Annotated in this window: 52 protein-coding genes, 1 tRNA gene and 1 pseudogene (1 of these 54 only partly in view); 17 read left to right on the plus strand and 37 right to left on the minus strand. The window is 64.6% G+C overall.

What is annotated here, in order from left to right:
• Nucleotides 1-230, plus strand: a pseudogene (locus PMI42_RS19540) (site-2 protease family protein); the annotation flags it as partial.
• Nucleotides 231-293: 63 nt separating this feature from the next.
• On the plus strand, nucleotides 294-716 hold the full coding sequence (locus tag PMI42_RS19545; protein WP_035966141.1) for a hypothetical protein: 423 nt from the start codon (nucleotides 294-296) through the stop codon (nucleotides 714-716).
• Here the strand turns inward: PMI42_RS19545 and PMI42_RS19550 are convergent.
• The 6 genes from PMI42_RS19550 to PMI42_RS19575 form a co-directional block, all read right to left on the minus strand.
• Nucleotides 704-1,540: a TonB family protein gene (locus PMI42_RS19550; RefSeq protein ID WP_008137251.1), complete on the minus strand. Its 837-nt coding sequence runs from the start codon at nucleotides 1,538-1,540 to the stop codon at nucleotides 704-706. The two genes, PMI42_RS19545 and PMI42_RS19550, sit on opposite strands and share 13 nt — an antisense overlap.
• A gap of 9 nt (nucleotides 1,541-1,549) precedes the next feature.
• Nucleotides 1,550-2,002: a TonB system transport protein ExbD gene (gene exbD / locus PMI42_RS19555; protein WP_008137253.1), complete on the minus strand. Its 453-nt coding sequence runs from the start codon at nucleotides 2,000-2,002 to the stop codon at nucleotides 1,550-1,552.
• Between the two features lie 3 nt (nucleotides 2,003-2,005).
• Nucleotides 2,006-2,905, minus strand: coding sequence for a tonB-system energizer ExbB (gene exbB, locus PMI42_RS19560; RefSeq protein ID WP_008137255.1), 900 nt, complete (start codon nucleotides 2,903-2,905; stop codon nucleotides 2,006-2,008).
• Complete coding sequence (locus PMI42_RS19565; protein WP_008137256.1) at nucleotides 2,902-3,591, minus strand: Fe2+-dependent dioxygenase; 690 nt, start codon at nucleotides 3,589-3,591, stop codon at nucleotides 2,902-2,904. The genes exbB and PMI42_RS19565 overlap by 4 nt, the downstream gene beginning before the upstream one ends.
• A 2-nt stretch (nucleotides 3,592-3,593) precedes the next feature.
• The gene (locus PMI42_RS19570; protein WP_157195783.1) at nucleotides 3,594-5,996 is read right to left on the minus strand and encodes a TonB-dependent receptor domain-containing protein; all 2,403 of its coding nucleotides are present in this window, start codon (nucleotides 5,994-5,996) and stop codon (nucleotides 3,594-3,596) included.
• Between the two features lie 226 nt (nucleotides 5,997-6,222).
• Entirely contained in the window at nucleotides 6,223-6,462 is a 240-nt protein-coding gene (locus tag PMI42_RS19575; RefSeq protein WP_008137259.1) for a hypothetical protein, read from the minus strand.
• 398 nt (nucleotides 6,463-6,860) lie between these two features.
• On the opposite strand from PMI42_RS19575, the gene PMI42_RS19580 reads away from it, so the two are divergent.
• The 3 genes from PMI42_RS19580 to PMI42_RS19590 all read left to right on the plus strand — a co-directional run bounded on the left by PMI42_RS19580 (nucleotide 6,861) and on the right by PMI42_RS19590 (nucleotide 11,807).
• Nucleotides 6,861-8,033 carry an efflux RND transporter periplasmic adaptor subunit gene (locus PMI42_RS19580; protein WP_035966144.1) on the plus strand — a complete coding sequence of 391 codons (1,173 nt, stop codon included), beginning with the start codon at nucleotides 6,861-6,863 and terminating at the stop codon, nucleotides 8,031-8,033.
• Entirely contained in the window at nucleotides 8,030-11,176 is a 3,147-nt protein-coding gene (locus tag PMI42_RS19585; protein WP_008137261.1) for a multidrug efflux RND transporter permease subunit, read from the plus strand. Before PMI42_RS19580 ends, PMI42_RS19585 begins: the two co-directional genes overlap by 4 nt.
• 64 nt (nucleotides 11,177-11,240) lie before the next feature.
• Complete coding sequence (locus tag PMI42_RS19590) at nucleotides 11,241-11,807, plus strand: invasion associated locus B family protein (RefSeq protein WP_035966146.1); 567 nt, start codon at nucleotides 11,241-11,243, stop codon at nucleotides 11,805-11,807.
• Nucleotides 11,808-11,849: 42 nt separating this feature from the next.
• On the opposite strand, the gene PMI42_RS19595 is transcribed toward PMI42_RS19590, so the two are convergent.
• On the minus strand, nucleotides 11,850-14,138 hold the full coding sequence (locus tag PMI42_RS19595; RefSeq protein WP_008137263.1) for an arylsulfatase: 2,289 nt from the start codon (nucleotides 14,136-14,138) through the stop codon (nucleotides 11,850-11,852).
• Nucleotides 14,139-14,248: 110 nt separating this feature from the next.
• Here PMI42_RS19595 and PMI42_RS19600 point away from each other — a divergent pair, with 110 nt between their 5' ends.
• Complete coding sequence (locus PMI42_RS19600) at nucleotides 14,249-14,905, plus strand: TetR/AcrR family transcriptional regulator (protein ID WP_008137264.1); 657 nt, start codon at nucleotides 14,249-14,251, stop codon at nucleotides 14,903-14,905.
• A 104-nt stretch (nucleotides 14,906-15,009) separates the two neighbouring features.
• Here PMI42_RS19600 and PMI42_RS19605 read toward each other — a convergent pair.
• A tRNA-Gln gene (locus PMI42_RS19605) sits at nucleotides 15,010-15,083 on the minus strand.
• Nucleotides 15,084-15,271: 188 nt separating this feature from the next.
• Nucleotides 15,272-15,592 carry a hypothetical protein gene (locus tag PMI42_RS19610; RefSeq protein ID WP_008137267.1) on the minus strand — a complete coding sequence of 107 codons (321 nt, stop codon included), beginning with the start codon at nucleotides 15,590-15,592 and terminating at the stop codon, nucleotides 15,272-15,274.
• Nucleotides 15,593-15,707: 115 nt separating this feature from the next.
• On the opposite strand from PMI42_RS19610, the gene PMI42_RS19615 reads away from it, so the two are divergent.
• The gene (locus PMI42_RS19615) at nucleotides 15,708-17,660 is read left to right on the plus strand and encodes a peroxidase family protein (RefSeq protein ID WP_157195782.1); all 1,953 of its coding nucleotides are present in this window, start codon (nucleotides 15,708-15,710) and stop codon (nucleotides 17,658-17,660) included.
• 41 nt (nucleotides 17,661-17,701) lie between these two features.
• On the plus strand, nucleotides 17,702-18,094 hold the full coding sequence (locus tag PMI42_RS19620) for a hypothetical protein (protein ID WP_008137272.1): 393 nt from the start codon (nucleotides 17,702-17,704) through the stop codon (nucleotides 18,092-18,094).
• A 12-nt stretch (nucleotides 18,095-18,106) separates the two neighbouring features.
• Here the strand turns inward: PMI42_RS19620 and PMI42_RS19625 are convergent, their stop codons facing one another.
• Both PMI42_RS19625 and PMI42_RS19630 read right to left on the minus strand, forming a co-directional pair.
• The gene (locus PMI42_RS19625; protein ID WP_035966150.1) at nucleotides 18,107-20,041 is read right to left on the minus strand and encodes an AfsR/SARP family transcriptional regulator; all 1,935 of its coding nucleotides are present in this window, start codon (nucleotides 20,039-20,041) and stop codon (nucleotides 18,107-18,109) included.
• A gap of 210 nt (nucleotides 20,042-20,251) precedes the next feature.
• Nucleotides 20,252-21,595, minus strand: coding sequence for a YcaO-like family protein (locus PMI42_RS19630; RefSeq protein ID WP_008137277.1), 1,344 nt, complete (start codon nucleotides 21,593-21,595; stop codon nucleotides 20,252-20,254).
• Nucleotides 21,596-21,756: 161 nt separating this feature from the next.
• Here PMI42_RS19630 and PMI42_RS19635 point away from each other — a divergent pair, with 161 nt between their 5' ends.
• Nucleotides 21,757-22,269, plus strand: a complete 513-nt coding sequence (locus PMI42_RS19635; protein ID WP_008137280.1) for a hypothetical protein — start codon at nucleotides 21,757-21,759, stop codon at nucleotides 22,267-22,269.
• Nucleotides 22,270-22,348: 79 nt separating this feature from the next.
• On the opposite strand, the gene PMI42_RS19640 is transcribed toward PMI42_RS19635, so the two are convergent.
• The 6 genes from PMI42_RS19640 to PMI42_RS19665 are packed head-to-tail and all read right to left on the minus strand — an operon-like array spanning nucleotide 22,349 to nucleotide 29,050.
• On the minus strand, nucleotides 22,349-23,320 hold the full coding sequence (locus PMI42_RS19640) for a Bug family tripartite tricarboxylate transporter substrate binding protein (RefSeq protein WP_008137281.1): 972 nt from the start codon (nucleotides 23,318-23,320) through the stop codon (nucleotides 22,349-22,351).
• Between the two features lie 56 nt (nucleotides 23,321-23,376).
• Entirely contained in the window at nucleotides 23,377-24,507 is a 1,131-nt protein-coding gene (locus tag PMI42_RS19645; RefSeq protein WP_240535266.1) for an iron-containing alcohol dehydrogenase, read from the minus strand.
• 13 nt (nucleotides 24,508-24,520) lie between these two features.
• Nucleotides 24,521-25,558, minus strand: coding sequence for a 4-hydroxythreonine-4-phosphate dehydrogenase PdxA (gene pdxA, locus PMI42_RS19650; RefSeq protein ID WP_008137285.1), 1,038 nt, complete (start codon nucleotides 25,556-25,558; stop codon nucleotides 24,521-24,523).
• Nucleotides 25,555-26,661: a four-carbon acid sugar kinase family protein gene (locus tag PMI42_RS19655; RefSeq protein WP_008137286.1), complete on the minus strand. Its 1,107-nt coding sequence runs from the start codon at nucleotides 26,659-26,661 to the stop codon at nucleotides 25,555-25,557. The genes pdxA and PMI42_RS19655 overlap by 4 nt, the downstream gene beginning before the upstream one ends.
• 2 nt (nucleotides 26,662-26,663) lie before the next feature.
• The gene (locus PMI42_RS19660; RefSeq protein ID WP_008137288.1) at nucleotides 26,664-28,103 is read right to left on the minus strand and encodes an FAD-binding oxidoreductase; all 1,440 of its coding nucleotides are present in this window, start codon (nucleotides 28,101-28,103) and stop codon (nucleotides 26,664-26,666) included.
• Between the two features lie 26 nt (nucleotides 28,104-28,129).
• Entirely contained in the window at nucleotides 28,130-29,050 is a 921-nt protein-coding gene (locus tag PMI42_RS19665) for a dihydrodipicolinate synthase family protein (protein ID WP_008137290.1), read from the minus strand.
• A 105-nt stretch (nucleotides 29,051-29,155) separates the two neighbouring features.
• Here PMI42_RS19665 and PMI42_RS19670 point away from each other — a divergent pair, with 105 nt between their 5' ends.
• The gene (locus PMI42_RS19670; protein WP_008137292.1) at nucleotides 29,156-30,007 is read left to right on the plus strand and encodes an IclR family transcriptional regulator; all 852 of its coding nucleotides are present in this window, start codon (nucleotides 29,156-29,158) and stop codon (nucleotides 30,005-30,007) included.
• 82 nt (nucleotides 30,008-30,089) lie between these two features.
• On the plus strand, nucleotides 30,090-30,833 hold the full coding sequence (locus PMI42_RS19675; protein WP_035966154.1) for a DUF3750 domain-containing protein: 744 nt from the start codon (nucleotides 30,090-30,092) through the stop codon (nucleotides 30,831-30,833).
• A 15-nt stretch (nucleotides 30,834-30,848) separates the two neighbouring features.
• Here PMI42_RS19675 and rnz read toward each other — a convergent pair whose 3' ends face one another.
• Nucleotides 30,849-31,751, minus strand: coding sequence for a ribonuclease Z (gene rnz, locus PMI42_RS19680; protein WP_008137294.1), 903 nt, complete (start codon nucleotides 31,749-31,751; stop codon nucleotides 30,849-30,851).
• A 55-nt stretch (nucleotides 31,752-31,806) separates the two neighbouring features.
• Nucleotides 31,807-32,817 (minus strand): zinc-dependent alcohol dehydrogenase family protein, encoded by a 1,011-nt coding sequence (locus tag PMI42_RS19685; RefSeq protein ID WP_008137295.1) that lies wholly within the window; start codon nucleotides 32,815-32,817, stop codon nucleotides 31,807-31,809.
• A gap of 85 nt (nucleotides 32,818-32,902) precedes the next feature.
• On the opposite strand from PMI42_RS19685, the gene PMI42_RS19690 reads away from it, so the two are divergent.
• The gene (locus PMI42_RS19690; protein ID WP_008137296.1) at nucleotides 32,903-33,250 is read left to right on the plus strand and encodes a MerR family transcriptional regulator; all 348 of its coding nucleotides are present in this window, start codon (nucleotides 32,903-32,905) and stop codon (nucleotides 33,248-33,250) included.
• A 23-nt stretch (nucleotides 33,251-33,273) separates the two neighbouring features.
• Here PMI42_RS19690 and PMI42_RS19695 read toward each other — a convergent pair whose 3' ends face one another.
• From PMI42_RS19695 to PMI42_RS19705, 3 genes are read right to left on the minus strand one after another with little or no spacing between them, the layout of a single operon-like run.
• Nucleotides 33,274-34,257, minus strand: a complete 984-nt coding sequence (locus tag PMI42_RS19695; protein WP_008137297.1) for an antibiotic biosynthesis monooxygenase — start codon at nucleotides 34,255-34,257, stop codon at nucleotides 33,274-33,276.
• A gap of 14 nt (nucleotides 34,258-34,271) precedes the next feature.
• A complete protein-coding gene (gene guaD, locus PMI42_RS19700; protein ID WP_008137298.1) occupies nucleotides 34,272-35,669 on the minus strand; it encodes a guanine deaminase in 1,398 nt (465 codons plus the stop codon).
• 15 nt (nucleotides 35,670-35,684) lie between these two features.
• Entirely contained in the window at nucleotides 35,685-36,902 is a 1,218-nt protein-coding gene (locus PMI42_RS19705; protein ID WP_008137299.1) for a multidrug effflux MFS transporter, read from the minus strand.
• A gap of 505 nt (nucleotides 36,903-37,407) precedes the next feature.
• On the opposite strand from PMI42_RS19705, the gene PMI42_RS19710 reads away from it, so the two are divergent.
• The 3 genes from PMI42_RS19710 (at nucleotide 37,408) to PMI42_RS19720 (ending at nucleotide 40,655) form a co-directional block, all read left to right on the plus strand.
• Nucleotides 37,408-38,913: an amidase gene (locus PMI42_RS19710; protein ID WP_035966156.1), complete on the plus strand. Its 1,506-nt coding sequence runs from the start codon at nucleotides 37,408-37,410 to the stop codon at nucleotides 38,911-38,913.
• 22 nt (nucleotides 38,914-38,935) lie between these two features.
• A complete protein-coding gene (locus PMI42_RS19715; protein ID WP_008137304.1) occupies nucleotides 38,936-39,643 on the plus strand; it encodes a P-loop NTPase family protein in 708 nt (235 codons plus the stop codon).
• 256 nt (nucleotides 39,644-39,899) lie between these two features.
• Nucleotides 39,900-40,655 (plus strand): hypothetical protein, encoded by a 756-nt coding sequence (locus PMI42_RS19720; RefSeq protein ID WP_193376341.1) that lies wholly within the window; start codon nucleotides 39,900-39,902, stop codon nucleotides 40,653-40,655.
• A gap of 296 nt (nucleotides 40,656-40,951) precedes the next feature.
• Here PMI42_RS19720 and PMI42_RS19725 read toward each other — a convergent pair whose 3' ends face one another.
• Entirely contained in the window at nucleotides 40,952-41,557 is a 606-nt protein-coding gene (locus PMI42_RS19725; protein ID WP_008137307.1) for a TetR/AcrR family transcriptional regulator, read from the minus strand.
• Between the two features lie 201 nt (nucleotides 41,558-41,758).
• Between PMI42_RS19725 and PMI42_RS19730 the strand changes: the two genes are divergently transcribed.
• On the plus strand, nucleotides 41,759-43,003 hold the full coding sequence (locus PMI42_RS19730; RefSeq protein ID WP_008137308.1) for an efflux RND transporter periplasmic adaptor subunit: 1,245 nt from the start codon (nucleotides 41,759-41,761) through the stop codon (nucleotides 43,001-43,003).
• A 150-nt stretch (nucleotides 43,004-43,153) separates the two neighbouring features.
• A complete protein-coding gene (locus PMI42_RS19735; protein WP_008137309.1) occupies nucleotides 43,154-46,354 on the plus strand; it encodes an efflux RND transporter permease subunit in 3,201 nt (1,066 codons plus the stop codon).
• A 74-nt stretch (nucleotides 46,355-46,428) separates the two neighbouring features.
• Here the strand turns inward: PMI42_RS19735 and PMI42_RS19740 are convergent, their stop codons facing one another.
• From PMI42_RS19740 to PMI42_RS19805, 14 genes are all read right to left on the minus strand, one after another.
• Complete coding sequence (locus PMI42_RS19740; protein ID WP_008137310.1) at nucleotides 46,429-47,157, minus strand: sulfite exporter TauE/SafE family protein; 729 nt, start codon at nucleotides 47,155-47,157, stop codon at nucleotides 46,429-46,431.
• Nucleotides 47,158-47,173: 16 nt separating this feature from the next.
• Entirely contained in the window at nucleotides 47,174-47,398 is a 225-nt protein-coding gene (locus PMI42_RS19745) for a hypothetical protein (protein WP_157195784.1), read from the minus strand.
• Nucleotides 47,352-47,567 carry a hypothetical protein gene (locus PMI42_RS19750; protein ID WP_240535267.1) on the minus strand — a complete coding sequence of 72 codons (216 nt, stop codon included), beginning with the start codon at nucleotides 47,565-47,567 and terminating at the stop codon, nucleotides 47,352-47,354. The genes PMI42_RS19745 and PMI42_RS19750 overlap by 47 nt, the downstream gene beginning before the upstream one ends.
• Before the next feature lie 271 nt (nucleotides 47,568-47,838).
• The gene (locus PMI42_RS19755; RefSeq protein ID WP_008137314.1) at nucleotides 47,839-48,957 is read right to left on the minus strand and encodes a helix-turn-helix transcriptional regulator; all 1,119 of its coding nucleotides are present in this window, start codon (nucleotides 48,955-48,957) and stop codon (nucleotides 47,839-47,841) included.
• A 110-nt stretch (nucleotides 48,958-49,067) separates the two neighbouring features.
• Complete coding sequence (locus PMI42_RS19760; protein WP_008137315.1) at nucleotides 49,068-50,186, minus strand: helix-turn-helix transcriptional regulator; 1,119 nt, start codon at nucleotides 50,184-50,186, stop codon at nucleotides 49,068-49,070.
• 182 nt (nucleotides 50,187-50,368) lie between these two features.
• Complete coding sequence (locus PMI42_RS19765; RefSeq protein ID WP_008137316.1) at nucleotides 50,369-50,617, minus strand: DUF6894 family protein; 249 nt, start codon at nucleotides 50,615-50,617, stop codon at nucleotides 50,369-50,371.
• A gap of 51 nt (nucleotides 50,618-50,668) precedes the next feature.
• Complete coding sequence (locus PMI42_RS19770; protein ID WP_240535268.1) at nucleotides 50,669-51,202, minus strand: DUF3455 domain-containing protein; 534 nt, start codon at nucleotides 51,200-51,202, stop codon at nucleotides 50,669-50,671.
• A gap of 71 nt (nucleotides 51,203-51,273) precedes the next feature.
• The gene (locus tag PMI42_RS19775) at nucleotides 51,274-52,248 is read right to left on the minus strand and encodes a helix-turn-helix transcriptional regulator (protein ID WP_008137319.1); all 975 of its coding nucleotides are present in this window, start codon (nucleotides 52,246-52,248) and stop codon (nucleotides 51,274-51,276) included.
• A 230-nt stretch (nucleotides 52,249-52,478) separates the two neighbouring features.
• A complete protein-coding gene (locus PMI42_RS19780) occupies nucleotides 52,479-53,636 on the minus strand; it encodes a helix-turn-helix transcriptional regulator (protein WP_008137320.1) in 1,158 nt (385 codons plus the stop codon).
• A gap of 326 nt (nucleotides 53,637-53,962) precedes the next feature.
• A complete protein-coding gene (locus PMI42_RS19785) occupies nucleotides 53,963-54,460 on the minus strand; it encodes a hypothetical protein (RefSeq protein WP_008137322.1) in 498 nt (165 codons plus the stop codon).
• A gap of 100 nt (nucleotides 54,461-54,560) precedes the next feature.
• Complete coding sequence (locus PMI42_RS19790; RefSeq protein ID WP_008137323.1) at nucleotides 54,561-55,007, minus strand: MaoC family dehydratase; 447 nt, start codon at nucleotides 55,005-55,007, stop codon at nucleotides 54,561-54,563.
• 386 nt (nucleotides 55,008-55,393) lie between these two features.
• On the minus strand, nucleotides 55,394-55,816 hold the full coding sequence (locus PMI42_RS19795; RefSeq protein ID WP_008137326.1) for a hypothetical protein: 423 nt from the start codon (nucleotides 55,814-55,816) through the stop codon (nucleotides 55,394-55,396).
• A gap of 12 nt (nucleotides 55,817-55,828) precedes the next feature.
• Entirely contained in the window at nucleotides 55,829-56,050 is a 222-nt protein-coding gene (locus PMI42_RS19800; RefSeq protein ID WP_008137329.1) for a hypothetical protein, read from the minus strand.
• A gap of 109 nt (nucleotides 56,051-56,159) precedes the next feature.
• Nucleotides 56,160-56,715: the 3' portion of a lytic murein transglycosylase gene (locus PMI42_RS19805; RefSeq protein ID WP_008137330.1), read on the minus strand. It continues 260 nt past the right edge of the window; the window shows 556 of its 816 coding nt (coding positions 261-816); its start codon lies off the right edge, out of view — the gene reads right to left on this strand; it ends in the stop codon at nucleotides 56,160-56,162.

Raw genomic sequence — 56,715 nt, forward strand, 5'->3', positions numbered from 1 at the left:
CCCCGCCGCTCGACGGCGGGCGCGTCGCGGTCGGGCTGCTGCCACGCCCCCTCGCGCTGCCGCTGGCCCGGCTCGAGCCGTTCGGGATGCTGATCCTGATCGCCCTGCTGATCCTGCTGCCGCTCGCCGGCTCGCAGTTCGGTCTAAATCTTGATGTTATTTCAGCAATACTGCCAACGTTGACCGGTTATGTGATTCAGGCTGTTCTCTTCCTGACCGGCAATGCGTAGTTGAACAGCGACACCCGAACACAAGCCGAAGGGCCAGAGGCCGACTTGGTCAAAGCTGCCGATATGCTGATCGCGCGACGCGCGGACACCCGCGCCCGCGCCGATTTTGCCACCTGGAAAATGATGGCCAAGCTCAACGGGGCATCCGCGCTGCCCCCGGAGGCCCAGGAGTTCCTCACGAGCTACAAGAACCTGCTGGCGCAGATGAGCGAGGGCGAGGCCACGGAGGCCACCATCGGGGCAATCTACAAGGCCTACTATGCCGAGATGGGCGGCGCAGGCGCCGCGCCCGACGTCCGCACCCGCCCGCCCGAACCCGCGGCGGACAATGTTACCGCCTTCCGCCGTCCGGAACCGAAGCCGAAGAAGGCCAACTTCTTCGGGGCAAGTGCGACCGGCGGAACCCAGAAGCGCCCCCTGCCGGTGGCGCTGATCTTCGCCTGCCTGGTCGTCGTCTATGTCGGGATCCGGCTCTACTGGCGCTGAGCCGTCTTCTTCCTTTTCTTCTTGGCGTCCTCGGCTTTCGGCGGCGTGAAGATGATGTCGATGGTGCGCTCGAACCGGTCTTCCGTCAGCTCGGCAGCCGGCGGCGGGAAAGGATCGGACTTCCTGATCATCGAGACGGCGGCCGCGTCGTAAGCCTTGTCACCGGAGGAATCCAGGACATCGACCGACAGCACATTGCCCTTGCGGTTGAGGGCGAAGGTCACCTTGACCTTCTGATTGCTCGGCGTCTTGCCGTCGGGATTGACCTTGTTCTGCTCGATGCGCGCGGTGATCTGACGATTCCAGTCTTCTGTCAGCTTCCTGGTATCCTTGCCAATGCCGAGCACCGGCGCCGCGGCCTTCTCGCCTTCGGGCGCGTCCTCATCGAGTGACTGCCGCGCCGTGGCAACCGATTTCGGCGATGCTTCCGCGGCCGGAGTCTCGATCGCGGCGATCTTCGGATCCTCCTCCTGCGGCTTCTTCGAATTGTTCTCGGTGACCACGCGATCCGGATCCTCGACCTGCTGCGATTGATCCTTGGGAAGCTCCGACTCCTTGGTCTCGGCCTTCTGCTCGGGCAGCGCCTGCTGCTCCTGCATCGCTTCGCTGTCGGGACCCGGCGGCAGGTCGGTGTCGGGCGCATCGGGCGAGACGGCCGAGACGGCGTATTCCGCACCGGCGGCGCCCAGACCATCCCCGGAATCGTCCTCGCGCAAATGAGCCAGCGCCAGCGCCGCCCCGCCGAGATGGAGCGCCAGCGCCACCAGCGCCGCCGCCATCCAAAGCTTCCGGGATGGCCTGGTTTCGGTCTCGACCTCGGACATGGCGGGCCCTTAAGGCTTCGCGGCGCCGGCCGCCGGCGTTGCGGGGGCTTCCAATGCGACGAGCTTCACGCGCGTATAGCCGCCCTGGCGCAACAGCTCCATGACGCCCATCAGCTCGCCATAGGGCACCGAGCGATCGCCGCGCAGGAAAACGTATTTGTCCTTGCTCATCTCCGACAATCCGTCGAGCGTCGCAGCGAGGTCGGCACGCGTCACCGGATTTTCGCCGATTGCCAGCGTCAGATCGGACTTGATCGAGACATAGGTCGGCTTGTCCGGCTTCTTCTGCGGCGTCGCGCTCGAGGTCGGCAGATCGACCGGCAAGTCGACCGTGGAGAGCGGCGCTGCGACCATGAAGATGATCAGCAGCACCAGAATGACGTCGATGAACGGCGTGACGTTGATGTCATGCGTTTCCGAGAAATCGTCGTCGTCATCATTGTCAGCGAGCGAAACTGCCATGCTTCACTCCGCTGCGCGCGAATGCACGCTGCCGTGGCTGCGGTCGAGATCGCGCGAGAGCAGCCGTGCCGCCGCGCCCGAGGCGCGGCTGACGAGCTCGAGATAGCTCTTCGTCACGCGCGAGAAGTGATTGTAGATGATGACCGCGGGGATCGCGGCGACGAGGCCGATCGCGGTGGCGAGCAGCGCTTCTGCGATGCCGGGCGCGACCACCGCGAGGTTCGTGGTCTGCGACTTCGAGATGCCGATGAAGCTGTTCATGATGCCCCAGACCGTGCCGAACAGGCCGACGAAGGGTGACGTGGAGCCGATGGTCGCGAGCACGCCCATGCCGATGCGGATGCGACGGGCCTCCGCGCGCACGATCTCGGCAAAGCTCGAGGCCGCCCGCTCCTTGATGCCGGCATCGCTGGACAGGCCGGCCGACATCCGCGCCTCGCGCAGCGCCGCCGCAAGGAACGACGGCAGGATGCCCTCCCTGGCGCCGAGCGCCATCTGGGCTTCGGCGAGCGAGCGCGCCTCCGCGATCTTCTTCAGCGCCGAACGAAGCCTGGTCGAGGCGACGGACAGCTCGATCGACTTGGCGATAAGGACGGTCCAGGTCATCAGCGAGGCCAAAGCGAGCCCGATCATCACCGCCTTCACGATGACGTCCGCCGACATGAACATCACCCAGGGGGACAATTCCTTCATGCCCGGCACGCCAATGGACACCGCTTCGGACTTCGCCGCGGCGGCCGGGGTGGCCGCAGGTGCTCCTGGCGCGGCGACAGCTGGAGCCGGGCTGGCGGCGGGCGCCGGAGCCGCCGGGGGTTGTGTCTGGGCAGAAACAGGGGATGCGAGCCAGGCGGCCGCCAGCATCAGGGCGGCGGCAAGGCTTGCTTGGAAGGACATGATCTTCATACTTCGGCCCAGTAGCGAATGAGGTTGTGATAGATACCCGTCAATTTGACCGTTTCGGGATCGTCACGCCCGAGCCGTTCCACCAGCGCCTGTATCGCGGTGTCGAGGTCAAAGATCATGGTACGGGCTTGATCGTCCCGTATCATGCTCTGGAGCCAGAAGAAAGACGCAACCCGCGTTCCCCGGCTCACCGGGGTCACGAGATGCAGGCTCGTCGAGGGATAGAGCACGCAGTCGCCGGCTGGCAACTTGACTTCGTGCGAACCGTAGGTGTCCTCGATCACAAGTTCGCCACCGTCATATTCTTCCGGCTCGGCGAGGAACAGCGTGACCGACAGGTCTGTGCGGATGCGAAGACCGGTCAGGCGGTCGCCGCGGATCGCATTGTCGACATGCAGGCCGAAATGGTGGCCGCTGTCCGCGGCATAGCGGTTGAACAGCGGCGGGAAGATCTGGAGCGGAATTGCCGCCGCGATGAAGCGCGGGTTCGACGTCAGCGCCGAGATGATGCGGTTGCCGAGCTTGCGCGCGACCTCGCTGTCCGGCGGCAATTGCTCGTTGCGCTTGACCATCGCCGACTGCGAGCCGGCGGTGGAGCGCCCGTCCTCCCATTCGCTGGCGTCCATGATGCGGCGGAAATCCGCCACATCATCCTTGCTGAGAACGCCAGGCAGGCACGTCAACATGATCAGAACTTCGCCGTCGTCACGATGTAGAACGCCCGGCCCGGCGCGACCGCCACGAACGGCGTCGCACTGCGATAGAGCGTGTCGTAATAGAGCTTGTTGGTGAGGTTCTGCGCGTAGAACTTCATGGTCCAGTTCTTGTCGATCTTCTTCTCGACGAACGCATCGAAGCGCCAATAGCTCGGGATCAGCGTGCCGGTGTTGGCGCCGAAGGTGCCGCCATAGACCTTGGAGCGGAACACCGCTTGGCCGCCGACCTCCCAGTCGCCGTCGAACTTGTATTTGGTCAGGAGGCTGAACGACTGGTGGGCGACGTTGGCGAGCTGCAGGCCGACATTGCTCGGGATGTTGCTCTTGGTCACCTTCGACTCCATCAGCACGATGCCGCCGAACACGCTCCAGCGGTCGGTGAGCTTGCCGCTGGCCTCGATGTCGATGCCCTGGATCCGGTACGCCGCACCCGACGTAAGCTGACCCGCGGCGTTGGTCTCACGCGCGTTGTCCTTGGTGGTCTGGAACAGCGCGCCGCTCACCAGCAGGTGACGGTCCATCAGCTCCCATTTGGTGCCGATCTCGCCCGCCTTGTTCTTCTCCGGCCCGAGGATCGTGGTGCCGGTCGGCGGAGACGAGCCATAATCCGTACCGGTTGCGTCGAGCTCGGAACCGAACGGGTTGGTCGAGGTCGCATAGGCCGCATAGAGGCTGCCGATCGGAACGGGCTTGTAGACGATGCCGGCGTTGTAGTTGACGAAGTCCGAATTGACGCTGCTCGAAGCCGCGGCGATCGACGATCTCAGCGCGTAGTTGTCCCAGCGCACGCCACCATTCACGATGATGGTGTCTTCCCAGTTCGCGGTATCCATCGCGTAGACGGCACCGCTGTCGACGTTGTAATGGGTCGGATCGCCTGTGAGGACCGGATTGAACGGGCCGGAGCTGTAGGTATAGCCCGGCGAATACATGTTCTGAAGCGTCAGAGCACCGTTGCTGCTGAATCCGGATCCAAACGCTTCCGACGCAAGCCCGTTGTAGCGGCCGATTCCGATACGCTCGTTCGAGACCTCGAGCCCGGTCACCGCCGTGTGCTTGACCGGTCCCGTGTTGAACTTGAACGTCGCGTCTTCCTGGTTGGCGATGACGTCGACCCACTGGTTGCGGCTCTGCGCGCTCGCGGTGATGGTCCACTTGGTCGGATCGGAACTGGTCGTGATGGGCGACTGCGGCAATGTGCCGATATATTCCAGCGTCGACTGCTCCATGCGGGTGCGGCTGGTCAGGGTGATGTTGTTGGTCGGCTTGTACTCGGCCGTGAGCGTGCCGAAATCCTGACGCGCAGTCTGGAAGTCGCGATTGAGGATGCCGTACCAGGTCCCGCGCGGAATGCCCGCTTCGGTGGCCGGCACGTTGCCCTGCTTGTAATAGGGCACGCCGAAATCCGGATAGCCGCTAAGATCGGTATGCACGTAATTCGTGGTGATCTTGAAGTCGTTGGTCGGGGCGTATTTGGTCGAGATGAAAGTACCCCAGCGATTGTCGGTCACGTAATTGCGGCCGGCGACATTGGCGTCCTGGAACAGGCCGCCGACGCGCACCGAGAAGGTCGGGTCGATGACCTGGTTGACGTCGATCGTGACGCGCTTGGTCATGTCGGTGCCGAACGTCGTCTCGGCGTTCTGGAAGTTGCGATCGGTCGCCTGCTTGGTGACGATGTTGATCGCACCGCCCGCGGTGCCGCGGCCGGCATAGGACGAGGCCGGCCCGCGTAAAATCTCGAGCTGCTCGGTGAAGAAGTTCTCGCGGATGGAGACCGCGGGATCGCGGATGCCGTCGATGAAGACGTCGTTGCGCGCATCGAAGCCGCGGATGAAGAAGCGGTCGCCGAACGCGTTGCCACCTTCGCCCGAACCGAGCGTCACGCCGGCGGTCGAGCGGCCGATCTCCCTCAGCGTCGTGGCGTTCTTGTCGGCCAGCACTTCCTTGCTGAGCACGGTGATGGTCTTGGGCGTGTTCAGAAGCGGCTCGGGAAACTTGCCCGAGGCCTGGACGCGATCGACCTTGTAGGGAGCGGTCGCATCCGCATAGGGATTGGCGTCGGCGGGGCCGGACGGCGTCGTGGGGGCGGACTGCTGGGCCTGCTGGCGCTGCGCGGCGCGGCGAAGCGCATTGCGGGCACGGACCTGCTCCGGCGTCGGCTTCGAGGCCGCCGGACGCGGACGCTGGACCGGAGCATCGACGGTCACCGGCGGCAGGTTCGACTGCTGCGCCTCTGCGCCCGACACGGACGCAACCGCAATCAGGCTAGCGACTGCCGAGACCTTCTTGCCGGAAATTCCCGTGGATTTGTCATCCGTCGGATTGAACGCTGCGACCGAACGCAACGACTTCGGTGCGACCACCTGCCCCATTACCAAACGCCCCATCTTCTTGTTCGCTCGTTCACTTCGACGAACGATTGGGTGTTGGTATCGGCCGCAAAATAGCGGGTCAATGCGCGCGAGCCGCGAGAACCCCGGAATACGTCCAGTTCAAAACGATTCTAAATCGTACATTGAAATCGTTCTAAACCGCAGTCTGGACTCATTCTAAAATGAGCGCGGAAACACCGTGAAATCCTGCTTCACCTGAACACCGTCAATCGCTGCTCGGTGGCTTCATCAACGAGAACAATTCATCGACGGTTTTCTGCGCCACCGCGCGCACGCGATCGGTGTCGTCCATACCGGCGATGTTGACACCACCAACGACCGCTTTGATCTCGTCGCGAAAGTCGGTGAGAAAGCGCAAGGGATCGCGCTGCTCGTTGGCGACGCGCGCGATCAATCCCGTGATCAGAATCTGACACGCGATCAGCTTGCCGTTCAGCTCGTCCATCCTGCGCTCCCGTTGTGGCGGGGCCGATATGACCGATGCTGATTTTCCTGACAACCGAAACGCGCCCGCGCGATTTAGAACCGTTCTCGCAAACCACAAATCCCGCGGCTCCCCATGGCGCGATGAGCCGACCTTTCTCTGGCCGCGCCGCGCTCCGCCCACACCGGTTACGGGTGTTGCCTAATTTTTGCACCCTGATCGTTCGGCACGGGAAAATGCAGCACTGCACACCGCCGCGCCAGATGGCTGCCTAGGCAGTGCAAAGCTTTCCAATTGTTTAGGATTCTCAGCCGATAGTGCTGTTTACACTGGAACTTGGCGTGTATTATACAAGCGCGCTGGAACCCTATGATTGCCCCGCAATTCGTAGTTTTGGGCATGCGAGCCAACGAGCCGATATGAAAAAATCACGGCCGATTCTCTGGATTCTCATGATCGCGGCCGTGGCCTCCGCGGGTTACTATGGTTGGCAGAAATACGGCTCGCCGGATGCCGGAAAAGCCCAGACCGCCCAAAAGGGCCCGCCCCGCGCGCCCGCCGTTCCCGTCAGTGTGGCACCGGTCCAGAAGGTCGACTTCCCGGTCTACCTGACCGGCCTCGGTACGGTTCAGGGCTTCAACACCGTACAAGTCCGGACCCGGGTCGACGGCCAGATCGACAAGATCGCCTTCACTGAAGGCCAGATCGTCAGGGAAGGCGAGCTCCTGGCCTCGATCGATCCCCGTCCCTATCAAGCCACGCTCGACCAGGCCAAGGCCAAGAAAGCGCAGGACGAGGCGAACGTGGCCAATGCCAATCTCGAGCTTCAGCGTGCCATGAAGCTCGGCGAATTCGCCACCGCGCAACGGGTCGATACGCAGCGCTCGACCGTCGCCCAGCTCAACGCCCAGATCGCCGCCGACGAAGCCGCGATTTCGAACGCCCAGACCCAGCTCGACTACACGCAGATCAAGGCGCCGATCACAGGCGTCGCCGGCCTGCGCCTGGTCGACATCGGCAACATCGTCACCGCTTCCACGCAGACGGGAATCGTCACGATCTCGCAGGTGGAGCCGATCGCGGTGATCTTCACCGCGCCGGAGGATCAGCTTCCCTATATCGCCGAGGGCCAAAAGGCCGGCGCGTTGAAGGTGATCGCGTTCAGCACCGACGGCAAGAAGACGCTGGCCGAGGGCAAGCTGGCCGTCATCAACAATCAGGTCGACACGACCAGCGGGACCATCCGCCTCAAGGCGGTGTTCGACAACAAGGACCACGCGCTGTGGCCGGGCCAGTCGGTTTCGACGCGGCTTCTGGTGCGGACGCTGAAGGATGCGACCGTGGTTCCGGATGACGCGGTCCAGCATTCGACCAACGGCCTCTACGCCTATACCGTCAATCAGGACAACAAGGCCGAAGTGCACAAGATCAAGGTCAGCTACGCCATCGACGGACGTTCCGTCATCGATGAAGGGCTGAGCCCGGGTCAACAGGTGATCACCGGCGGTCAATTCAAGGTGCAGCCCGGAAGCCTCGTCTCGACGGCGGTGGCAAGCTCCGATCCGGCCCAGAACAAGGTACGACAGGAATGACCGAGGGCGGGATTTCGGCACCTTTTATCCGTTATCCCATCGGCACCTCGCTGCTGATGGCCGGCATCCTCTTCGTCGGTCTCGTCGCCTATCCCCTGCTGCCGGTCGCGCCGCTGCCGCAGGTGGACTTCCCGACCATCCAGATCACCGCCAACCTGCCGGGCGGCAGCCCCGAGACGATGGCCTCGTCGGTGGCCCAGCCGCTGGAGCGCCAGTTCGCCCAGATTCCCGGCATCGCCCAGATGACCTCGACGAGTTATCTCGGCACCGCGTCGATCACCATCCAGTTCGACCTCAACCGCAGCATCGACGGCGCCGCCAACGACGTGCAGGGCGCCATCAACGCCGCCAGCGGTCAGTTGCCGAAGAACCTGCCCTCGCCGCCCACCTACCGCAAGGTCAACCCGGCCGACGCGCCGATCCTGCTGTTGTCGGCGACGTCGGAAACGATGCCGCTCACCAGCGTCAGCGACGCGGTCGACGCCCAGCTCGCCCAGCAGATCAGCCAGCTCTCCGGCGTCGCGCAGGTCTTCATCGGCGGCCAGCAAAAGCCGTCCATCCGCATTCAGATCGACCCGGCCAAGCTCGTCGCCAAGGGCCTGTCGATGGAGGATGTGCGCAGCCAGATCGCGATCACGACGGTCGACAGTCCGAAGGGCAACATCGACGGACCCAAGCGCGCTTATACGATCTACGCCAACGACCAGCTCACCCAGTCCAAGGACTGGAACGACGTCATCATCGCCTATCGCAACGGCGGTCCCTTGCGCATCCGCGACATCGGCCAGGCCGTCAGCGGCGCCGAGGACGCCAAGCAGGCGGCATGGGCCAACGGCAAGCGCGGCGTGTTCCTGGTGATCTTCAAGCAGCCAGGCGCCAACGTCATCGAGACCGTCGACCGGATCAAGGCAACCCTGCCCCGGCTGGTCGCGGCGATCCCGCCCGCAATCAAGATCGAGGTCATCAGCGACCGCACCACGACGATCCGCGCCGCGGTCGAGGACGTCCAGTTCACCCTGCTCCTGACCATCGCGCTCGTGGTCATGGTCATCTTCGTCTTCCTGCGCAGCTTCTGGGCGACGGTCATCCCCACCATCACGGTTCCGCTGGCGCTGCTCGGCGCGTGCGCCCTGATGTGGGTCTGGGGCTATTCGCTCGACAATCTGTCGCTGATGGCCCTCACGATCGCGGTCGGCTTCGTCGTCGACGACGCCATCGTGATGCTCGAGAACATCACGCGCTATATCGAGGAAGGCGAATCGCCGATGGCGGCGGCCTTCCGGGGCTCCAAGGAAATCGGCTTCACCATCATCTCGATCAGTATCTCACTGGTCGCCGTGCTGATCCCTCTGCTGCTGATGGGCGGCATCATCGGCCGCCTGTTCCGCGAATTCGCAGTCGTGCTGGCGATGACGATCTTCGTGTCCATGTTCGTGTCGCTGACGCTGACCCCGATGATGGCCTCGCGCTTCCTGCGCGCCCATGGCGAGGTGAATCACGGCCGGTTCTACCAGTGGAGCGAGCGCGGCTTCGACGCGATGCTGCGCGGCTACGAACATGTGCTCGACCTCGCGCTGGCCTGGCGCCGCACCACGCTCGTGATCTTCTTCGCCACGCTCGCCCTGTCGGTCTATTTGTTCGTCCTGATCCCGAAGGGCTTCTTCCCGCAGCAGGACGTCGGCCTGATCACCGCGACCTCGGAAGCCTCCCAGGACATCTCGTTCGCCGAGATGCAGCGCCGCCAGGTCGAGCTCGGCAAGATCGTGATGGAAGATCACGACATCGCGTCGGTGGCGATGAACATCGGCGGCAGCGGCCGTGCCGGCAACAACGGCAACATGTTCATCACGCTGAAGCCGCGCGACGAGCGCGACGCCTCCGCGCAGCAGATCATCGCCCGGCTGCGTCCCAAGCTCGAGAAGGTGTCCGGCGCCCGCCTCTACATGCAGGCGGCCCAGGACGTCCGGCTCGGCGGCCGGCCGACGCGCACGCAGTTCGAATTCACCTTGCAGGACGCCGATCTCACCGAGCTCAACGACTGGGCACCGAAGATTCTGGCCAAGATGCAGACGCTGCCGCAGCTGCGCGACGTCGCCACCGACCAGCAGACGCAGGGCACTACGGTCCAGCTCAAGATCAACCGCGACACCGCCTCGCGCTACGGCATCCAGCCGCAGGTGATCGACGACACGCTGTACGATGCGTTCGGCCAAAGGCAGGTCACGCAATATTTCACGCAGCTCAACACCTACAAGGTCATCCTCGAGATCCTGCCGGAGCTGCAGGGCAACCTCGACAGCCTGAACAAGCTCTACGTGAAATCGCCGCTGACCGGCGACCAGGTGCCGCTGTCGACCTTCGCGACCTGGAGCACCGATCCGGTCCGCCCGCTCTCGATCAGCCACCAGGGCCAGTTCCCGGCGATCACGATCAGCTTCAACCTCGCGCAAGGCGTCGCACTCGGGCAGGCCACCGAGGCCGTGCAGAAGGCGATGGCCGATCTCGGCGCACCGCCGACGCTGAACTCGAGCTTCCAGGGCACCGCGCAGGCGTTCCAGCAGTCGCTCGGCACCGTGCCGCTGCTGATCCTCGCCGCCCTCGTCGTGGTCTATCTGATCCTCGGCATCCTCTATGAGAGCTACATCCATCCGATCACGATTCTGTCGACCCTGCCCTCGGCGGGCGTCGGCGCGCTCGCGATCCTGATGGCGGCCGGCTTCGAGTTCAGCTTGATCGCGCTGATCGGCGTCATCCTGCTGATCGGCATCGTGAAGAAGAACGGCATCATGATGGTGGACTTCGCGATCGCCGCCGAGCGCGACCACCACAAGACGCCGGAGGAATCGATCCGCCAGGCCGCGCTGCTGCGCTTCCGGCCGATCATGATGACGACGATGGCGGCGCTGCTCGGCGGCGTGCCGCTGATGCTCGGCCACGGCACCGGCGCCGAGATCCGCCAGCCGCTCGGCTACGCCATGGTCGGCGGCCTGATCGTCAGCCAGGCGCTGACGCTGTTCACGACGCCCGTCGTCTATCTCTATCTCGACAAGCTCAACAACTGGTTCTCCGACTGGGGCCGTTCGGATGACGGCGAAGGCCACGAGACACCCGAGCACAGGACCGTCAAGCAAGCCGCCGAGTGAACTTGCGCCGCGGCTCCCGCGACGCTACAGCGAAGCCTTCGGTTCACGCCAACGCGGTTTCGCCATGCCCATGCAATCCAGACTTGCCGCCCTCGCCGCCGCGCTCCTGTTGTCGACAGGGGCCGCGTATGCCCAGCAGGGCGCCAAGAAGAACGCCGCTCCCCCTGCTCCGGCCGCGCAGCCCGCGCCAGCTCCGACGCAGCCGCAGGCTGACGGCGCACAGCAGGCCGGCTGGGTCGTGCGTTGCACCAGCGTCAGCCGCGATGCCCCGCTCGAATGCGCGATGGAGCAGAACGCGGTGCTGACCAAGACCGGCCAGACCGTCGTCCTGATCAACATCCGCATCGCGCCCGACACCCGCACGCCGGTGGCGCTGCTTCAGCTGCCGCTGGGCCTCAACCTGCCCGTCGGCGCAAAGCTCCAGGTCGACGAGGGCAAGACGGTCGATCTCCAGATCCAGACCTGCGAGAACCGCGGCTGTTATGCCTCGACGCCGATCGCCGCTGACCTGCTGGCCGCCTTGCGCGCGGGCAAGCAGCTGAAGGTCTCCTTCCAGAACATGGCCAAGGAGACCATCGCGATCCCGATGCCGCTCGGCGATTTCGCGGCCGCCTACGACAAGATCAAGTAAGGCTGCTCCCGCCTCCTCCTGGAGTGCACGCCTCTCACCTCGTCATTGCCGCGCCATTTGCGCATTGCCGACGGCATCGCCGTCGAGCTTCTGGTCGCTGTGCATGGTGACGGTGACGCGCAGCAGCCGGCCTTCGAATTCGAACGGCGCCTCGTAATGCGACACGGGGCTGCCGCGGTCGCGGCCGATGTCGAGGCCGGACCAGGAGATCAGCGTGTGGAAGCCGAGCTGGGTCTGCAGCGATCCCGCCTTCTCGCCATCGATCAGCAGCGTGTATTGGGTGACGCCGGTGCGCGAGCCCTTTGCCGGCGGCTCCTTGCGCAGGAGACGTTCGACATGAACCCCGAGCCGCCGCGCGCTCGACGCCACTTTCCGGTCCGAGCGCACGATCTGGTGGCTGCCACCGATGTTGAGGTCGTGCACGAGGTGGCCATCCCTGACATAGAGGCTGTAGCCTGACGTCGCATCGCCGTGCGAGATCAGCACGCCATCGGCACCCGCTTCGTCGATCTCGACATGCGCCTCGATCGTGTAGCTGCGGCTGCGCACGTCGGGTGCAACGTCGGTCGGCACGTGGCCCATGCCGGCATGGAAGACGAAATGGTGGCGCGCTCCGTGGAAGCGCGCGGCGTTCTCCGCAAAGCGCGGCCCGAAGCGGTCGTCGAGCGGCAGCACATTGTGCTTCTCGGCCTCCGCCCACCACGCTGCGATCATCCGCGCAAGACGCTCCGGCTCCCTCGCGGCGAGATCATCGGTCTCGGAGAAGTCCTGGTCGAGATGGAACAGCTCCCACCTATCGTTCTCGAACGGCGTGCCCGACGGATGGAACGCGACCGCCTTCCATCCGGCCTGCCAGAGGCCGCGATGGCCGAACATCTCGAAATATTGCGGCGAGCTCTTCGAGGGCGCGGACGCATCGGTGATCGAGCGCGCGAAACTCTCGCCTTCCAGCGGCATCTGCGGGCAGCCCGCGATCGTTGGGGGCGCCTCGATCCCGATCAGTTCCAGCAGCGTCGGCGTGAGATCGCAGGCATGCACGAACTGGTGCCGCAGCTCGCCCTTCGCCGCGATCCGCTTCGGCCAGTTGACGACAAAGGGATCGCGGATGCCGCCGCCATGGGTATTTTGTTTGTAGCGGCGCAGCGGCGTGTTCGAGGCCATCGCCCAGCCATGCGGGAAATTGCTGTGGGTGTCGGGTCCGCCGATGTCGTCGATGCGGGCGAGTTTTTCGGCGATCGGCTCCGGCTTGAAATTGAAGGGCCCCATCGCGTTGACGAAGCCGAGCGGCCCGCCCTCCTGGCTCGCGCCATTGTCCGACATCACGATGATCACGGTGTTGTCGCGGATGCCGGCGGTCTCCAGAAACGCGACGAGGCGCGCCAGATGCCGGTCGGAATGATCGAGCATGCCGGCAAAGGCGGCCTGCAGGCGCGTGAAGACGCGGCGCTCGTGGGCCGAATGCTCCTCCCAGGCCTTCACGCCGTCGTTGCGCGGCGGCATTCGCGTTGCCTCAGGCACCAGCCCCATCGCCTTCTGGCGCGACAGCCGTTGCTCGCGCTCGACGTCCCAGCCGTGCGCGAAGGCGGCGTCGTAACTCCGGATGATATCCATCGGTGCCTGGTGCGGCGCATGGCAGGCACCGAGCGCGACCCAGGTGAGCCAGGGAATGTCGGGCCGGTCGGCCTGATGGTCGCCGATGAAGCGGATCGACTGGTCGATCAGATCCTCGGTCAGATGATAGCCGTCGGCGTAAGTCCCAGGTGGATCGACATGCGTGTTGTCCGAGACGAGCTCCGGTGCATATTGATCGGTCTCGGCGTCGAGGAAGCCGTAGAACCGGTCAAAACCGCGGCCGAGCGGCCAGCCGTCGAACGGACCGGTGGCGCCGCTCTCGGTCAGCGGCGTGACGTGCCATTTGCCGACCATGTAATTGCGATAGCCGTGCATACGCAGCATCTCGGCGAGCGTCCCCGCCTCGCGCGCGATCTTGCCGCGATAGCCGGGGTAGCCTGAATCGAAATTGGCAAGGCATCCGACGCCGACGGAATGATGGTTGCGCCCGGTGAGCAGCGCAGCCCGCGTCGTCGAGCACATCGCGGTGGTGTGGAAACCGGAGTAGCGCAGGCCCTCCGCGGCGAGCCGATCGATGGTCGGCGTCCTGATCGCCGAGCCGTAGCAGCCGAAATCGGAGAAGCCGACGTCGTCGAACAGCACGACCAGGATGTTCGGCGCGCCCTCGGGCGGCCGCGGCGCCTCCGGCCACCAGGGTTTCGAATCCGCAACCGTCTTGCCGACGGTGCCGCGGAACGGCGTGCCGCTGCCTGCGCTCATCTGCTCCTCCCTGTTTACTGCCGGTGAAAGGCCACGATTGACCCGCGTCCCGTCTCGGCCTAAATTATAATCAGAATTATGATTATGATCTTGAGCGGATGCAAGCACGGATGCGGCCATCGCCCGGAGAGTCCCAGCCTCGCGATTTCGACCTGCCGGGCGTAGCCCCGTCGCGGCAGAAGCGCAGCCGGGAAACGACACTGGCCCTGCTCCGCGCCGGCGCGGACATGCTGCGCTCGCGCAGCCTTGCCGAGCTCTCGATCGAGGCCCTCTGCACCGAGGTCGGCGCCACCGTCGGCGCCTTCTACAGCCGCTTCGAGAGCAAGGACGCCTATTTCAACGCGCTGACGGCGCTGGCCGCGCGCGACGGCGAGCAGCGGCTCGGCGACATCAGGCGACCGTCACCGGACACTGGCCTCGACAAGCTCTGCCACATCATCGTCGGCGGCATCATCGTCTGGATGCGAAGCCATGAGGGCGTGCTGCGCGCCGCGCTTCAGCACGACGACACCCGCCCGGACAAATGGACGCCGTTCAAGGCGCTCGCAAAGGCGACCACGGAGCGCGCCACGCCTCTCCTGCTGCCGGCCATGGGCAAGGGCCGCAAGGCCGCAAAGACCCGCACCATCGCTTTCGGCTTTCAGGTCGTGCTGGGCACGCTGGTGAACGCGATCCTCAACGATCCCGGACCGCTGCCGCTCCGGTCGAAGGAGATGGAGACGCGGCTGGCCGGTTGCCTGTTGCTGCTGCTTGAGGCCGAGCTATGACGGTCCCAAAGAATCTGCTTCGCCTCGTCCCCGAGCGCCACGGCGCTTCGAGCTTTCGGCGGCGTCGGTCCAGGTTTTTGGGATCAGGGAGCTTTTTTCGAGTCTGGCTGGGGAACCTGGATTCGAACCAAGACAAACAGAGTCAGAGTCTGTTGTGCTACCGTTACACCATTCCCCAACGGAATAGCCGAACAAATTCAATGACTTACTGACTTGTCCGACTGCGGCCGGAAGCGCGTTGGCGCAAATCACGGCTCAGGCGTGGCTGCGTTCTACCCGCTCGCATCTGAGCTGGCAAGCGCTGCGGTGGATGGGTCCCCATCAACCGTTGACGGGGACCGGGACGCCACCGGCGCGAGCATTCCGCTAATGCGGACGTCCAATGTTGACGACAATCTCGCCCTTGCAAGTTGCGATCATGACCTGACCGTATTCATCCTGCGGCGGGCTCTCCTCGTAGCGGAGCGGGATCGTCGTGATCTCCTCCTGCGCCGTGCCGGCCGGTCGCTCGGCGTCCACGTCGAGGATCAGGATCTTCGGATTGATACCCTGCGGCGAGCGCTTGGTCAGCCGGGCCTGCCAGCCATTGGTCGGCACCCGCACGTCGCCGACCATGACGAGCCTGGGCGGCGCGCCCGGCGCCCGGTCGATCCAGGCCTTGAAGGTGTTTCTCAGCAGGACAGTCATGACGCGTCCCTCCTGTGCCAAGTTGCGTTCACCACGTCGCATTTGCCAAATCACGCGATCCCTCGGTCGCGGGCGAAACATAGGCGAGCCGGGCGAAGCTGATCGTGAATGGCCCGTGAATGCGGTGCGCGCGATCCGCCCGCCCCGCCACGCTCGCGTCCGGGATCGGACCGGCGGATCGAAGCGCCTGTCCGTGTGCAGGATCGATTCACGTTCAAATCACGGTGTTGAAAATAATGTCGCTCATGATTTTGGGAGGTCAAAGATGGGCAGACATGGTGGCGGCTTCTCCATCGCTCGGGAGCAACTCGGCGGCGACACGAACTCCGACGCAACGCTGGCGGGGACCGGCGATCGCGAATTATCGGCCCGGCTAGGGGCCGATGCAGCTCGGGCGCGAGCATCCGCCCCGTCCGAGCGAGGCATTTCGGGCTTCCGGCACTTCCTGTCCGAGCTCGATACGTTGCCGCTGGACAAACGCTTCAAGGTCGACGGCGACGATCCGCTCAAATCGGACGCGAGCAAGGAGCGCCTGCGGAGCCTGATGGACCGCCTGGCCAAGCGCATGCGCGTTCCCCCGGTGTGGGAGGGCGGCCAGGGTCCGCTGGAGAACAGCGACATTCCGGCCGGATATACCTATCTCCTCCAGCTCGTCGCACACGACCTCGTCCAGACGTCATTCCCGATATCGGAGCTCGAAAATACCGCAACCGGCGTGCGCAACGATCGGGCCTACCGTTTGAAGCTGGATACGATCTACGGCGGCGGCCCCGAAGTGTGCCCGTTTGCCTATGAGGCAAGACCGAAATCGTCCCGCTCGAAACTGCGTCTGGGCAGCGGGACCAGCAGCGCGGACCAGGTCGAGATGACGCCGAAAGGCCGCGACATCGCGCGTGTTGCCTGCCCGTGGGATCCGAACAGTCAGCCGCACCGGCTGACCGAGGTTCTGATCGCCGACCAGCGCAACGACGATCATGCCATCCTGTCGCAGCTCACGACCCTGTTTCACCATCTGCACAACGGTCTGCTGGCAAGGCTCTCCCCGCCCCCCGGGGGCACGACCGAGTCCGAAGCCGTTGCCATCGACAAGGCGTTTCTCTGCGCGCGCGGCGCGGCCACGCTCATCTATCGCAACATCATACGCCGCGATTTGCTGAAGAGAATCCTGAACCGCGACGTCTACGCCAGGTACAATGTGGACCGGCCTCACTTCCTGAGCGTTTCCTCCACGCGGCAACCGTATCGCGGCTCGCTGATCCCGCTGGAGTTCACGCACGCCGCGTTCCGCTTCGGCCACGCGATGGTCCGCGACAGTTACAGGATCAACCCCACCAACGCGTTCCCGCTCGGAGAGGTCCTGCGGACGACGTCCAATTCCGCCCCGAACAATATGCCGCTGCCGCGGAAATGGATCGCAAGCTGGTCGCACTTCTTCGACGTGCCGGGCAAGCCGCAACCCCAGCCCAGCATGCGCATCGGCCCCCATTTCAGCGGACAGCTGCACGACAGGTCGCTGTTTCCGCCGATCTCCCCCGACGGCGCATGGGGGCTCGCATACAAGGACCTGATGAGTGCCGGGTTCGTCGGCCTGTGGTCGGTGGACAGCCTCGTCGAGGAAATCCGCTCGCGGCAGCCTTCCCTGATCGGCCGCGATCGATTGCTCGAAGATCGCAGCTATCGTGTCGGACGGTTGCGCACCTGGCTGGAGCAGAATCGCGGCGATCTGACCGACGCCGATATCGAGACCCTGGCGAATGACCCGCCTCTGCCCTTCTACATTCTATTCGAAGCAGCCGCAGGGCCTGACGATCCGGCCAAGCAGGGCAAGACGCTGGGCGTGCTCGGATCGATCATCGTGGCGGAGGTCATCTTCGGTGCGATGCTCGAAGACGGAATACCGGCCGGCTCCTGGTCGAGCAGCCTCGGAGAATCGCTGTCCCGCCTTTCGACGCGCATCTACGCCGCCAACCGCCTCGCTTTCGTGCCGGAGATCGAGAATATGGGCGACCTGGTCCTCTTCATCGCCGATATCGCCAACCTGCAAGACGCTGATCCGACTTTTCTCTGACAGCCGGCAATTCCGCCGGTCGCAAACCAAGGGAGATCGCAATGCAAACCGAGATGTTCGACATCGTGAACTATGATGTGTGGGGTGACCTCGTGAAGAAATGGGCTCGCGACGCCAAGACGCGTCCGGCCACCATCGCGGAATTCGAGCAACAGCTCGACCAGGCCGGCGTCATGGCGAAATTTCCCCAACCGTTCACCGAGATTGTTTTCATCCAGCCCGATTACAGGAGCGGCACGCTGCTCATCAAGCTGCCGGATGCCTCCGTGCTCGCCGAGACCGAAAAGGAATTGATGGGCTCGGCCAACTACCCGCTCCCGCTGTTCTACACGGACGACATGAAGGACAGCAATCTGGAGAACGACACCCCCGCCGGCAGGCTGCTGTTTCATTCCAAGCGCGTCGGCGAGTACACTATCAAGTTCTGCGGATAAACGGACGCGTGCTCACCACGCGTGATGCCTGAAGTCGACAACCGGGACGCCTGCGCCGCCGATGCCGTCGCGCAGGCGCTCCCAATCCTCACGACGGGCAATGGGATGGGCATGGAGGAACCAGAGCGCGATCTCCCGGTCGGTCGGCGGCTTGCCGAACCATATCGCGCGGATGCCGTCGAGGAACTTCCTGGCCTCGAGGCGCGCCTCGTCCGTCCTTCCGAGATGAAACAGCGCGGCGGTCTTCCAGCCCGGAAGCGTCTTCGCGACGTTGTTGGCGCGATCGATCCCCTCGATCGCTTCCAGGTAATTTCCTCGCATGAATTGAAGCACGGCACGATAGGGCCAATGCAGCGGCGGCGGTGCCCAGAACACCTTGAGAGCTTCCGCCACGAGTTCATTGCCGCGCTCGAAATTGCCGCAAAAGCCCTGACAGGAAGCCCCGGACAGCAGCGTCCAGGGATCGTTGCCGTTGAGTTCGCATGCGAGGTCGATATGGGCGCTGGCTTCCGAATATTGCATCAGCATCGCCTGCGACCAGCCGAGGCAGAGCTGGGCCCGGGAATCGACGGGATCGAGCTGGACCGCCGTCCTTGCAAGCTCAAGCGTGGACCGCGCTTTCGTCAGGTCGCGGAACAAGCCGGGAAAGACGAAATGCTCGGTGTTGTTCATTTGAACGAGTGCACTGTAGCTCGGCGAGAAGTTCGGCGCGACGGCGATCGCATCGGTCAGAAGCGCTATCGACTCGCGCCAGTGTTCGGCGCTGAAGCTCCCGAAGCTCGCCTGCGCGCGAAGCCAGCGGTCATAGATGTCCAGAGACACGTCCGGCGCCGTCGCCACGCGCGTCAATCGCTCGGTCGACAGATAGACGTTCACCGACAGCGCGGTGCGCTGAACGATCCTCTGCTGCACCTGGAACCAGTTCTCGAGCTTCAGCTCGAACGTATCGCTCCAGATATAGACGCCGGTATTCGTCTCGCGCAGGGTCAACACCATGCTGATCGTGTCACCGGCCTGATAGGCGGTCGCAGCGATGCTGTAGCGCGACGCTCCCGCACGCTCTCCCGACGCCAGCGGCTGCTCCGCCGTGCCGTCCCCGACATACCACTCGCGGAATTTGGTCAGGCAGGCGATGAAGTGATGGCGAAAACCCGTCACGAGGTGGACGCGGTCCGCGCTGACGCCGTTCATGCTGAACGGATCGACCAGGATCGCGATCTTGGCCGCCGTTCGGGATGATGTTGGCGATGGTCTCGGCGCCTCGGCGCCAGCCGACGCCTGCGCGCCGTCCCGCTGCACTGGACCGACCTCAACGGATGTGACTTCGTCCTCGAACTGGCCGTTCTTGATGTCGGCGATCAATTGCTGCGTCTTGACCGAAGGCTCCATCCCGTATTCTTCGTCGAGGATGTTCCACAAGGTCTTGTAGGCACGGAGCGCGCCGGACAGGTCGCCCTCTTCCGCGCGCGTCTGCATCGCATAGCGGCACGCTTCCTCGTGGGTCGCGTCGAGGCTCAGGATCGCCTCGGCCAGCCCTCGCCGGTTCGCCGCGGGAAGCCCGACATTCCTGAGGCCGGCCTCGAGGGCCCGCAAGATGCGGTCATGGAAGGTCTGCCGCTTGGCGAGAAGCCAGACGCGGAACGACGGGTCGATGTCGTCGAGGCCCGCGAGCAGGGTCTCCATCAGGCCGGGCGCGCTCATCAGCAGCGGATGCGCATGCTGGGCTTCAGCCTCGCGCACGGCGTCGAGCAGATCGACGTGAATCCGCTGGCGCTCCATTTCGACGAGCATCTTCTCGATCTGAAATCCGTCGTATCCCGCCTCCAGGAACGTTTCCCGCAACTCATGGAGGACCTGACGAAGCGATGCACGCGCCTTGTACTCGTCGGACTCGCTCCACAGCAGCCCAACCAGACGCTCGCGCGTCTCCTGGTGGCGGTCCGTCAATGCCAGGTAGCCGAGAACCGCCCGCGACTTCCGGCTCTTGATCCGTATCTCCCGCCCCGCGAACGCGACGGAGAGACCGCCAAAAACAGAAATCGTCAGGCTTTCGCGCGGCTTGGGATTTCCACCATCCCTTGCTGGGGATTTCGAGAGAGGTGCTCGAGCGTTCACTTTCGATCCGCCCCGATAAACCGCACTTACGAATAGAAGCAACTATAACAAACTAATCCCACGTGTATAGGCATCGCCCCCTCCGGTCCGGCGGCGCGCGGACAGGAGGCGTTCGCTCGCGACTTCGGACGGCTCCATCTGGAGCGCGGGCGCGGCGACCCGCACGACGGAAATTCCGAATATGGGACGGGTCAGGTCGATGGCGAACGTCTCGATGCCCCTGGCCGACAGTCTCCCGACCAGGGCGTCGAGCTGCCGCGCCGGCGTGTCCGGGCCAAGCTCGGAGACAGAACGGCCCGGCGCGACCGGATGCAGCAGCTCGCAACTCGCCGCATCGATCAGCGTGCTGCGGGCGACGTGGCGATGATCATATTCATTCAGCGCCGCATCGCCTCCCTCCTGCCGCTTTTGCTCCACTACGGCATAGGCCAACTCCATCTGGCACATCTCCATCAGCGCGGAGCCGACCGCATGTTCGACGCTCGGACGGGCCGCCAGCCCGCAGGCGAAGCCGCGTCCATCGGCGCGGCAGGACATCGCCACGATGCAGGGAACGTCCATGTCGGTGGTGATGTCGAGGAGCCAGGTCATCCTCGTCGTGACGCCGCGGCGCGCCTGTGCCACCAGAGCCGCGGCGGCCGCCACCGCCTGCCCTTCGAGCACGACCAGCCGCCCACGAATGCCGCCGCGCCACCACAGACTGGCGGCATCCCTCTCGATCAGTTCCAGCATCCCGTGCAATGCCGCCGCCTCGAACGAGGGGCCGGCCGCGCAGCCCGAGCTCAGACTGAAGGGCGGCGCGAGCGCACTCCGTTCAGGCGTTCGCCGCAGGCACAAATCCGCGGGAAACGGCACCGACCGGCCGCTCGAGAGCTGCGTCGCGTCGATCCAGTCGACGACGCCATGCGCCGACAATCGCATGAATTCGGCAAGGACCGCCCGGGAGGCGGGATCGAACGCGGCAAGACCATCTTCGATCGCGCCTCCCCGAAGCCGATCCAGCGCAGTCTCGAACTGCGAGAGATACTCGACCCCTTCCCCGACACATGACTCGAACGCCTGGCGAAGCGACAGGCCGGCACCGGACGCACTCGAACGAGCCTGGTGCGCGAAGGTGGAATCGACACCGGCCGCGCTGATGTCCGCGCCGAAGAACGAGACTCCCGGCGCATCACGCGAGGCCAGCTGGAAGACGTCGGAAAATCTGGCGGCCGCCTGGAGCAACGCAATGCGATTCCGCGTTTGCCGCGGCTCCGCCGCGCCCGGCGGCAGGTATTCGAGCTTCTCGAGAATGGTTTCGAGGTCGCGGTCGCGGCCATATGAAGATGGGCCCGCCAGATATGCGGCCAACCGCTCGAACTGACTGGTTGCGTTCGATGCGTCCATCGGTCGAGTTCCACACCCCGGCAGGGTACTGGTTCGATCGCCAGCATGCCACCAACGCCCTGCAAAAGGTCAAGGAAATCGTGCGATTTCCCTGCAACCGTGCGAATTCACGCTGGCTTCACGCCCCTGCATGATGATCCGGACCGATCGCGATGGTTTAGATGGCCGGTATGTGGAAAAATGGTTTTGTCATTGCAATGGCTGCGGAATTCTCTTTCGCGGCCTATCACCGACCGATTTCGATCCGACGCAAGACCCGACGATGGATCATCGTATCGCGCTGCGGTCCGGGCTCGGAATTCATCACGATCGCAAGTGCGGCCGGCAGGGTCGAGCCGCACGCAGACGCCCCGATCGGCCTGGCGCCGATCAACACGGCCGTCGGCATTCTCCTGTCGCAAACCGCAGAGGATCTCACCTTCCTGATGGTTCGGCAGCCGCCGACCCATTTCCCGATCGCCGGGGCATTTCTCCCGACCGATGGCTACTGTCGGATTTTCGAGTCACAGGGGTCGTTTCGGCTGCGGAGCGAAGGACGCCACGCACATGGCGCCAGACGCCCCGATAGCCACGTCCGCAGCGACTTGCCGGATCCCGCGCCCAACGCGCGGCGCGCGCTGGGCTGGCACATCGAGGCTGTCAAGCACAATTGGGTCGGCGAGTTCATCAGTTGAGGAACGAGCGGCGTTGCGAATCCCGCTCCAGCGTCCCGGCGCCTCGCGTTGAGACGTCGCCGGGCGGGCCGACCGGCCCCTACTCCAGCTTGATGTTCGCGGCTTCGATCACCTTCTTCCACCGCGCGGTCTCGGCGGCGATGTAGGCCTTGAACGGCTCCGAATCCACGGCGACCGCGGTCGCACCGAGCTCGGCCATCTTCTGCACCGTCTCCGGCTGCTGCATGAAGGCGCGGATCTCGGCCGAGAGCCTTTCGACGATCGGCTTCGGCGTGCCCGCAGGCACGAAGAAGCCGTGCCAGGCGACGGCCTCGAAGCCCGGCAGGAATTCGGCCACGGCGGGGACTTGCGGATCGAAGTCGGCCCGCTTCGGCGTTGCGGTCGCCAGCATTGCGAGCTGGCCGGTCTTCACCTGCGGCAGCAGCAGCGGCACGTTGTCGAAGGCGAGATCGATCTGGCCGCTGAGCAGGTCCGTCAGCATCTGGCTCGAGCCCTTGTAGGGTACGTGCACCATCCTGGTGCCGGTCATCTGCTGGAACAACTCGCCGGCCAGATGCTGCGAGGTGCCGACGCCGGCCGAGCCGAACGAGACCTTGTCCGGGTTCGCCTTCAGATAGGCGATCAGCTCCGGCACGGTGCGCGCCGTGATCTTGTTGGGGTTGACGACGAGCACGTTGGGCACGACGCTGATCTGCGCGACCGGCGTCAGATCCCTGTCCGGCTGATAGCTGAGCTTCGGGCCATAGAGCGACGGGTTGATCGCGAGCGCGGAGGTGCTGGCAAGGCCGAGCGTAGTGCCGTCAGGCGCCGATTTCGCCAGCCGTGTCACGCCGAGGATCGAGCCGGCGCCGCCGACATTCTCGACCACAAACGGTTTGCCGAGCTTCATCTGCAACTGGTTCGAGACCATGCGCGCAAAGATGTCGGCGGTGCCGCCGGCGGCGAAGGGAACGATCACCGTCACCTGCTTGGACGGATAGCCGTCCTGCGCCTTCGCCGGCGACGTCGCCAGCAGCACTGCCGACACAAGACCAAGCCAGATCGATCTCATCGAAGTTTCCTCTCGTTTCACTGTGTTGTTGATTGGCCGCGCGCGTCGCGGGAAATCTAGAATGCGACCTCGTACATCCCGAGAATTGCGTCTCGGCTCAAATCGCGCGGATTGTTGTCGAGCAGGCGGCGAATGGCGTGCGCTTCGTCGGCCATCACACCGAGATCGCTCTTGGGCACACCGAGTGCGGACAACCGCATCTCGATGTCGAGTTTCTTGCAGAACCCGTAAGTCGCCTCGAACGCCAGCTTCGGATCGTTGCGCTCCGGCAGTCCCAGCGCGCCCAGCACCGCGACCGTCTTCGCCTCCACCGCCGGCATGTTGAAGGCGAGCGTGTGCGGGAAGATCACCGCGCAGGCAAGACCATGCGCCACGTGATGGCGCGTGCCGAGCGGATAGGCCACGGCATGGCCGGCGGTGGTGTTCACCGGTCCAAGGCAATAACCGCCATAGAGCGAAGCGAGCGAAAGACCAGCGCGCGCCTCACGGTCGCCGCCATCGGCCACCGCGCGCTTGAGATAGCGGCCGACCAGCCGCGCGCCCTCGAGCGCGTAGAGGTCGATCGCCGGGTGCGCCTTGCGGCTGGTATAGGCCTCGACGCAATGGGCCAGCGCGTCGACGCCGGTGGCCGCGGTAACCTCCTGCGGCACGGTCATCGTCAGGTCCGGATCGACGATGGCGATATCGGCCAGCATGAAACGGCTCTGCACCGCCTGCTTGTTCTGGCTGACGGGATCGGTGACGAGCGCACGGGTGCCGGCCTCGCTGCCGGTGCCCGACGTGGTCGGGATCTGCATCAGCGCCACGCTGCGGCCGGCCACCTTCTCCGGCCCGACGATGTCTGCGAAGGGCACGTCAGATGTGCACATCACCGCGACCAGCTTGGCGAGATCCATCGCGCTGCCGCCGCCGAAACCGACGACGAGGTCGGGCTTGACCTCTTTCGCCATCGCTACCGCCTTTTCGAGATTGGGCAGGTCCGGCTCGGGCTTGACGTCGCCGAACACTTTGACGGCCCCCGGCAGCGCCAGCGTGTCGACGCGACGCGCGTTGAACGCATCCGAGATCACCAGCGGCCGCTTGGCACCGATCCGCTCGGCAAAGCGCTTCGCAGCGCCGATCGTGCCGTTGCCAAACTCCAGGATCGTGGGCCGTAGGATTTCGATGGGCGTGAAGGCGTTGGTCATCGTGTGGTCGATCTCATGATTTGGATGCGGAGGCGCCGGCGGCCAGCCGCTCGGCATAATCGATGGCCTCGATCAGGCTGTGCTCGTTGGCGATGCCCTTGCCGGCGATGTCGAAGGCGGTGCCGTGATCGACGGAGGTGCGGATGATCGGCAGGCCCAGCGTGATGTTGACGCCGGACAACTCCTGCCAGCGTCCGGTCGCAGGATCGACCTGGAAGCCGAGCAGCTTGACGGGGATATGCCCCTGATCGTGATACATCGCGACCGCGGCATCGTACTGGCCGGCGCGCAGCTTGACGAAAATGGTGTCGCCGGGCACGGGGCCGACGACGTCGAGACCGTCGGCAACCGCTTTCGCGATCGTCGGCGCGGACACGTCGATATCCTGCCGGCCGAACAGGCCGCCCTCGCCCGCATGCGGATTGAGCGCGGCGATCGCTATCTTCGGCTTGGCGATGCCGAGCCGCAGCAGGGCATCGTTGGTGAGGTCGATCACCATGCGCAGCCGCTCCGGCGTCAGGCGCTTCGGCACGTCCTCCAGCGCGACATGGGTCGAGACATGGCTGACGCGCATGTTGCCATGGGCGAGCAGCATCACTGAACCGCGCACGCCGGTGAGATGCGCCAGCATCTCGGTATGGCCAGGAAAATGATAGCCGGCCTTGTTGAGCGCTTCCTTGTTGAGCGGCGCGGTGACGATCGCCGCAGTGCGGCCGGCCTGCGTCAGCCGCACGCCCTGCTCGATCGCCTTGTAGGCGAAGCGGCCGCCATCGGCGCTCAGCACGCCGGGCTCGATCGGATCACCCTCTGTGTCGGCTTGCAGGTAGCAGAGATTGGGCCATTCGCGATCGTCGGCCGCGACCTCGGGGATCGCGACATCGGTGCCGAGCGCGGCCTTGGCGCCATTCAGCGCCGCGCCGCTGCCGATGATCAACAGGCGCAGATCGCCACTTGCGATCCGCTCCCTCAGTCCGGCGCAGGCCTTGACGATGATCTCCGGCCCGATCCCGGCGGGGTCGCCCATGGTAATGGCAAGGTGACGAGAGGTCATATCGGACTCTCCATTCTGAGCAGATGATTGTCCCGGAGCAGGTCGCGCCACAGCTCGCTGGGACCGAATGCGCCGGATTTCGACACGATTTCGACGCCGGCCCAGCGTCCGCCCTGCAGGATCGAGCGCGGCAATCCCGGAACGATACGCCCTGTCACCTCAAGGGCATGTGCGTCAAGGGCAACGCATGCAGCCTTCAAGGTCTCGCCGCCGGCAACGACCAGCGTGCCCGGCGGTTCAAGCGCCGCGATCAGAGCTGCCATTTCGCGTGCGATCCGCCGCGCCGCTTCGGCGCGTGACAGCCCCTCGGCGAGAGAGAACTTGACCAGTGCCACGCCGTCATCGACCAACTTGCGCTGAACGCGCGCAGCGTCCTCGCCCTCCGCAAGCGCGATCGTCGCCTCGCCGCACGCGGCGAGCTGCGACGCGGTGGCGGGCTGGTCGGAGCCGAACAGCCCCAGCACCGGCAGCTTCAACTGAACAGGCGCATCGGCGCGGTGGCTACGGGCGAGCGCGCCGGCCAATCCGCCGCTTCCACACCACAGCACCGGCCCCGGCATGCGCCGTCCCATCTCCACGACACGATCGAGGTCGATGTCGCTCTCGGCATCAAATACCTGAACCCCGCCCAGCGACAGCGTCTCCACATGCCCCTGTCGCGCCTCGATGCCGTCCTGTCTCAACTGATCCAGCAAATTGTCGCCGACGCGATGCCATTCGCCTTGCACGGTGCGCGCGAATTGCTGGCCGCCTGCGGTGCGGCGTCCCTGATAGTCGAAGGCGGGCGCGACCACGCAGGAAGCCCATTGACCGCCGTGCAGGCAGGCGCCGAGCTCGGCCGCCCACGCGCCACGCAGGAGGCTGTCGACCTTCTTGTAGGCGATCGTCGCCCCCTGGAGCTGCGGCGCCAGCCGACCGACGATCTCGACGCTCTCGGTCTTCGATCGCTCGCGGGTGCCGCTGTCGATCGCAAGGCTCCGGGCGCGCAGCGTCGCGGGTGCTTCGGGCCATGTGACGTCGAACGGTCCGCACAGGCCGACGAACTCCGCCGCGGTGTCGAGCGCACCGGTGAGATCGTCGGCGAGGAGGCGGACGCTCGTCATCGTCATGCCGCTCCCGTGCTGAAGATCTTGCCCGGATTCATCAGGCCGTGCGGATCCAGCAGTTGCTTGACGCCCTGCATCAGCGCGATGTCGAGGGGATCGGCAACGCGAGCGAGCCGGCCGCGATTGGTGATGCCGATACCGTGCTCGGCACTGATCGCCCCGCCCTGCGCAGCGGTCTCGTCATCGACGATCTCGTTGATCTCGGCCACCAGCCTGGCGGTCGCGTCCGGGTCCTGGCAATGCACGCGATCGATCAGCGCCACGACATGGATGTTGCCGTCGCCGATATGGCCGTGCATCACGACGTTTGCATGCGGGACGGCGGCCTTGATCCGCGCTTCGACGTTGTTGACGAAAGCCGCCTGGCGCTCCAGCGGCACCACGCTGTCATGCGACACGACGTAACCGCTGCGCTTGTTACCTTCGGACACGCTGTGCCTGACGGACCAGATCGCCTTCGCCTGCGCGAGGTTGGAGGCCAATATCGCGTCTTCCGCGAGCCCGGCTTCCATCGCCTCAGCGAGCACCGCAGCCAGCGGGTCATTGAGGTCGACGCCGGCAAGCGTGTCGGTCAGCTCGACGATCAGATACCAGGGCGTCGTCAGCTCGAAGGGGACGGTGACGTGCGGCACCGTCGCGGCGATCGCATCGATCTGCGCGCGCGACATGATCTCGAGGCTGCCGAGCCGGTCGCCGACCACGCCGCGCAGGCGCGCCATGATCTCGAGCGCCTGCTCGACGCCCTGCAGCTTCAGCAACGCCAGGGCCGAGCTGCGCGGCGGCGCGAACAGTTTCAGCACCGCCGCGGTGACGATGCCGAGCGTGCCCTCCGCGCCGATGAAGAGCTGCTTGAGCGCATAGCCGGTGTTGTCCTTGCGCAGCGCGCGCAGACCGTTGAAGATGCGCCCGTCGGGCAGCACGACTTCCAGCCCAAGCACGAGATCGCGCGTCGGCCCGTAGCGCAGCACGGCCGTGCCGCCGGCATTGGTCGAGATGTTGCCGCCGATCTGGCATGAGCCCTCGGCCCCCAAGCTCAGGGGGAAGTAGCGATCGACGTCCTTTGCCGCGCTCTGCACCTCGGCGAGGATGCAGCCGGCTTCGACCGTGATCGTATTGGCGAGCGGACTGACGTCGCGAATGGCTCGCATGCGGTCGAGCCGGATCACGACATTGCCCGCCCGATCATCGGGCGTCGCCGCCCCGCACATGCCGGTGTTGCCGCCCTGTGGCACGATCGCGAGCCGCCTTGCCACGCAGAGCCTGACGATTGCGGCGACCTCGGCGGTCGAGCCGGGCTTCACCACCGCAACGGCACGGCCGTGATAGCGCCCGCGCCAGTCCACCACATAGGGCTCCTGGTCGGGTCCCGCCGCGATGACGTGCTTGTCGCCGACGATCGCGGCAAGCCCGGCCAACGCATCCTGGAAAGAAACGGACATCGATCGCCTCGTCGCCCGCACCGGCTTCAGGCGGAGGCCGCGAACGCCGCGGCATTCGCGAGCAGCTCTTTCAGCTGGCCCGACTGCAATGACTCCAGCGGCGGCCGCAGGCGCTGCCATCCGGCATGCCTGGTGCGATCGGCCACCAGCGCCTTCAGGGAGGCCATTTGCGGGAATTTCGAGACCAGCTCGCGCGCCTTCACGATGCGCGCCTGCGCCGCCTTGAGCGCCGGATCGTCGTCGCTGTCCCGGAAGTGCTTGTAAACGTATGCAAGACTGCGCGCGACGATATTGGAGGTCGCTGTGATGCAACCCGCGCCGCCCTTGCGCAGCAGCGGCAGCATCAATGGATCGGCACCGCCCAGGACCGCAAAGCCGGGGAAGCGCTCCACCATCGCCGTCATGTTGGCGAAGTCGCCGGACGAATCCTTGATGCCGGTAAACGTCGCCGGATAGGCCTTGCGCAACCGCTCGATCAGCGCATGCGAGATCGGCTGCGCCGACATCTGCGGGTAGTGATAGAGGACGACCTTCAGGCGCGCATCGCCGATCCGCTGCACCACTTCGCTGTAGGAGGCATAGATGCCGTCGTCGGTGACGTTCTTGTAGTAGAACGGCGGCAGCATCACCACGGTGTCGACGCCGACCGAGAGCGCGTGACGCGTCAACGCAATGGTCTCGGTCAGCGCAGCAACGCCGGTGCCGGGCAGCAGCCGCTGCGGCGCGATGCCGGCGGCGACCACGGCTTCGAGCAGCGCAGTGCGCTCAGTCACCGAGAAGGAGTTCGCCTCCCCTGTCGTGCCGAGCATGGCGATACCGTCGCAGCCTTCGTCCAGGAGGTAGCGGCAATGCTCCAGGAAACGCGCGTGATCGGGCGCGAGCTCGGCGTCGAGCGGCGTCACCGCCGCGGAGAACACGCCATGGGGGTGCAGCGATGATGTCGACAAAACTTCCTCCGATCGCCAGAACGATGTTGTTCGGAATGCGAACATTTGTTATTTTCTGATCCAGTCGTAAAATCAGCATGCCCCCGCGTCAAGGGCGATGCTGTCATGGCGGGGCATTCGAGCATGGCCAAGGTCCAGAAGATGGCCGCGAAGCGCAAATCGGAAACTAACGCCAAAAATCCCAAGAATTATGTCGCCTCCGTCGGCAAAGCCTTTGCCGTGCTCAAGAGTTTCAGCAGCGAAACCTTCGAGCTCACCCTGAGTGAGATTGCCGCACGCGCCGATCTCGATCGCGGAACCGCGTTCCGGCTGATCCAGACCCTGGTCGAGCTCGGCTATCTCCAGGCCGCTCCCCAGAGCCGCCGGTTCCGCCTCGGCCTCGCCTGTCTCGACCTCGGCTATACCGTGCTGTCGCACGGATCCTTGCGGACCATCGTCGAGCCGCTGCTGCGCGACCTCGTGCCTGATGTCGGCGATGCCGCCTCGCTCGGCATCCTCGACGGCGGCGACGTGATCTATCTCGCGCGCATCAGCGCCGGGCTCGATCGCTACAAGATGGATCGGCGGCCAGGCACGCGCATTCCCGCCTACAGCGCCGCGCTCGGCCATGTCATGCTGGCGCATCTGGCGCGTGACGAGCAGATCGCACGGCTCGAGTTGCGGCCCCGCGTCAAGCTGTCGGAGCGGACGCTGACCGATCTCGATGCCCTGCTCGCCCGGCTCGATCAGGTGAAGAAGAAAGGTCATGCCGTCTCCGACGGCGAGAACGCCTATGGCCTGCGTACGCTGGCAACGCCGGTCTTCGATGCCCAGGGCCTCGTGATCGGCGGCTTGAGCGTCACCGTCGATGCGACGCGGATGGACATGACGGCCTTCCGCGACCAAGCGCTGCCGCGCCTGATGCAGGTGACGGGCAAGGTGCAGGATATCGCGATCAAATCGGGATTGTCGGGCTGAGGGCGTTCTTGCCGACCGGGCTGGCGTGAGAGCGCGATCGACCTATATCTCGTTGGTTCGCCCTCCCACTCCCGACCTCCTCTTGAGAAAATCCGTACTCACATTTCTGCTGTTGGTGTTCGTGCCGATCGGCCTATCGGCCGCGCGGTATTACTGGCTTGGAGATGGCCGCGGTAACTGGCAGACGGCCGACCGCTCCAGCGCGGGCCTGCTGCCTCCGGCGTCTTCCCATCCCGATGCCCTGATCCGGGTCTACGCGGCGCGAACGGTGCGGTGGCGCAGCATCTTCGCCGTCCACACATGGATCGTCGTCAAGGAAAAGGGTGCGACCAGCTACAGCCGATACGACTACACGGCGTGGGGCGAGCCGATCCGGAGCAACGGGTTCGCTCCCGACGGCAGGTGGTTCGGTGCCCTCCCGGAAACCGTGGTGGCGGTCGACGGGCCACAGGCCGAACTCTTCATTCCCAGAATTCGATCTGTGATCGAGACCTACAAGTTTCGGGCCTACGGCGATTACAGCGCTTGGCCGGGGCCGAATTCGAACACCTTCGTTCAGGCCGCCCTGAATGCCGTGCCCGAACTTGGCGCGGTTCTGCCGCCGACCGCCATCGGCAAGGACTATCCCTATTCCGGGCAATGGATCGGGCTGACCGCCTCGCGCACCGGCTTCTATGCCTCGCTCTCGGGCTATCTCGGCCTCACCCTCGGCTGGGTCGAAGGTCTCGAGATCAACTTCTTCGGTGCCGTGCTTGGCTTCGACATCAGGCGTCCCGCCGTCAAGCTGCCCGGCATCGGCCGCCTCGGTGTTGCGATCGGTCTGTAACGCTGGTCACGATCACTAGACAACGACGTGATCGAAGTCAGTCGCGATCCGTGTGTTGGGAAAGATCTTCACCGCCTCGGCGAGAATCTCTGCGTCCTCGTAGCGTCCCGACATATGGGTCAGCACGAGCTGGCCGACATTGTTCGCGGCCGCGAACGCAGCCGCCTCCGCTGCGGTGAGATGGCCGTAATTCCGCGCGGTCGGTGCGTCGCGATCGAGGAATGTCGCCTCGATCACCAGCAAGTCGGCATCGGCGACATACTGGGACAATCCCTCGGTGGTCTCGGTGTCGCCGATCACGACGAGCTTCTTGCCACCGCCCGGCGGCCCCAAGACGTCTTCCGGATCAATCGTGCGCTCGGCGATGACGACCGGCCGTCCTTTCGCCAACTCACCGCGCAAGGGGCCGTCAGGGACACCAAGCTCAGCGAGGCGATCGGACCGGAGGTGGCGCCGCGCGGGGCTCTTGAAGACGAAACCAAAACTGTCGGTGTTGCGGTGGCGCACCGGAAAGCAGTCGATGGTGAAATCACCAACGTCGATGACCTGTCCTTCGCTCAGTGGCGCGAACTCCACCGGGATCGGCGCCCTGCCCGCGCCCCACAGTCCCGCAAGCATGCGAATGACGAGGTCGAGCGTAGCAGGCCCGCCATGAACGGTCATCATTTCGGCGGTCTGCCGCAAGCCCAGCGTCGAGAACAGGCCGGGGATACCGAGCACGTGATCGAGATGCGCGTGCGTCAGCAGGATGCGATCGAGCCGCCGGAAGCCGGCACCGCTGCGTAGCAACTGCCGCTGCGTGCCCTCGCCGCAATCGACCAAGATACGCTGGCCGGCCGCCTCCACGAGGAGTGCCGGGTGGTTGCGTTCGGCGGACGGAACGCTGGCCGAGGTTCCGAGAAATGTCAGGGCGAACATGCTCGTCACTTGTCGAGAAGTTGAGAAACTCTGTCGCCCTGACTTGCCTGAGACGCTACAGTTTCACAACGATCTTGCCGAAGTGCGCGCCTGTCCGGAGATAGGTGAACGCTTCGGGGGCCTCGTCGAAGCCATAGATCCGATCGACGATCGGATGGATTGCCTGGTCGGTCAAGAAACGATTCATCGCGGCGAAATGCTCGACCGATCCGACGGTGACGCCGATGATATCGGCATTCTCCCACTGCAGGCGCGCAAGATCGGGTTTCGGGCCGAACCCGGTCAAAACACCGATCTGGACGATCTTGCCGCCCGAAGCGACCGATCGTAACGATCGGTCATAGGTGCCGGGACCGCCGAGCTCGAGGACATGAGTGGCACCTTCGCCGTCCGTCGCCTTCATCAGGGGGACATCCCAGTCGGGCGTGTCGCGGTAGTTGATGAGGATCGAGGCGCCCATCGCCTTGGCGCGGGCGAGCTTCTCATCCGACGAAGATATCACAATTGCACGCGCGCCCAGTGCCGCGGCGAACTGGAGGCCGAACAGCGCGACACCACCTGTTCCCTGGACCAGCACCGTGTCGCCTTTGCCCATCCCGCCGCGCGTGATGAGGCCGTGCCAGGCCGTGACGCCGGCGCAGGGCAAGGTCGCGGCCTCGATCGAGGACAGATGCGCCGGCACCGAGACGAGCGCGGTTGCCGGCAGCACGACATATTCCGCCAGCACTCCGTCCATCGTGTTGCCACCGAGGGCCGAAGGAACATAGCTGGTCCTGAACGGCCCGGAGACCCAATCGCGAAAGAACGACGCGGCGACGCGGTCTCCAACCTGCCATTGCAGAACGCCGGCGCCGATCGCGTCAACGACGCCCGCGCCGTCGGAGAGCGGCACGCGGCCGTTGAGCGCGCCTTGTCCTACGCGGTCGAGGATCAAAAGATCGCGATAGTTCAGACTTGCTGCCTCGACCCGGATGCGAACCTCACCCGTCGCAGGTTCGGGTTTGCTGACATCGGCCAGCACAAGGCCGCCAGCGCCAGCATGCTCGTTCAGATGGTAGGCTTTCATTGTTGCTCCTCCCGCAGGGGTGTTCACAGGGACGAGCACAGCCTGTAAGGTCTAACAGCGCTGTCAGGGTCAAGAGGGTTTTTCAATGAGGATTGGTGAGCTCTCCCGCAGGACGGGGGTCAGCGTCCGAATGCTGCGGTACTACGAAGCCGAAGGGCTGCTTGCGCCGCCACGCACAGACGCCGGGTATCGCGATTATGGCGCGGCGGAAGAGCAAACCGTTCGGCGGATCAAGATGCTCGGCGCGGCCGGAATGACGCTCGAAACGATCCAGCAATTGCTTCCGTGCGTGAGGAACAACGATCCGGAATTCACGCCGTGCAACAATCTACGAAAGATACTCGCTGATCAGGTCAGCCTCATCGACGAGCGTATCGAGACGCTCAGCCAAAGCCGGACAATATTGGCGGGCTTCCTGTCGAGCGTGAACTGATCGCCAGATCGTGAACTGGGGCTTCAGCGTCCCCAATGCCACGCAAGCAGCAGTGCGTACAGGCCCATCGACCCGGCGTAGAGCGCGGCAAGCAGCGCGTAGCCCGCGACCTGGCGACCGATCGTCGCCTTCGGCGTCACCCACCAGTCGAGCGCCCTGAAGGCCGCGGGCACGAGCCACCAGCCGAGCAGCTGGGTGCTGACGAGATTGCCGACGAACAGCGACAGCCAGATCGGCACGCCGTGGCTGTCGATCAGCGGCCGGCTGATGAAAGTGCCCCAGAGATAGACCACGGGATAGAGCACCAGCAGGACGATGAGGTTGCTCTTCCAGATCAGCGCGGGGCCCTGCTCCGGCGCCTGCGTCTTGCCGGAAGGGAACCAGAAGTTGAAGCCGTAGCTCGCCCGCTTCACGTTCATGCCGGCGTTGAAGCGCGCGCCCTCCTTCAGCAGCGTCTGCCGCAAGGGCGAGTCGAGCCACGCCGTGAGATTTGCATCGCTGTCGAACGACAGGATGACGATCCATTCGTCGTGCAGGCCTGGAATCGGCCGCTCGATCTTGTGGCGCAGAAATCCCTTGAACTCGGCTTCCGCAGCCTGGATGCGCTGCTGCCAGGTGAGGAAGGCGTCCTCCAGTCCAACAGGCACCTTGAAGGAAATCACCGCGGAGACCGCATTGTCGCGCTGAACGCCGGTATCGGGCAGGATATGGACATCTTCCGAACCGACGAAGTAGCGCTGTATCTCCGCGATCAGCTTCGCCCGCACCTCGCTCTGAAGCCAGGCGCGCGCTGCGGCCGGGCTCGCAAAGCGAACGATGGTCACCCAATCCACATGCGCAGGCGGCTGCGGCGGCACCACCTCCTGGCTGAGGAAGCCGGGCCAGGTCTTGAGCACCTCGCCGACCTCGCCGTTCCAGCGTGCAAACGCGGCGAAGCCGTCGTCCGCGATGCGGCGCTGGATAACGAGGGCAACCGGCTGGCCGGCCTTGTCAGGTGATCCGTTCATAGCGGCCGTCCGCTTCAGCTCTTCTTGTAGAGGCGCTTGCCCATCACCCAGGTCTCGTCGACGCAGCGATCGTCGCCGACCATCATGACGGCGAACAGCATGTTGGCGGCTTCGTCGATTGTGCGCGGACCGGCGCCGTCGGCGACCAGCGACTGGTGCCAGAGCTGCGCCACCGGGCCGCCATTGGGATCGAGCGCTACGAAATCGGCCTCCTTGCCGGGCTCGAAATTGCCGAGCTTGTCGTCGATGTAGAGGCCTTCGGCGCCGCCGAGCGTGACCGACCAGAAGCCGCGATAGGGCGAGAGCTTGTTGCGCTCGGCTTCCGCGAGATCCTTGCGCGCCGGGTCGATGCTGCCGTCGAGCATCGTGTTGTTGCACATGCCGACCTTGTAGGCGTCATCGAGCACGGAGATCATCGAGAAGCGGTTGCCGCCGCCGACGTCGGTGCCGAACGACATCTTCACCCGATGCTCGGGATCGGTGGCGCGGCCGAGACGGAACAGGCCGCTGCCGAGGAACAGGTTCGAGCACGGGCAGAACACCACCGCCGCGCCCTTCTTCGACATGCGGCGGAACTCGTTGTTCGAGAGATAGACGCCGTGGCCGCCGGAGAACTTTGGCCCGACCAGGTCGAACTTCTCGTAGACGCCGAGATAGTCCTCGCAGTCCGGGTGCTCGACGAGCACGCCGCTGCATTCGGCCGGGTTCTCGGAGATATGGGTGTTGACCCAGCAGTCCGGATGCTCGTGCTTGAGACGCTGACATGCCTTGAGCAGTTCCGGCGAGGCGCCGAAGGCGAAGCGCGGCGTGATGGCGTAGAGGTTGCGACCCTTGTTGTGATACTGGGCGATCAGACGCTTGCTGTCGCGATAGAAGTTTTCTGGCGTGTCGATGAATTCGGCCGGCGCGTTGCGGTCGATCCCGGTGAGGCCCGCGATCACGCGCATGTTGCGGCGGGCCGCTTCCTCGAACAGCTCTTCGGTCGAGACCGGCGAGGAGCTGGTGAAGGCCTGGCAGGTGGTGGTGCCGGCGGCGAGCAATGCGTCGAGAAAGCGCTTCACGCCCTCGCGCGCGTAGTTGCGATCCCGGTACTTGATCTCCTCGGGGTAGATCGACTTCTGCAGCCACGGCAGCAGCTGCTCGCCATAGGCTCCGAGCACGCGGGTCTGCGGCAGATGGATGTGGCCGTCGATGAAGCCCGGGACGATGATGCGGTCCTTGATATGGGTGATCGCGACGCCCGGATGTGCGGCGGCAATCTTGTCATGGGGACCGAAGGCCTTGATCACGCCATCCGTGACGACCATCAGGCCGTCCTGATGAAAGCGCGCGGCGGCCTGCTCGTTGCCGATGTGCTTCCAGGGATCGTCGACGAAGTCGAAGAACGTGCCGCGAATACCGACGGTGGTCATGAGGATGTTCCTTGCTTAAGTCTGTGTGGCGTGGCGCACTGAGGGCAGCGAGATCGCCAGCAGCGTCCCCGCGACGGCGCAGAGGCCGAGATAGAGCCATCCGATCGGCGCCTGCGTGGCTTCAGGCAGCACCGCTGCGACCGCCATGGCGCCGCTCACGGCGAGATAACAGAGCGCGCTGATGAGGCCGCCGATCAGGCCGTGGTCGCGCTCGAACAGGCCCAGCGCCATGCCGTACATCATCGGGCACAGCACACCGCAGCCGCCGAGCACCAGCGCGCCGCCGATCGTGATCGACGTAAAATCGAGACCGAGGGTCATGCCGGTTACGGTCAGGACCGCGGAGCCTGCGACAAACAGCGCAAAGGCGCCAAAACCCATCACGCGGGGCGGCATGGAGTGCGCGAAATGCGCGCAGCCGAGCTCGCCGGCGAGATTGACGCCGCCAAGGCCGAGCGCGACGAGGCCGTAGACGGCTGCCGAATAACCGAGGCCGGACTGGTAGAAGAACGGCGCGACGACGCCGAATGCGAGCTGCGCGCTGGCGGCGGCGGCAAAGACCAGCACGAAGGCCAGGAAGCCCGGGCGCACCAGCGCCTCGCGCAAGATGCCGGCGGTGCGGCGCGGATCGAACGGCGCGCGCCGATCCACAGGCAGCGTCTCCGGCAGAAGGAATACCACGATCGCGGCGACGATGGCCGCGGCGATGGCGATGATGACGAACACGCCGCGCCAGGACGTCAGCTCGACGATGAAGCCGCCGGCCGCGGGCGCCAGCACAGGCGCAAGCCCCCAGGCCGCGCCAAGCAGGCCGGAGATCGCCGTGAGCTCGCGGCCGCGAAAACAGTCGGCCGCGACCGCATAGGCCACGACCAGACAGGTGCAGCCGCCGATGCCTTGCAGGAAGCGCAAGCCCAGCAGCAGCGAGGCGCTGGTGGCGAGCGCGCAGGCGATGCTCATCGCGATCAGCACCGACAGCCCTGCCAGCAGGACGTTGCGGCGGCCAAGCGTATCGGAGGCGATGCCGACCGGCACCAGCGCCAGGCTCATGCCGAGCATGTAGGCGGTGACGGTGTTCTGCATCGAGGCGGAATCGGTTGCGAGATCCACCACCATCTGCGGCAGGCCCGGCGTGTAGGCATCGAGCGGGATCTGGCTGAACGGCACGACGCACAGCAGGATCGGCACGATCCCGCGCTTCGCGCAACCGGCGTCCGAAGCAAGTGCAGTCATGGCTTACGCCCCCTCGATGCCCGCGGGCCCCGTCTTTTCGTGCACACAATGAGAGGCGACGATGCAGGTTGCGGATATTGACGCGCGGGAGCGTGCCAGAACTGTGTGTAAAAACTCTTAGGGGGTCCGGTCCGATACGGGAGGCCTCACGCCCCGAACCATGCGGCGCGGTGACGCTCCGGCAAAAAATCGAAAACAACCCCATGCACAGTAGGGATCGGGCCGAAATCGTTGGCCTTTTCAAAAATTCGGTAAGGACGAAATTTTCGCTTGCGCCGTCGGGCAAAACAGGTGCAGAATTGCATCATCGCCGACCGTGGGTTTGCCGCCGCACCGGTCCGTTAACCGTTCGGAAGGCATGGCCGTCTCGAACGGCATTGCCCTCCGCATCGGCAAGCTGGTCCGGTGCTGGTTGCGCGGCCCCTCTGATCCCCCTTTCAAGATCGCACGTTCGACGCCCCGGGCATCTGCAACGGGAATGGCCTCGACGCGACAATGGGATACAATGGAGTTCATGATGACCGCAGATGGCGCTGACCTTGACTACGGCTCGATCGGCGCACTGCTGGGCGCCCTGCACGCGCGCAAGCTGTCCGCGGCCGAGCTCCTCGAACACACGATCGCGCGCATCGAAGCGCTGGACGGACCGATCAATGCGATTGTCGTTCGCGATTTCGATCGTGCACGAGACGCCGCCCGCGCGGCCGACGCCGCACTTGGCCGCGGCGAGCGGCTGCCCCTGCTCGGCATCCCCGTGACCCTCAAAGAGCCGTTCAACGTTGCCGGCCTGCCGACGACATGGGGCTTTCCGCATTTCAGGGATTTTCAACCAAAAGAAGACGCGCTCGTCGTCTCGCGGTTGAAGGCGGCGGGCGCCATCATCATCGGCAAGACCAACATCCCGATCGGCCTCAGGGATTTCCAGAGCTACAACGAGATTCACGGCACGACGAACAATCCGTGGGATCTCGGCCGCTCGCCCGGCGGCTCCTCGGGCGGATCGGGAGCGGCGCTGGCCGCGGGCTTCGGTCCGCTCTCGATCGGCTCGGATATCGGCGGCTCGATCCGGGTGCCCGCGCATTTCTGCGGCGTGTTCGGCCACAAGCCGAGCCTCGGCCTGGTCCCGCTGCGCGGATACAGCCTGCCGCCAGCACCGCCCGTCCCGGGCCAGGGCGATCTCGCTGTCGTCGGGCCGATGGCGCGCACCGCCTCCGACCTTGCATTATCGCTCGATGTGATCGCCGGCCCCGATGAGACGCGCGACGGAATCGGCTATCGCCTTGCATTGCCTGCCCCGCGCCACCACGATCTCAAGAACTTCAAAATCCTCGTGGTCGATACGCATCCGTTGATGCCGACGGGTGACGCCGTACGCTCTGCTATCGGACGACTCGCCGAACGGCTCGAACGCTCAGGCGCGCGGGTCGCGCGCGCGAGCACGTCGCTGCCCGATCTCGCCGACTCCGCGCGGCTCTACATGAAGCTGCTCAACGCAGCGCGAAGCCCCCGCCTGACACCGGCGGCTCTCGAAGACGCGCAAGCACTTGCCGCGACACTCTCGCCCGACGACCGCAGCCTCGAGGCCGAACGCGCCCGTGGCTGGGGCATGTTCCATCGTGACTGGCTGGCGATCGACGCGGCCCGCCTCCAGCTACAACAACGCTGGCAACTCTTCTTCCGCGCGTTCGATGCGGTGATCTACCCGGCCGCCGCCGTGCCGGCGTTTCCACACGATCATTCCGAGCCGTTCGATGCACGGCAGCTCGACATCGATGGAAAACTCTACAACTATTCCGATGCGTGCTTCATCTGGGCCGACCCCGCTTCGACCTGCGGACTGCCGGCAACCGCCGTTCCGATCGAGCGTACGCCTTCGGGCCTGCCGATCGGCGTGCAGATCATCGGGCCGTATCTGGAGGACCGCACGACGATTGCGCTGGCCGGACTGGTCGAACGGGAATTCGGCGGCTTCGTCCCGCCGCCGGGGCTGGCTGCTGGTAGTGGCGCATGAGACAGGCCATCATTTGCTTTGCATGACCCGCCTCTTTTGCAACATATGGTCCAGAATTGTGATCGTCGAAGGGATCATGGGGTCCGGCAAGTCGACGACCGTACGGCGAATTGCTGATCGCTTGAAGGCTTCCGGTGTGTCCGCCCTCGGCATTACCGAGGGCACCAGCCCACATCCGATCCGCTTTGATTGGGACGTGCCATGGGAGGACATGCCGGCAACGCATCTGGCGAAGTCAGCCGCTGCGCGTTGGAGTGCCTACGCCAATTCTGCCGCGACGTCGGCGAGCATCACGGTTGTCGACGGACAGCTTTTCCATGGGAATTTAACGTCGCTGTTTTTGCTTGATGCCGACATCGCCCTGATCCGCAGCTACCTTTGTGAGGTGGTAGCCACTATCAAGCCGCTACATCCTTTGCTGATCTACTTTCACCAAGACGACGTTGACCGAGCGATTAGAGCGATTTCCGCTGAGCGGGGGGACTCATGGGTGACATATCAGGTCAATTGGAAGCTGACGTCGCCGTACGCCGTTAGGCATGGCTACGCTGGTCTTCGGGGACTCATCGAGCTCTATCGTGATTATCGCCGGCTTACCGACGGTCTCTACGCGGAGCTCGATATCCCGAAGATCAGCATCGAGAACTCCGGAATGGAATGGGCGAAGTATGAAGAGACCATAGTTTCCGTCTTGGTGAACCCGGCCGGCGACGGGGGCCGCAATTCTTGATCGCTCTATGACTGAGCTAGAGAAGATGCTTGCGTGCTGAGCGAGTGGCGACAGGCGGCGCTGGTCTGCTCCGGGTCAAAAGCTGACACCCGGCGGGGTGCGCGGCAAGTTCAGCTACGGGCCAGAAGCAGTCTTTCTTTTTGGTCCGCGTGGCGCCACGAGCCCGGTTCTCGCATTCAAAAGAGCATTGCAGTGATCCCAGTCAACGCAAGACCGTTTACAATCTGTACAAGGTGATCATGCTATTACGTGCGCCGTGGCTATTCACAGACTTTGCAGCGGCGTCACCGCTTTGCTTTCGCGCGAGGGCATGCGCCTGAGCGCGGCCCTTGTGAGCCTGGGCGCTCTGGGTTTGCTGGCGGCTTGCGGGGGCGGGGACGACGCCGCGTTTCGCTATCGGCTATCCTTTTCGGTCGCGATCAATGAAGCGGTCAGGTCCGGCTCCAGCATCATCGCAGTGCGCTACTGGACCGGGGGAGCCTCCTGGGGAACCGGCAAGGCGACCTATTCTATCGTCAAGGGCGTTGCCCCGGTCATAGACCTTGGCCAATACGGCATGCTGGTCGCGTCGATGGCTTCCAATGGCGAGGAATGGTTCAGGCGTAAGAAGCAGTACGGACTGACCTGCAAGAAACCGCTTACGGCGGACTCGCTGCCCGCCAAATTCAGTCAGGAGCCGGCGGTGCTCGCCAATCTGCAACAAGGCAGGCGCGACTTAACGGACGACTCCTATCCCGCCTTCATCTGGTTTCCGTACGGCCAACCCTACGAGCGCGCGCAGCAGCTCTGCCCGGAAGAATTCTCCCGCGCGATCGGTGCCAACATCGAATTGCAATCCGTCACGATCGAGGTCGCGCCCGACGCACCGCTGCTGACCAGATTGAATATTAGCGCCCCCTGGTTGGACGAGATCCGAGCCGATCAAACGAGGCTGGGTGGAGTCACCACCACAGCTGGAGTTTTCAAGCCGCGCCGCACAATCATGATCGAAACAGACGACCCCACAAACTGAGGGCTGCTTTGAGGCTGAAATGTCTCCTGTGGGTCAAACTAAGAAGAACTCAGCCTGAGCAAATCTAGTCCGCCGTGCCCCAATAAGCGGACCTCCACGAGGTGCGCCACCACTTCGCTGATGGGTCAAAAGCGGCGATGGACGCCAAGTTGGATCGGCGTCCGGTTCGGCCCTGATAGCCCACATGAAAACGCGCTCAATTGATCTCCGGCTAAGGGTCACAATCGGCAATGCGCTGGCCCATCAGAAGCTTGATTCGTCCCTCAGGCGCCGACAAAGTTCTTATGAGCCACCCTCTAGGTCTTCTCGGCCGACTGCGCCTCGACCGCCTGCACAGCCACATCAGCCACTTGCCGCAGCGCTTCGCGATCCGAGCCTGACGACGCCATCACGCCCATGCCGACGGACACCGCCGAGACATAGCGCGCGAGCGCGGCGGGGTCGGAGGTCGGTTTGAGATCGCCTTCCGCCTTCGCGCGAACAAAACGCTCGCGGAGCTGGTCCTCGTTCTGGGCTCTGCGGGCGGCGAGCTCGAAGGGGACGTTTTCGGAGCCGGTGCCGCAGGCGATGCCGCCCTGCACCAGCAGGCAGCCGGGCGGATTGGCGGGGTCGGTCTGCTTGTCGGCGATGCCCATCAGCATCCGTTCGGCGACGGCGCGGGCCGTCGGCGCTGCAACCACCTCGTCCATCCAGACGCCGCGGAGCTTGGTGTAGCGATCGAGCGCGGCCTTGAGCAGGCCTTCCTTGTTGCCGAAACAGGCGTAGAGGCTCGGCGGATTGATGCCCATGGCCTCGGTGAGCTGGGCGATGGTGGCGCCCTCATAGCCATGGCGCCAAAACACTTCCATCGCCTGGTCCAACGCCATTTCAGCGTCGAATTCGCGGGGGCGTCCCATGCCCATGTGCCTGTTCTCCTCGAAATCGGCGTCGTCCCTCAACCTAACGCCTGACCCTATCTATTTGTTCTCGCTTTATTTTCTCTTCCACTTGCCAACTCTTGCGGTAAGCGGCTACAATTTTCTTAGTGAATGGTACATAAGTATCTTGCACTGCGGCATCCAGCTCCACATCTGTAGTGAACACTACATATCTGGAGCGCGCAAATGCATCCCTCGCAAAACTCCCCCCGCACCGGCCGTTTCCGCCGCCTTCTCGGCGGCGTCGCCGTCGTGGGCGCCCTCGCCGTCACAGGCTCGATCGCGACCGGCCATTACTTCCGTGCAGCCCAAGCGACGGCAACGGCCGCCGCGGCTGAGCAAGCCGTCTCCGTCACCGTCGCGCTGATCGAACCGAAGCAGACCGTGCTCTGGGACGATTTCTCCGGCCGGCTCGAGGCGATCCAGCGCGTCGAGCTTCGCCCGCGCGTGGCCGGTGCGATCCTCAGCACCAATTTCACCGAAGGTGCGCTGGTGAAGGCCGGCGACGTCCTGTTCAAGATCGACCCGGCGCCTTACGCGGCGGAGGTCGACAAGGCCAACGCGCAGCTCGAAGCCGCCAAGGCGCGCGTCGTGTTCACCCAGAGCGAGCTCGAGCGCGGCGCGCAGCTGGTCGGCAACGCCGTGGTCACCCGCCGCGACTACGACCAGCGCGACAACGCCAATCGCGAAGCCATCGCCAATGTGAAGGCCGCAGAGGCGACGCTCCAGACCGCGAAGCTCAATCTCGACTATACCGAGGTGCGTGCGCCCGTGGACGGCCGCGTCGGCAAGTTCGAGATCACCGTCGGCAACCTCGTCGCCGCCGGCACCGCCTCTCCCGTCCTGACCTCGCTGGTCTCGGTCAATCCGATCTACGCCTCGTTCGATGCCGATGAAGAGGTCGTGCTGCGCGCGCTGAACTCGATCGCAGATGGCACCGGCCAGCGCGGCAAGCTCGACCAGATCCCGGTGGAGATGACGACATCAGGCGGCCTCTCGGCGAAGGGCCACATCCAGCTGATCGACAACCAGGTCAACGGCCAGAGCGGCACCATCCGCGTCCGCGCGGTATTCCGGAATGAGGACGGGCGCCTCATCCCCGGCCAGTTCGCGCGCGTGCGGATGGGGCAACCGAAGCAGCAGGCGCTGGTGATGATCGACGAGCGCGCGATCGGCACCGACCAGGACAAGAAGTTCGTGATGGCGGTCGGTGACGACAGCCGCGCGGTCTATCGGCCGATCACGCTCGGCGGTGCCGTCGACGGCCTGCGCATCGTCACCGCGGGCCTGAAGCCCGGCGACCGCATCGTGGTCAACGGTCTGCAACGCGTGCGTCCCGGCGCCCTCCTCAAGACCGAGGTCGCGGCGATGGGCGCGCGCGGGCCGCAGCAGGCATCGAACCACAGCAACCAGGACGTGGTGCAACGCTAGTGTTCTCTGTCGTTCCGGGGGCGCCTAGCGCGAACCCGGAATCCAGAAATGACTGAACTCCGACCACTTCACCTCGAGATTCCGGGTTCGCGGGCGGCGCCCGCGCCCCGGAATGACGGTGGCGTGTAGATATTGCCCAGGGGCAAGGCCATGAATCTCTCAAAGTTCTTCATCGATCGTCCGATTTTCGCCGGCGTGCTGTCGGTCCTGATCTTCCTCGCCGGCCTGATCTCGCTGTTCGCGATGCCGATCTCGGAATATCCCGACGTCGTGCCGCCCTCGGTGCTGGTGCGCGCGACTTATCCCGGCGCCAATCCCAAGGTGATCGCGGAGACGGTGGCGACCCCGATCGAGGAGCAGATCAACGGCGTCGAAGGCATGCTCTACATGTCGAGCCAGGCCACCACCGACGGCGCCATGACGCTGACGGTGACGTTCCGCCTCGGCACCGATCCCGACAAGGCGACGCAGCTGGTGCAGAACCGCGTGCAGCAGGCCGAGCCGCGCCTGCCGGCCGTGGTGCGCCAGCTCGGCATCATCACCAAGAAGTCCTCGCCCGACCTCACCATGGTCGTGCATTTGCTGTCGCCCAACGGCCGCTACGACATGACGTATCTGCGCAATTACGCGGTGCTCAACGTCAAGGACCGTTTGGCGAGGATCGACGGCGTCGGCGACGTGCAGCTCTACGGCGCCGGCGACTATTCGATGCGGGTCTGGGTCGATCCGCAGAAGGCGGCCGAGCATGGCCTGACCGCCAGCGACATCGTGCGGGCGATCCAGGCGCAGAACGTCGAGGCCGCCGCCGGCGTCGTCGGCTCCTCCCCGAACGTCAGGGGTATCGATCTGCAGCTTTCGGTCAACGCCGAGGGGCGTCTTGCCAATGAAGATCAGTTCGGCGACATCGTGGTCAAGACCGGTACGCGCGGCGAAGTCGTGCGCCTGCGCGACGTCGCCCGCATCGAGCTTGGCGCGTCCGAATACGGCCTGCGCTCGCTGCTCGACAACAAGCAGGCGGTGGCGATCCCGATCTTCCAGGCGCCCGGCTCCAATGCGCTCCAGATTTCCGACCACGTCCGCGCCACCATGGCCGAGATCAAGAAGAACATGCCGGAAGGCGTGTCCTACCAGATCGTCTACGATCCCACCCAGTTCGTGCGCTCCTCGATCGAGGCCGTCATCCACACGCTGCTGGAGGCGATCGCGCTGGTGGTGCTGGTCGTGATCCTGTTCCTCCAGACCTGGCGCGCCTCGATCATTCCGCTGCTGGCCGTTCCGGTGTCGATCGTCGGCACCTTCGCGGTGATGCACGTGTTCGGCTTCTCCATCAACGCGCTCAGCCTGTTCGGCCTCGTGCTCGCCATCGGCATCGTCGTCGACGACGCCATCGTCGTGGTAGAGAACGTCGAGCGCAACATCGAGGGCGGGCTGTCGCCGCGCGATGCCACCTATCAGGCGATGCGCGAGGTGTCCGGTCCGATCATCGCGATCGCGATGGTGCTGATCGCCGTGTTCGTGCCGCTCGCCTTCATCTCCGGCCTCACCGGGCAGTTCTACAAGCAGTTCGCGCTGACGATCGCGATCTCGACCGTGATCTCCGCCGTCAACTCGCTGACACTGTCGCCGGCGCTGTCGGCGCTGCTGCTCAAGGGCCATAACGAGCCGAAGGACCGGCCGACGATCATCATGGAAAAGAGCCTCGGCTGGTTCTTCCGCGGCTTCAACAACGCGTTCACCCGTTCCTCGGAGAATTACAGCGGCACCGTCACCAAGGTGATCTCGGGCAAGGCCGCGGTGATGGGCCTCTACGTGGTGCTGGTCGGCGTGACCGCCCTGCTGTTCCAGCAGGTGCCGAGCGGATTCGTGCCGGGCCAGGACAAGCAATATCTGGTCGGCTTCTCGCGGCTGCCGGATGGTGCCACGCTCGACCGCACCGAAGAGGTGATCCGCAAGATGAGCGACATCGCGCTGACCCAGCCCGGCGTCGAAAGTTCGGTCGCCTTTCCGGGCCTGTCGATCTCCGGCTTCACCAACTCCTCGAACGCGGGCATCGTGTTCTCGACGCTGAAACCGTTCGACGAGCGCAAGGGGGCGGCCCTGAGCGGAAATGCCATCGCAGCGGATCTGAACAAGAAATATGCCGGCATCCAGGAAGCCTTCATCGCGATGTTCCCGCCGCCGCCGGTCAATGGCCTCGGCACCATCGGCGGTTTCAAGCTCCAGATCGAGGATCGCGCCGGTCTCGGCTATGAGGCGCTGAACGAGGCGACCAACGCGTTCATGGCGGCGATGCAGAAGGCGCCTGAAATCGCCGGCGTGTTCTCCAGCTTCCAGGTCAACGTGCCCCAGCTGTTCGCCGACATCGACCGCACCAAGGCGCTCCAGCTTGGCGTGCCCGTGCCGGAGGTGTTCAACACGCTCCAGATCTACCTTGGCTCCTACTACGTGAACGACTTCAACAAGTTTGGCCGCACCTATTCGGTCCGGGTCCAGGCCGACGCGCCGTTCCGCGCCCGTGCCGACGACATCAGGCAGTTGAAGGTGCGCTCCTCCTCCGGCGATATGGTGCCCTTGTCGGCACTGCTGCAGATCCGGCAGAGCGCCGGGCCCGAGCGCGCGATCCGCTACAACGGCTTCCTGTCCTCCGACATCAACGCAGCGGCAGCGCCCGGCTTCTCATCCGGCCAGGCACAGGAAGCGGCGACTCGGATTGCGGCCGAGACGCTGCCGCCCGGCTTTGCCTTCGAATGGACCGACCTGACCTATCAGGAGTTCATCGCCGGCAATTCCGGCCTCTGGGTGTTCCCGCTGGCGATCCTGCTGGTGTTCCTGGTGCTGGCCGCGCTCTATGAGAGCCTGACCCTGCCGCTCTCGATCATCATGATCGTGCCGATGGGCCTGCTGGCGGCGATGTTCGGCGTCTGGATCTCCAAGGGCGACAACAACGTCTTCACCCAGATCGGCTTGATCGTGCTGGTCGGCCTCTCCGCCAAGAACGCGATCCTGATCGTCGAGTTCGCGCGCGAGCTCGAATTCGCCGGACGCACGCCGATCCGGGCCGCGATCGAGGCGAGCCGCTTGCGGCTTCGCCCGATCCTGATGACGTCGATGGCCTTCATCATGGGCGTGCTGCCGCTGGTGCTCTCGACCGGCGCGGGCTCGGAGATGCGGCGGGCGATGGGCGTTGCGGTGTTCTCCGGCATGATCGGCGTCACCGTGTTCGGACTGTTCCTGACGCCGGTGTTCTACGTGCTGCTGCGAACCGTCACCGGCAACAAGCCGCTGGTGCATCACGGCAGCGGCTCCAGTGTGGCCCCGGTGCAGGGGCTTAGCCATGAAGCCGGGCACTAAAGCTGGAGCATGATCTTGTCGGAAGACCGCTTCGCACTTTGCGCTAACGCGGCCCTTCGGGTCCGGATCATGCTCTAGATCAGGGAAATCCCCGAGATCAGCAACAGAACGAGCACGGTCTTGCGAAAGACCGTCTCGTTGACCCGGTGAAAGGCGATCACGCCCAACGCGGAACCGGCGAACAGGGCCGGCAGGCTGATCGCAAGATTGACGAAGACCTTTGACGAGAGGTCCTGATGCCCGACCAATAGCGCGATTGCGAAGATCTGCATCGCGGCGATGAAGGGCTGCACCAGGCCGCGCTGCTCGCTCTTGGGCATGCCGCGCATGTCGCACCAGATCGTCGGGATCGCGCCGGGCATGGCCGTGAGACCACCGACCAGCCCTCCCCCGAACCCGATCAGCGCGACCCAGTGCCGGCCGACGGCCTCGCCCGCCGTCACCAGCGTCGGCCGCAGCAGCATGTAGGCGGCATAGAGCGCGACGATGATGCCGAAGCCGCGGCGGAGCAGATGCGTGTCTGTGGACTGAAGCAGCGACACCGCGATGGGAACGCCGATCAAGCCGCCGACGATCAGCAGCAGGCTGCCTTCCCAGCGGATGCTGCGCCGGAGTGCCCACAGATTGGTCGCCTGCACGCCGATGCTGCACGCCATCATCAGCGGCACCGCCTCCAGCGGTTGAAACACCCGGAGCAGAATGGCGCCCGCGACCGCGGAGAATGCGAAGCCCGAGAGCCCGGAGACGAAGGCGCCTGCGAACACGGCGACGCTGAGCAGAAGGCTGGTTGCGATGTCCGGCACGATACGTCCTCCGGGATCAATCGTAAGGCGACGGGGTCGCGGGAACGTCGGCGCCGCCGGTGCAGAGCAGCGCATCGGGCGAGTTCACCTGTGATGGCGACACCGGCAGAGCATGAGACCGTTCCAGCATCGCAAGTCCGATCAGCTGAAGCGTGACGAGTGCGGCGGTCAGCGCGATTGCGACGATGTTGGCGTTACGCGCCTTCGAACGTGGGCTGGCCGGCGGTGCGCTCGTGCGCATCAAGTCCGTGGGCATGTCCTGAAATATCCTTTTCGTTGCTGACCGGAATGATTTCATTCAAAGGCAATGCTTCGCGCGGCTGCTCCAGCAGGTGCCGATAGCGCTGCAACGCGCGCCGCGCCTCGATCTCGCGCTGCGCATGGAGCGCCGCGCCGACCCGCGCAACCATGCTGCGGAACTTGTCCGCCAGACCAGATGACGCCGTTCGCATGACAATCTCCTCTCAACCTGCACGAGAGATTGACGGACTTCAGTTCCGCTTGCAGTGAGTTGCTTCACACAAATGTCTGGTCGTCGAACAACAGATCGTGTGACGTCTCGTAAGAGAGAACGTCGACGATCGCGTCATTCGATCGAACGACCCGCGATAACTTTCTAATGATGTCTCTGATTGAACCTGATGGCGTGTCGAACCGATCGCCCGCGCCGACGAGCGCGCGTCAGTGCACCAGCGGATTGGAGAATCCCGCCACGAGCTTGACGAGATCCGCCTGACGGGAAACGCCCGTCTTGGCATAGACGCGGTGCAGATGCGTCTTCACCGTCGTCTCGGCGATGCCGAGCGCAATTGCGGTCTCCGGCACGCCGCCGACGTCGACGATCGATTGCAGAACCCTGAATTCCGCAGGGGTCAGCTCGAACGTACGATCGATCACGTCGGCACATGAGCGGCCGTCGAACTCCGCTCGCCAGATGAACAAGGCACCGACGGCCGGCGTGCGCTCCGCCGCGCCTTCACGCAGCAGCGACGGCAACGCGATGACATGCGCGACGTAGTACGAACCGTCCTGCGCGATCAGCGAAATCTTCCGCCCGGACTCCGCGGCCAGGGCAACCTCGCCCGCGTCGCGAAAGATATCGCGCAGGGCGCGATTTGCGTCGGCGGATCTTGCCACGAGCCGGCCCGCGACGGACCGCAGGACATCGTCGGCGGCCAGGAGCATCTCCGCGGCCGGATTGCTGTGGACGATGTTGCAGGCCTTGTCGAGCAGGACAACGCCGGCCGTCAGCCGATCCACGACGTCGGCGAGCGCGGTCGCGCGCTGCTGCTTCCGCTCGATCGCCCGGTTGATCAGCAATGCCCGGCTTGCGTGCGGGACCAGGAATTGCATTCGCGCCCGCTTGTCGGCGTCGAGCATGTCCCTGCCCGGGATCACGGTCAGCAACATCGGACAGGGCGATTTCGACTGCTCCAGCACCACGTTGGCGACATCGGCGCAGCCCTGCGGGCGAAGCCATTCCTGATAGAAGCGCCCGCGGCGATACTCGTCGAAATTCACGAGATCGGGGATGTTGCGGACCTCGCCATAACGCGGAAGCCTGGCGAGCGGATCGTGGCGGGCGTAGGTCTCGGCATAGAGCTGGATGTAGTGCGGATCGACCCCGCAATAATAATGCGTCGCGCCGGATTTGCTGACGGGATCCTTCGAGATCAGGCCGCAGGCCTGGCTGCCGATGAATGCGTTGAGCATGACGACGACATCGCTCCACATTTCGGGGTGGAGGCCGGCGTCATAGATGCTCTCGATCAGCTCGGACTGTTTTGGAGGGCGGGGCATCGGAAGAACCAATGGTCAAGCGCGGAGATGGCGAAATGTTCTTCTGCCCGGCGGCTTAGGTGAGTCGATTACGGCGGCAAAAGGTTCAGCTCCGACGGCGATTTTACCCGTCAGTTGACGAGCGGGTTGGAGAAGCTCGCCGCGAGCCTGACCAGATCGGCCTGCCGGGACACGCCGGTCTTGGCGAAGACGCGATGCAGATGCGTCTTCGCCGTCGTTTCCGCGATTCCGAGCGCGACCGCCGTCTCCGGCACGCCGCCGACCTCGACGATTGACAGCAACACACGCAGCTCGGCCGGCGTCAGATCGAAGGTCCGCGCGATCAGCTCGCCATAGGATTGCCCACCGAACGACACCTTGCGCAAAAGCAGTGCACCGACGGCATCGACGCCTCGTTCGTTGCCGTTGCGCATCACGCACGAGAGCGGCAGAATATGCGCAACGTAGCGCTCGCCCGCGGGTGACAGCAGCGGAATCGCGTGGTCTCTCGCGGCCAGCGGGACAATTTCGTTGCGGGCTGCAAACGCCGCGCGCAGCGTGTGATTGGCCTCCGCGCTGCTGGTCACGAGCTGCCCGGCCACGGACCGAACCACATCGTCGGCCGCGAGCAAGGCGCGGCCCGCGGAATTCGCATGCACGAGGCGGCAGGAGGCATCGAGCAGGAAGATGCCGGACGCCAGATTATCCAGGACGTCGGCCAGCGCCGTCGCCAGCGTCAATTTCGAATCGATGGCGCGGTTGATCAGCAGCGCGCGGCTGGCATGCGGCACGATCAGCGAGAGACGGCGCTTCATCGCGGGATCGACCATGCGCCGGCCCGACAGCACCGTCATCATCACCGGGCAGCTCGGATTCGACTTGTCGAGCACGACATTGGCCGCGTCGCTGCACCCCTGCGGCTGCATCCATTCCTGGTAGAAGCGCCCGCGCCGATACTCGTCGAAATCGACGAGATCCGGGATGCTTGCAATCTGGCCGTGTGGCGGCAGCACCGTCAGCGGATCGAACTTCGAATGAGTGTCGGAGTAGAGCTGGATGTAGTGGGGGTCGGCCCCGCAATAATAGTGCGTGACGCCGAATTTGCTGATGGAATCCTTGGAGAACAGCCCGCAGGCCTGACCGCCGACGAAATCGCGGACGCCTGCGACGACGTTGTCCCACAGCGAAGGGTCGAGCCCTGCGTCATAGATGGACTCGACCAGTTCGGGCAGCTTTCGGGGTCCGTGCATGGCGTGAAATGGCCTGAGTGATCAATATCACCAACCATACCAAAACCAGCGCATGCGGCATCCTCCGATCGGATGAGACGGACACGCCGGCCGGACGGAGGGTGCCCGGCCGGCGAGGCTCGAAACGAGCCGATGCCGTGTCATGCGCCACTGGTGCAAAGTCGCGACACCGCCCGCGCCGCTCACGCCTGGTCCCAGCCCGCCCTCTCCGTGCTCTCGGACCACACCGCGGCGCGATAGATCTCACGGCCATCCTTGTCCCTGACGCGGATCCAGGCATCGCGGTCGCGCAGATCGTCGCGCCAGACGAACAGGTGCCGCGCCATCTCGTCGGCCACCACGATGGTCGCCCTGGCATGTTCGAACACCATGCCGCCGGGATCGATCTTCACGACATTGCCGACCAGGAGGTCGAAGAAGAAACGGCGCATTCAACACTCCGGCTTCGAGCGCCGTTGCCGCTCGCTACGCTGTGTCATGATCTATTCCGCGCGCCAGAACACGTAGTCGGCCGAATACGGCACGCTGCGATAGGCCCCTGCCTGGGTGCACGGCCCCCTCGCCACCCCGCCTTGCGTGTTGATGCGCTGGACGTGGGTCACGCCGTAAAGCAGGCCATTGCCGGTCTGCGCGACGGCGCCGAACTTGAGCCAGGGAAGGTCGTCCTCCGTCCGGCCCATCGCGCTGGCCACGATCCTGGCCTTGACCGAGCTGCCGTCCTTGTGCTCCCACACCAGCGTGCGCGGATCGACCGCTTCCCAGTGCAGCGCGGCGTAGTGGCGTCCCACCGAATTGTCGCCGTCCATCAGCGTGGCGGCCGGCTCACGCGCCTGCCAGACGAGCCGGTTCGCAGCGTCGGGCCGGCACTCGTAGATCTGCGCGCCCTCGGCATGCAGCGCCGTGCCGGGAATCTCGCCGGGAACCCTGATCTCGTCCGGCGTTCCCGCCAGTGCCGACGATGCGCACAGCACGCTCGCGAGAATGACGCTGCGATACAGCGCCGTTTTCATGGTCATGACGTCTCGATCAAGGATCATGTCAAATCCCTTGGTTGAAATGGCAGTTGGCTGAAATTCGGCCGGGCCCGCTAAAATGCCCCGCCGCTCCGGACGTCGCTTGGCGTCGCGCCATAGGCCCGCCGGAAGCAGCGGTTGAAGTAAGAGAGATCGCCGAAGCCGACGTCGTAGGCGATCGAGCTCACCGGCCGCTCGGCAAAATCGGGCTCGCGCAACATGCGATGGGCGCGCTTGAGACGTTGCTCGGTCAGGAAGGACGAGAAGGTCTTGCCGTCGGCTTCGAACAATCGCTGCAGATAACGCGGGGTCACGCCGAGTTCGTGAGCAACGCTTGCCACCGAAATATCCTGCTGCCAGCAATTGTTGGCGATCAGGAACTTCGCCTTCTGGAGGCGCGCCGCCTTGATGCCGCGCCGTCCGGTCGATTCCCGGGCGTGATCCGTGGCGCCGAGAACGAGCGCCAGGAGATCATGCAGATGCGCGACGCCGAGCTGGCGCATCGCAGGGTTCGCCAACGCCTTTTCGTGCACCAGCGCGATCGCATAGTCGACGAGCAGCCGAAGCCCGGTGGTGTGCTCCGGGATCACGCGCATCACCGCATCGTCGACATCGACGATCATCGGGGCCAGCACGCGTCTCGGCACGCGCAGCGAGAAACCGCTCCCCAGCGAGATCCGCTCGAAGGTGGTGACGTCCTCCGCGCTCGTCAGGACCGCCTCTCCTGCCTGAAGCCTCAGATCATGTCCTCGCTCGGATATCCCGAGAACGCCGGACCTGTTCACGATCAGGGCGAGACTGTCGTCGCCGTCCGCGACCAGCTGCTTGGTGCGAATGACCCGCGCTCCGCACAATCCGCCGATCAGCAACTGGGCTTCCGGCAGGACGTGGGACGTGAAGCTCGCCGCGGCCGGCTTTCCCTCCCTCGCCTCGACCTCCGCCTTCAGCACGCCGCGACAGTAGAACTCGCGCAGCAGCGGCACGCGCTCCTCTTCGGCAATGTGGTCTGTTGAAACATTGAAAATTGAAAATTCATCCTTGCCGCTCACTGCAATCTCTCCAACCAACGAGCCAGCCCGGCCATGCGCCGTCGTCCTGCCGCGCGCGTTCGATACGCATCGCATCGTCTTCGTGGCGCACGCGGCCTTTCGCATTTCGGGTGGGGCGCGATATACGAAAGTATCAAATGACACGCGTCATACGTTTGGAGGACGGACGGACCTTGCTCATCACAATGGATTGAGATTGCGCGCTCTCACGCTCTTCGATGTGAAATGGATCACACCGCGTCGTTGCCGCTGCCCGTTCGCGGGGCAAACGGGGCGGCAAAGCCGGCGGCGATCTTGACGAGATCGGCCTGCCTGCCGGCGCCGGTCTTTTCGAACAGCCGGCCGAGATGTGTCTTCACCGTCGTCTCGGCGATGCCGAGCTTGGCCGCAATGTCGGGAACGCCGCCGATCTCGACGATGGCCATCAACACGCGCAATTCGGACGGCGTCAGCTTGAACGCCGCGCCGATTGCATCGGGCACGAGCGACGACACCATCGCAGCCCTCTGAACGAACAGCACGGTGGCGGCAATATCCCTCGGCTGATCGCGCTCCCGCTTCAGCGCAAAGGCATGGAGCAGATAATGTTGACCGTCGGCCGACGTCGCAAGCTCGATCTGACGGCGACCGGTCGAATGAATTGCGGCATCCGCGGTCATTTCGAACAGGTTGCGGAATATTTTGTCGGTCTGGGTGTTACGGGCCACGATTCTGTCGCCGACCATCGCGAGGAGATTGGCGTCGGCGAACAGCAGGCGGCACGCCGCGTTGGCATGGACGACCCGCCCCTCGGTGTCGAGCAGGCAGATCGCCGTGCTCAGTCCGTCAAGCACGTCGGTGAGATCGTCCACGGTATGCGTGCGCGCCCTGAGCTGCCGTCCCATGACTCGCGAGCGCTGGATGTGCGGCGCGAGCAGCCGCATGCGCTCGCGCATCACCTCGTCGACGGTGCCGCGGGAGCGGTGACGCAGCACCTGCAAGATCGTGGTGCGGACATTCGATCGTTCGAGGGTGACCGTCGCAAGGTCGATCGCGCCCTGCGGTTCCACCCACTCGCGATAGAAGCTGGTCGCCACGAAGTCCGAATGCGGCATGATGTCGGTCACGCCGACGGTCTGTTCGGCGGCGGGATCGAGATGGCGCTCGAGGAGCGGATCGAGCTCCACATACCTGTCACGGTAGAGCTGTCGGAATCGGGGATCCGTGCCGAAATGCTGATGTATCTCGATCGAGAGCCCGGCTGCATCCCTGGACAGGATGGTCGCGGCACATCCGCCGACGAAATTCGAAACCTGCTCCAGCGCGGCGCTGCGCAGCGCCGGATTGGCCGCCGCATCGTAGATCTCGCCGACGAGCGACGAGAACCGGTTTGCCTGGAGGAGCGTCATCGGGCGAACGATGCGATCCGCGTGCTGCCCCGGCGACGAAGAGGGCGAGCGCATCGGAAACTGGTGCAGGAGACAGGTTGGCGAACCGCCACCCTCGGCGCGGAAAACATGTTGCAGCGAGATGCTGGAATATCGAACATCGTCCTTGCGTAACGTCAACCGCAGGATGCGGCTTGGACGGTTTCGCCAAAGACTAGGATAAATGCGAACAGCGCGACGACAGTGTGCGTTGAGTCACTCGCACGCTGCGGCCGAGTCTTGTTGCCACCTGTTCCCGCTGATGCGGTGAGCCGCTTGCGTCGCTGTGCTTGCCGCCGCTCAGCAATCTACTTCCGGTTCTCCTCGCAGAATTTCAGCGCGGCGAGCGCTTCGCCGGCACGCGGGATCTGTATCTCGATGCTGTCGTCGTCATCGTCCTCGAAGTCGAGCGAGAGGCGCCTGGCCTTCGAGAGCCGGTCCATGATCGACTGGTCGAACTCGAAGATGCCGCGCACGGTGGTCTTGTCCATCACCTCCCACTTCGCCTTCTTCATGATGTCGGCGTCATCGGTGCCGACATCGGCCTTGAGGATCTCGCCGACCTGCCCCCACTCCCAGCCGTCATAGATGATCACCATCACGATCGCCTTTTCGGAATAGGTGATGACGATGACGTAGTCGCGGTTCTCGTCGTCCTTGTCCTTGTAGCCGCGACTTGCATTGCAATGCGTGTCCTGCGTGCGCTTCTCGATGGTCCAGTCGCCGACCTTGGATTGTTGCGCGAGCACCGGCCCGGCGCCCAAGGCGCCCACGAGAATTCCGGCGGCGAGAAGGAGTCGTTTCATGTCAGCCTCCAGCGTCTTCCCCACGCGGAGATGACCACCTCTCCCGGCGGCCTGCAAGGGTTTCAGGCACCACCGCAAGGGCCGGCGGCGAGCGGCTGCGCTACCCTCGCCGCGGCACGATCGCGATCGGGGTGAAAGTGTAGACCTCCTCGCCGTTCTGGTTGAACATCGTCCACTTCACCAGCGCGATGCCCTGCGGCTTCGACTTCGAGGGCGTCAGGCTCATGACCTCGCCGACCAGATGCAGGCGGTCATTGGGCCGCACCGGCATGGTCCAGCGCAGACCGTCGACGCCCGCGCCGATCAGCGGATGCGGGCCGAACGGCCGGGCCTGGATCGCAAGGTTCATGGCAATCGCGGCGGTGTGCCATCCTGATGCGGCGAGCCCCTTGAAAAGGGTCTCCTTGGCGGCCTCGTGGTCGAGGTGCATCGGCTGCGGATCGAACTCCGCCGCGAAGCGCTTGATGTCGGCCTCGGTGACCTCGACCTCGGGTGATTTGAACCGCATTCCGACGGTGAGATCGTCGAAACACTCGACCAGCGCCATGATTTTGCCTCGCAATACGATTGCCGCCCGCCGGAAGCACGCGGCCAGGAAGGGGTGAGCGCCGGATGTAGCGGCTCCGCGCTGCACAAACCAGTCCCGGAGTTCCCCGCGAAACCCCTTTCCCGATGCGACGAAACACGCCTGAAACAGATGGCCGCTTAAGTCTTTGTCAAAATAAATACAGGGACGGCCACCATGCAATTCCTCCTGGAACTGATCTACGAGTACTCCCGCTGCCAGCATCTCGTCGCCCAGCCGCTGCGGGAGCCTGAGCTATGATCGAGCTGATCTCGGCCCTGCTCGCCCTGTGCAGCATCGGCGTCTTCGCAGTACATGCGCTCGATGCCTACCGAACCACTCATACCTGAGCGCCCCGTCCTGATTGGCTAGAATGGCCGCCGGTAGAAATGCTCCGAATGCGTTGCCGGCGGAAACCTGTTGGCGAGCGAGAGCGCGGCCTTTTCGTCCGTCTCGAGCGCAATCTTCTGCGCGAGCATCACGTCGCCGGGCACCAGGAAGCCTGACGGGACGAAGCACCACCCCATCGTCGCAAGACCGGCATCGTCGATTTCGTGGACATTGGCCGCCGTGCCGTAATGGATGCGATACCTTTTGCCGGTATCGCAGCCGATCACATCGAAATACCGGTGCTGCTCGAACTGGGCGCGTTGCGCAGGCGACAGCCACTCGGCCAGAAGACGGCGGCCGCGCGCATCCGGCGTATTCTCGCCGAAGAAGCGACGGTAGAGTTCGCGCAACGCATGCAGACGCGCACGCGCCGGCGCGCGGAACCGAAGTGCCGCGAACATGAGCAGCCCAGGTCAGCCGCCGACCAGGCGGGGATAGAAAAGCGTTTCCTGCGCGGTCGGGTCGAACGATTTAATACGGGTGACCTCACCGGGCCCGGTACGGAAGGCGGCAGTGAAGCCGGCTCCGGTCAGCTCCCGAAAACGCTGTTCGGCCCGCGCCAGCGCCTCGGCATTGCCAGGATCAAACTCGTGGCGGGTATCGCCGGTCTGGTCCATCACGATCTGGGTTGCCATAGTTGAGTCTCCTCATGCCCAGCCCTGAATCGATCAAAGCAAACCTCATGCCGTCGGTTCCTGATGGCAACAACTTTCTCGCAGCCGCGCATCACGCCTTGCTGAACTCCTAGCGCGACGCCGCCGCCCCTCCCTCGTCGATCTGCCGCCCCATCAGCGCAATCGCCTTCTGATAGACACCCGCCGCGTTCCAGGCCTCGATGGCGACGAAGTTCGGCTCGCCCGGCTGGTAACCGGCTCCCGCCTTCCAGCCATGGGCTTTGAGGAAATTGGCGGTCGAGTTCAGCGCGTTGGCCGCGACCTCGAGATTGCCGGTGCCGTAGGCCAGAATGTTCTTGGGCATGAACTGGGTCTGGCCGACCTCGCCATGCATGGAGCCACGGGTTGATCCCGACAGCGTGCCGCGGTCGATCAGCTTCAGCGCGGCATAGAGCTGGTCGGTGAAGAACTCCGGACGGCGGCAGTCATAAGCGAGCGTCGCGATCGACGAGAGCATGTTCTGGTTGCCGCGCTGGCTGCCGAAGCCGGTCTCCATGCCCCAGATCGCAATCAGCGGCCCGGGCGGCACGCCATAGCGCTGCTGGATCGAGGCGAACAAGGCTCCTTGCGAATTCTTGAGCTGCCGGCCCTTGGCGACGATGGTGGTGGCGCCGCGCTTGGCGAGG

The organism is Bradyrhizobium sp. YR681, assembly GCF_000282615.1.
In the GTDB taxonomy this organism is placed as follows: Bacteria; Pseudomonadota; Alphaproteobacteria; order Rhizobiales; family Xanthobacteraceae; genus Bradyrhizobium.

Bases quoted from the DNA above. Each gene is read 5' to 3' on its own strand.
- PMI42_RS19545 (WP_035966141.1), top strand. From the start codon at position 294: ATGCTGATCGCGCGACGCGCGGACACCCGCGCCCGCGCCGATTTTGCC.
- PMI42_RS19550 (WP_008137251.1), bottom strand. From the start codon at position 1,540: ATGTCCGAGGTCGAGACCGAAACCAGGCCATCCCGGAAGCTTTGGATG.
- exbD (WP_008137253.1), bottom strand. From the start codon at position 2,002: ATGGCAGTTTCGCTCGCTGACAATGATGACGACGACGATTTCTCGGAA.
- exbB (WP_008137255.1), bottom strand. From the start codon at position 2,905: ATGAAGATCATGTCCTTCCAAGCAAGCCTTGCCGCCGCCCTGATGCTG.
- PMI42_RS19565 (WP_008137256.1), bottom strand. From the start codon at position 3,591: ATGTTGACGTGCCTGCCTGGCGTTCTCAGCAAGGATGATGTGGCGGAT.
- PMI42_RS19570 (WP_157195783.1), bottom strand. From the start codon at position 5,996: ATGGGGCAGGTGGTCGCACCGAAGTCGTTGCGTTCGGTCGCAGCGTTC.
- PMI42_RS19575 (WP_008137259.1), bottom strand. From the start codon at position 6,462: ATGGACGAGCTGAACGGCAAGCTGATCGCGTGTCAGATTCTGATCACG.
- PMI42_RS19580 (WP_035966144.1), top strand. From the start codon at position 6,861: ATGAAAAAATCACGGCCGATTCTCTGGATTCTCATGATCGCGGCCGTG.
- PMI42_RS19585 (WP_008137261.1), top strand. From the start codon at position 8,030: ATGACCGAGGGCGGGATTTCGGCACCTTTTATCCGTTATCCCATCGGC.
- PMI42_RS19590 (WP_035966146.1), top strand. From the start codon at position 11,241: ATGCCCATGCAATCCAGACTTGCCGCCCTCGCCGCCGCGCTCCTGTTG.
- PMI42_RS19595 (WP_008137263.1), bottom strand. From the start codon at position 14,138: ATGAGCGCAGGCAGCGGCACGCCGTTCCGCGGCACCGTCGGCAAGACG.
- PMI42_RS19600 (WP_008137264.1), top strand. From the start codon at position 14,249: ATGCGGCCATCGCCCGGAGAGTCCCAGCCTCGCGATTTCGACCTGCCG.
- PMI42_RS19610 (WP_008137267.1), bottom strand. From the start codon at position 15,592: ATGACTGTCCTGCTGAGAAACACCTTCAAGGCCTGGATCGACCGGGCG.
- PMI42_RS19620 (WP_008137272.1), top strand. From the start codon at position 17,702: ATGCAAACCGAGATGTTCGACATCGTGAACTATGATGTGTGGGGTGAC.
- PMI42_RS19630 (WP_008137277.1), bottom strand. From the start codon at position 21,595: ATGGACGCATCGAACGCAACCAGTCAGTTCGAGCGGTTGGCCGCATAT.
- PMI42_RS19635 (WP_008137280.1), top strand. From the start codon at position 21,757: ATGGCCGGTATGTGGAAAAATGGTTTTGTCATTGCAATGGCTGCGGAA.
- PMI42_RS19640 (WP_008137281.1), bottom strand. From the start codon at position 23,320: ATGAGATCGATCTGGCTTGGTCTTGTGTCGGCAGTGCTGCTGGCGACG.
- PMI42_RS19645 (WP_240535266.1), bottom strand. From the start codon at position 24,507: ATGACCAACGCCTTCACGCCCATCGAAATCCTACGGCCCACGATCCTG.
- pdxA (WP_008137285.1), bottom strand. From the start codon at position 25,558: ATGACCTCTCGTCACCTTGCCATTACCATGGGCGACCCCGCCGGGATC.
- PMI42_RS19655 (WP_008137286.1), bottom strand. From the start codon at position 26,661: ATGACGAGCGTCCGCCTCCTCGCCGACGATCTCACCGGTGCGCTCGAC.
- PMI42_RS19660 (WP_008137288.1), bottom strand. From the start codon at position 28,103: ATGTCCGTTTCTTTCCAGGATGCGTTGGCCGGGCTTGCCGCGATCGTC.
- PMI42_RS19670 (WP_008137292.1), top strand. From the start codon at position 29,156: ATGGCGGGGCATTCGAGCATGGCCAAGGTCCAGAAGATGGCCGCGAAG.
- rnz (WP_008137294.1), bottom strand. From the start codon at position 31,751: ATGTTCGCCCTGACATTTCTCGGAACCTCGGCCAGCGTTCCGTCCGCC.
- PMI42_RS19685 (WP_008137295.1), bottom strand. From the start codon at position 32,817: ATGAAAGCCTACCATCTGAACGAGCATGCTGGCGCTGGCGGCCTTGTG.
- PMI42_RS19690 (WP_008137296.1), top strand. From the start codon at position 32,903: ATGAGGATTGGTGAGCTCTCCCGCAGGACGGGGGTCAGCGTCCGAATG.
- PMI42_RS19695 (WP_008137297.1), bottom strand. From the start codon at position 34,257: ATGAACGGATCACCTGACAAGGCCGGCCAGCCGGTTGCCCTCGTTATC.
- guaD (WP_008137298.1), bottom strand. From the start codon at position 35,669: ATGACCACCGTCGGTATTCGCGGCACGTTCTTCGACTTCGTCGACGAT.
- PMI42_RS19705 (WP_008137299.1), bottom strand. From the start codon at position 36,902: ATGACTGCACTTGCTTCGGACGCCGGTTGCGCGAAGCGCGGGATCGTG.
- PMI42_RS19710 (WP_035966156.1), top strand. From the start codon at position 37,408: ATGGAGTTCATGATGACCGCAGATGGCGCTGACCTTGACTACGGCTCG.
- PMI42_RS19715 (WP_008137304.1), top strand. From the start codon at position 38,936: ATGACCCGCCTCTTTTGCAACATATGGTCCAGAATTGTGATCGTCGAA.
- PMI42_RS19725 (WP_008137307.1), bottom strand. From the start codon at position 41,557: ATGGGCATGGGACGCCCCCGCGAATTCGACGCTGAAATGGCGTTGGAC.
- PMI42_RS19730 (WP_008137308.1), top strand. From the start codon at position 41,759: ATGCATCCCTCGCAAAACTCCCCCCGCACCGGCCGTTTCCGCCGCCTT.
- PMI42_RS19735 (WP_008137309.1), top strand. From the start codon at position 43,154: ATGAATCTCTCAAAGTTCTTCATCGATCGTCCGATTTTCGCCGGCGTG.
- PMI42_RS19745 (WP_157195784.1), bottom strand. From the start codon at position 47,398: ATGCGCACGAGCGCACCGCCGGCCAGCCCACGTTCGAAGGCGCGTAAC.
- PMI42_RS19750 (WP_240535267.1), bottom strand. From the start codon at position 47,567: ATGGTTGCGCGGGTCGGCGCGGCGCTCCATGCGCAGCGCGAGATCGAG.
- PMI42_RS19755 (WP_008137314.1), bottom strand. From the start codon at position 48,957: ATGCCCCGCCCTCCAAAACAGTCCGAGCTGATCGAGAGCATCTATGAC.
- PMI42_RS19760 (WP_008137315.1), bottom strand. From the start codon at position 50,186: ATGCACGGACCCCGAAAGCTGCCCGAACTGGTCGAGTCCATCTATGAC.
- PMI42_RS19765 (WP_008137316.1), bottom strand. From the start codon at position 50,617: ATGCGCCGTTTCTTCTTCGACCTCCTGGTCGGCAATGTCGTGAAGATC.
- PMI42_RS19770 (WP_240535268.1), bottom strand. From the start codon at position 51,202: ATGACCATGAAAACGGCGCTGTATCGCAGCGTCATTCTCGCGAGCGTG.
- PMI42_RS19780 (WP_008137320.1), bottom strand. From the start codon at position 53,636: ATGACGCTCCTCCAGGCAAACCGGTTCTCGTCGCTCGTCGGCGAGATC.
- PMI42_RS19785 (WP_008137322.1), bottom strand. From the start codon at position 54,460: ATGAAACGACTCCTTCTCGCCGCCGGAATTCTCGTGGGCGCCTTGGGC.
- PMI42_RS19790 (WP_008137323.1), bottom strand. From the start codon at position 55,007: ATGGCGCTGGTCGAGTGTTTCGACGATCTCACCGTCGGAATGCGGTTC.
- PMI42_RS19795 (WP_008137326.1), bottom strand. From the start codon at position 55,816: ATGTTCGCGGCACTTCGGTTCCGCGCGCCGGCGCGTGCGCGTCTGCAT.
- PMI42_RS19800 (WP_008137329.1), bottom strand. From the start codon at position 56,050: ATGGCAACCCAGATCGTGATGGACCAGACCGGCGATACCCGCCACGAG.